Source organism: Mesorhizobium sp. CA7, assembly GCF_020165015.1.
Lineage (GTDB): Bacteria > Pseudomonadota > Alphaproteobacteria > Rhizobiales > Rhizobiaceae > Mesorhizobium.
Genome location: NZ_JAIUHH010000023.1, coordinates 1 through 57,671 on the forward strand (window position 1 = coordinate 1; position 57,671 = coordinate 57,671).

Consider the following 57,671-nt stretch of genomic DNA (forward strand, 5'->3'; position numbering starts at 1 on the left):
TGCTCGTAATCGCAAGCAAACGCTTGCTCGTAATCGCAAGCAAACGCTTGCTCGTAGTCGCAAGCAAACGCTTGCTCATGGTTGACGCGGGGTGGAGCAGCCCGGTAGCTCGTCAGGCTCATAACCTGAAGGTCACAGGTTCAAATCCTGTCCCCGCAACCAATTCTGTCATAAATCGATAACCGTCCCGGTCTGACCGGGGCGGTTTTTGCGTTTTGAGGCTAGGGCGGTGGGGTCGCGCTAGCGACCCGCATTCAGGGACGGGTTGCGCGCCTCAAATGGGGCCATGGGCGGCTTGTCTGCTTATTAGGATTTGGAAATAGCGGACATTACCACTGCCGCCCCTGCCCGCGTCCGACAATCGGCACCTATGGTTTTGCCTGACAGTTGAAATTCCCACACGTTCCTAGACACGCTAACCACAGAACATGCGCCTCGGGCTAAAGCAATGCCCAGCAAACGCTCCGTTTCCAGTCGTGGTCCATCTGTTGAGAAAAAGGCCGCTGGGCTCATGGACCGGCCTTCGGCTTATCTTGATTGGCGGGCCTGCCACGTTGAGACAAGGAACGTGGCCATGGTCCCCGAAAGGTTCACCGCCAGCTCGGCATGACGGGGCAGGGGCCGTGATCGCTTTGGCCCCGGACTATGAGCGTCACCCAACTTACTGCGAAGCGAGCCCAGCAGCTCAACGATCTGCTGACAGCTGCCGAGCAACTGCCGGAACGTCTGCTCGGTATAGTCGTCGGGCGCCAGCTTCAGCGTCTTGGCAAGTTTTCGGTAGAGAACCGGTAGGTCATCCTTGTCCTCATAGGTCTGGCCGGCTTCATCGATGATCCATTTGCAAACATCCTCGAGAAGTGTCCGGGCCAGGGTAATCGCCCCTTGCGGGTCGACCTGCCGGCGATCGACGGCGGCCGTCCAGCGGGGATGCACATCGTCCGGATTGAACGCGACCAGGGCGGCAGAGATGCCTTCATCACTCGGGCTGCCGAGCCGGGCACTCTGAACCGCATAAACCGGGGTCCCCGACACCTTTCCGGTCACGGTAAGCCAATATCCGTCGTGTTGCAGGACCCCATTCAGTGCGGCCGCGAGCTCTGCCTGAACTTCCGGCGTCTGTGAAACGGGACCCACGACCTCTGTAAGGAACTTGAACAGACGAGCCTTCGAGCAGGTCAGGAGACCCAGAGTCGTCAGTAGTTCGGCTGTATCCCAGTCATTGTTGCGGACGGTGTGTTGGAAGATGTCGTCTTCTAGGGGACCCTCCGAGGGGTCGTAGATCGAGTCCATTTCGGCGATCGGCCAGACCCGTTGAATGAATTCGATCTCGGGAAGTTGGGTGGTCAACGGCCTTGCCTGGAATAGGGCCAACAGCCTGCGGCGGGTTATTTCCGTGATAGGGGACTCATCGCGCTCATCAATCTTGGCAACGAGTTCGGTAAGCGCAAAGTTTGCATCTTCTTCCAAGATCGCTCGAGCGACCTCGAGCACTCGACCGACGCCTAGGGTATCAAGTCGCCGCTCGGCGTACTTATATTTGCTTTTCATCGCTTCGTCGCTTTCGCCGGGCGCCAGGCCCACGCGTTGGCAATAGCGGGGCACCTGATAGGCTGAAACATTGGAAATCAGCATACAGACACGATGCCGAAGTTCTTTAACGGTGGCTGGCGGAATGGCTGTCGGCATGGCGCAATTAGAATCCGATCCGTTTCATCATCGGACTATCAGGCAGTAGCCTGCAACGCGTCGAGCAAAGCCAAATAGCTATCCGGCAGCCTATGGTGCCTGGCGCCGTCGCGGAGGTGCTGCAGATAGGCCGCGCTCGGCAAGAATTTTCCGGATTGCGGTTCGGCAAAGTAGGTGTGCATCTCAGTTGCCACGCCGTTCACTGTAACCGTCACCGGGAGCCGCGTGTAGCTATTGAGATGCCGATCGCGGCCGGACTGATAACCTTCGTTCCGGTCGAGTAGAGCAAGGTCGTTGGCCGTCAAACGATATACCACGCCCCAGACTTCGCCTCCAGCAAACGGCTCCGCCGATGACACTCCGCACTTGCGTTTCGCAGACATTCTGGGAAAGCACAGTGCATAGCCCGGCAGATGACCTGAACCAACGATTTCGGCGTCCGGGCAGCGCTCTTTCATCTGCTGAATGTCCATGTTTGAGCCGTAGGCGAAATAGAGGAATGTTTCGCGCGGTGGCCAAACCTGTCGCCCCAGCCGTTTGAAATCGGACACGGCGAGTGCTCCTCGTTCGTTGCGGGAGATGGAGCCTGGCTCCGCCAAACGCGCCACCACCACGGGGAAGGGGGCCTCCCAGATCTCGACAGCGTCCAAGGTGGCATTATGCAGCAACACCAGCATCACGGTATCGCAAGGGCCTGACGGTTTAATCTGGCCTATGCGCTGGCTGCGGGTCGCGGCCGGGTCATAGGCGCGGCCTTTGATCTGGATTCGCTCTGGCCCGGCTGGCGTATGTCGGATCGCGTCATATCCGATTGTGCGGGGAGGGGCCAGTTCAAGTCCCATAATGGTCGATGCGACGTATTCGGCCACCTCACCGGTCACGCCGAGCGGCTTGCCCGTCACCTGATAGTATTCGGCAGCCAGCGGCTTCACGGCCGCAAGAATGCCCTTGATCCGCTCTGCCAATGTAGCGCTCGCACCGATCGCGGACATCATATCCGGTCTACATCCAGGCCCGCTTCGATGAGTCTGCCAGCGATCTTTCGCATCTTGGCAAACTCAGTCCCGAACGCAGGTGTCAGTCCGACCGCCTCGCAGAACTCCCTGCCTGTTACACCCTCTAGGACATTGGCGTACTTGATCACCTGGACATGAAGCTCGGCGATATAGCCGTTCCGCGGCGATGTTTCGATCGCGACCTTGATCTTCTTCAGGGCTTCGGCCGGCGACATGATCAGATCCTCTATCGTACGTGAGGCAAGTGATATGTGAGTTTAGAGCTAATAGCAATAAGCTAAAAGCTAGAAGCTATTTTGCTGCGACTGTAAACTTATTGAGGCCCAAGAACGGGCCCGTTCAATCGGTGTCGTCCGGAGGAAGGATCGTCGCGAGCTCGGGTTCAATTTCGATCTCGTAATACGACGCGAGCGCGGCAATTTGCATGCCAATGCGGGTACGGAGCTCCCCAAGGGCCGTGAAGAAACCGTGTTGATCCTGAAACCGTCCGTGCTCTCTGGGTTGATAGTTTCCGAACTCGGCGTGCGGCTCTTCCAAGAACCGGCGGCAAGCAGCTCGCATCGCCCTGATCGCCGTCAAACTGGGCGACCGCTCGGAGACTATGCCAAGGGCGTCGGTGCAGCGCTTTCTAATTTCCTGAACTGAGCGCTCTACCTGGATTTGAATTTCCAGATGATGGGGAACATACAGCACGCGGCGATCTTCCAGGAACGCGAGGAGCTTCCGAACTTCGTCGCGTTCGGCATTTGAAATGTCCCAAGACGTTCCGAAGCCCAGCATGCTGGCTCCTTTGAACCGAACTTTCGTACCCCTCAACGATTTCGGTCCACGCGCCATAAATCCCCTCCTTGATGCCGGCCGGTGCCTTATAGGCCCTATTCCTCTGGTTCCCAATCGGGATCGACAGATCCAACCTCGACCCAAATGGCTAGCACCAACGTTTGGGCGGGGGAGAAAGGAGGCCACTCCCAGTAATAGTTCAAGCTTTCCTACCCTAGCAATAAACCAGCTGGTATTCGATATTCATGTTGCCGGAAATGGGGAGGGAAATATGCCGTCGTTAAAATCGAACCTCGTCAAGAGAATTGATCGGCTACCAAAGCCCACCAACGCAACTGATGCCATGCAACCTCTTTTCGAAGCGGTCAGTAATTCGATTCACAGCACACAGGATCGCTTCAAGGAAAACGTCGCAACCAAAGGGAAAATCATTGTCACGCTCACCATGGCGAGCCGGCAGGCGCCCACAAAGATTGTGGTCGAAGACAATGGCGTGGGGCTCGATGGCAGAAACTACGACGCGTTCACCACCACCGATACCGACAATAAGATTGCGCGCGGAGGCAAGGGCGTAGGGCGGCTTTTGTGGCTAGATTGCTTTGAAGCGATCAGCGTATCCAGCACCTCTGTCGAAAATGGCGATCCGAAGCGCCGGAAGTTTCGCTTCGTCCTATCGCAAACCGACCAGATTGAAGACTACGAAGAAAGCAAACTCGATGGCACACCTGAAACCGGCGTGTTGGTCGAGTTTGATGGCCTCCGCGACAACGGCTATAGGGCCAAATTCCCCGGTCGGCCAGCGTATGTCTTCCAACATTTTACGTCGCATTTCTTGCCGACCTTCATCGGCTCGCGCTCGCCTCGCATCACGGTGCACTGCGGTGACGAAACTCGTCACTATCCCGACGAGATCAATTCGATCATCCATCGCCGAGAGACGATCGAGAACATTCCAACCGTTGACTACGGGCTGCTCACACTCACGTTGATGGAGTGCGACAAGGTTGCGAGTGCAGATCTGCAGGGGTCGCACTTCGTCCATTTCATAGCGCACGACCGAACAGTTCATTCCCAAAAGATTGACGGAAAGCTGGGCCTGAAATATTTCGGGGTCAACGAGGATCGCGTCTTTCACGCCGTTCTCACCGGCAAATTCCTCGACGACAACGTCAACCAGGAGCGGACGAAGTTCCAGTTCGAGGAGGCTGTCCTCGATCGCATCGTGAACGACGTCTGCACATCGCATGTCGAGAAGTTTCTGGCGGAACCGCTGCGAGCGCTGCGCCAAGATCAGCGAACCAGAGTCAAGGCAATCACGGAATCCTACCCATCCGTCGCATTCGGCGACGTTGATGAACTGCAAGAAAAGCTCCCTTCGGGTGAGCTAAACGATGATGCGATCTTTGGGCATCTCTCGCGTGAGCGCTATCGCCGCGATCAGCGGCAGGCGGAGAAAATCCGGGCCGTCTTGGAACGATTGAAAGAGCGGACCGTCGACGTCAATTCGTTTGCGAGCGCAATCGAGGCCGCCGGTAAGGCAATTGAAGAAGCGGAACAGAAGAGTCTCACGGAGTACATCGTCCGCCGAAAGGTTGTGCTCGATTTCATGGAGATCCTGCTGGAGAAAGTCCGTGACGACACGCGTGACAGCAGCTATCAGCGCGAAGACATCCTGCACTCATTCATCTGCCCGCTGCGTGTCAATACCCTATCCGATGGCGCCAGGAAGGTAGCGGCGGCCGCGTCGCACGATCTATGGATTATCGATGAGCGGTTGACTTTCGCTCAGTATTTCAGCTCGGATGAGGAATTCCAGAACCTCTCGGATGCAGTCGCGAGCGACGAGCGACCGGATGTCCTGATTTTCGATCACGTACACGGCCTGCGTCAGACGGATGATCCTCCGCGCGTGCTGCTCGTTGAGTTCAAGCGTCCGGGTCGAACCAGCTATGCCGCGGACGAGAATCCTCAGCATCAGGTCGAGCGCTATGTTCGGAAGCTGCTCGAAGGGGGGAAGTTTGACGTCAAGGGGCGCCCTATTAAGCTGAAAGAGGACACGGTCTTCTACTGCTTCATAGTTGCGGACATTGTAGGCAAAATGGACGACTGGACCTATTCCTGGGACCGCACAGCCGACGGTCGCGGGCGCTTCTACCAGCCGCGTTCCGGCTTCAAGGGTTCGATCGAACTTATCGCATGGGACACCCTTCTCAACGATGCCCGAGAACGAAATCAGGCCTTCTTCGATCGCGCCGGCATCTCGGGCAAGAGCTTCTTCGTCGAGGCGCAGGAAACCGCGCATCAGCGTATACGGGCCGAGGACGAACTGGCGGCTGAGGCAATGACACCGGCCGCCGCGCCTACGGCCTGATTGCGATTGGGGGAAACGCATGCCGACATACGATGCTGACGAACTCAGGGGCCTGATTGCCGAGGGTGACATAGTGGGCTTTACACTCGACACGAATATCATTGACGGGTTGAACACGAATGGAAACCTCGACAATCGTATCCTGCAGAGCCTTGCGAACCTGAAAGCAAAGAAGGTCGCTATCATTCTGTCAGATGTCGTGGCGAAAGAGGTACGAGGTCATATGGCGCAGCGCCATGCCGCCGCTCATGATCAGCTCGCATCCAGTTTGAAGTCATACTGCAAAATCTGGAAAGAACATGAGGGCTTGGTTGAGGAGCTTGCAGACAAGCTGGCGCCAGCCGACGCGATAGGCGCGCATTCCGAGGCCATTCTGGAGGCGTTTTGCGAGAAGGTGGGTATGGAGATCATCTCATCCAACGACGCCATAGGCATGGCCGAGTTGATCGAGAATTATTTTGAGAACCGACCACCGTTCGCCGGGGCCGACAAAAAGCACGAGTTTCCCGATGCGATAGCACTCGCTGCCTTGGATAAGTGGTCACAAGAGCACGGAGCGATCCTGGCCGTCAGCAAGGACAAGGGCTGGGCCGCATACTGCGAAGAAAGCGAGTATCTATACTGCGCGAACGATCTGGGAAAAGCGCTCGCGCTATTTCATGAGGACGAGGCGATTGTCGCACGATTTCTTGCGTCCTTGCGTGACGAGCCAGACGGTGAATTCGCCGGCGAGGTCATCAGTGCAATCCAGCGCGACATTGATAACCTCGACTTTCAGGTCGAGGCGTCAGCATTCATGGAGTGGGACGCCGAAGTCGAGGAAGCAGTCGTTGACTCGATCGAGTATGCCGGTGGGAACGAGCAGCGAATTGTGGCGTCTGACGGCCAGGGAGTGACGTTCCTCGTTCCTGTGACCGCAAAGCTCAGGGTCCAAGCCGGCTTCAACTTCTCCATTCACGATAGCATCGACGATGATTACGTCTCTCTCGGTGGCACCGCAAAAGAAGTCACGATCGATCATCGCTACCAGGTGACCGTAACGATCAGCGGGAAGGGAAGCAACGACATTGAGGTTGATGATGCCGCCGTGAATCCGGCGACGAGGTTGCGAGTGGTCGAGTTCGGCCATGTGGAGCCGTTCTACGAACCGGAGCCAGACTGAAGTGTAGCCGAACACTGAAGCCTGTGACTTTGGATCAGTAATCTGACCGCCCATGGCTCCAGGCTTCAGGGCCAACGATTGCCGCCATTCCAGTGAGCCTATCTCTGGCGCGCCTGAAGATCTGCCGCTCCCGCGAACCCGCCAAAGTTCCCGCTGCGCTCCTGCCACGCGCTCATAGAGAGTCTTGGCCGAGTACTCGAGCGGACTATAGAGTTCTTGGAGCTTGGTAAGCGATGTCGGCGAAATCTTCTGGTCGATGATTCGATGCTGATTTACCGCCATTGCTTGGGCAGGTCGCCCTGGGGAGGCGAGTGCTCGATGAATCCTAAGGGAATGGCCGCACCTCTCCAACCCACTTCGATATCAGGCGGTGTGAATAGACCCCTTGGTATCCACAAAGCCTGAGCAGCATCACTTCAATATACCACTGTGCGAGGTGCCAAGCCTCTGGAATGGCGGATGGCAATTTCCCCGGAAGCATACGCTTCGGGTGCACCAGTTCATTGCGTAGGCGCGTTATCGCCTCCGGGCCGTCGGCGAAAGCACCGTTTCTTTTCCAACGGCGCAATCGCTTGCTCGAGAGCGGAATGGCAGTCCGAAGCTTCAAGTGCTGGCAGGCTGCCCGAATTTTGTCTGCTGCGTTTGAAGCCCTTGGAAGGGTTATGCCAGCGTTGGCCAGCACCGACATGGAAAGGCCTTCGAGAGCGGCCTGCGAAAGTACTAGCCCCCCATCCACGCCGGCGCCTTCGCCTGCACGGTTGCTCCGAAGATACCAATGGAGGCCGGTATAGCCCGCTTTTGAGAGCGACGGATCGTGCAGTAGCCTTACAAAGCCGGGAAAAGCCGCCGCCAGACATTCGCCGTGGTGGATATCAAACCAGCTCGGGCAGGATTGCCAAGGAGCACTGATGCGCTGCCCCCAATTCTCATAGTGTTCTTGACCATTCCGGTCATATCCGACGGTCCCGAACAGTGACGTCCATGCGCCGCGCGCAAAGGATAGGAACCGGTGCAGATCGTGAACTATCGCTTCTAGCTGTCCGCATGTGAATGACTTGCGATCTGCACGCACCATGCGCGCAACATGAGTGATCGCGTTGCCTCCTTCTGCCTTTAGCTGCTCGACTATCTTACGAGTTGAGAGAAGCGCCTGGAGCTCTATCTCCCAATCCGAGGTTCGCAGGACAACGCACCCCAGCCGTTGATTTGATTGGCGAAGGTCGCTCTGGGCACCGAGGCAAAAGAACTCGGGAAAGTTAAGAACATGAACGATGGCTGATGAGAGGCGTACGCGACGGTCGCGAACCTGCGTGAATGCCGACCCATTCGCAATCAACCATAGCTTTGCACCCGCTGTGCCTATTTGCGATTGAGACACAAGCACCGGAAAGAACCGACCACGCGGCCCGAATCTCAGCTGAAGACGCGGATCTTGACTAAGTAGATATCCATCGAGGCTCGTGTTAACTTGGACGAGCACACGTTCTTTGTCGGCCAATTCAAGCCGAGCGTGACCGGAGCTGGTAACGGTTATCCCGCCGGCTCGGAGCTCGACAGGTGCGCTGCCCAAATCAATTGCAGTGTTAGCGGTTGCAGCAGCGTATTTCGGAGAGATCAAATCTACCATTTAACAACATAGCTGGTGGGCACGATCGCCGTCTAGGGAGGGTTAGGCAAACCGGGATGTCGAGACCAAAGATGAAGCAGCGCCAGAGCACCCTTGGCCGAGGGCACAGCGCCTCCGGTTATTTAAGTATATGCTTTTGGAGGTCGGGTGCTAATCGCTTTCGCCTCGTTTCACGATGCTCCTGAAGTCGCTCCAGGAATGACGGTATTCTGTCCTTTCCAAGCCGGTTGAGGATGAAGCGGGCTTGCTTTTCATCGCTGGCGTATACAAGGCGATGTGCATTACCAACCACTCTCTGGTTCACAAACTCGACAAGCTCCTTTTGGCTACGGCTACGCAGCCAGCGTGAGTGCTTGCGGTTTTGGACAGCAACGAACAGGCGCCGTGGTCCGACCGGCAAGAGGATATGTGAATGCCTCTGGCGCATGCTTTCGGTGAATATCACTGGCCGGTCGGAGGTCAGCAGTTCTAAGGGCACGGCATCGAACTCGACTACCGACCACTGCATGTTCATTATGGTGTTCGACACATTTTCATGGACAATCATCCGACGTGCGATGCCCATCGCCGACTCTTCATAAACGGAGCCATCCTGGGAGTTGAGAAACTCCAGCAGCGTATCTGGGTCTTCCGGGCGCTTAGATTCGGCGTACCGCTGCTCCATGTCCGGAACGGACATAATCCAATCGTCGCGCACGTTACGCTTCAATAACTCTACGTCCTCAGGCATTCGAAATAGCAAGCTGAGTATGAAGTGTGTCCAGGCTTTCCGCCGTCCGGGCCGGAGAGCATTCCCCGACTTGGCCTCCAGCATCTCGTACAGGCTTTCGGCCGCTCGGTTATCGACAGGTGCTAGAAACTCCCGCTCAAACTCTTGAGCTGTTTCTTCAGGCATCCCGCGCATCTCGTAGAGACGTTTCACGAAGCCGGTCGCGTTCGGGTGCGGACTTTTTATGGAGATCTTATCCCCATAAACCTTCTTGAATTCGACAACGAAGTCTTCCCGCATCCACTGCGAGAGGTAAAACACCGGCAGAAAATGATGCTTTTGCGGGTCGTTCATCCCACAGTGATATAAGCGCCTCAACCTTTCATAAAGTCGGCTTTCCTGGTTTCTCCTCCGCCTTTTCTCCAGCCGCTACCCTTCGTGCGGTCGATCGCGGCGCGATATCAAAGATAACGCCTCGGCCGACCCTCTCGAAGTCGGACGCCGGTAAACCGCACTACAACGATGCCAGGTTACGGCTCGCCGTGCCAAGTTGCACCGTCTTGTCGGGAATAGCGCGAATACGCGGATGAGAATCTCGAGGCCTTCGGTCAATATGGGAGGCAGCTCACTCTGAGCTGCGAGACCCTCATGGCCGAGAAAAATAGAATTGGAATCTCGCCGGCGTTGGCAGTTCGACGGCGTCGCCGAGCATTCCAGACTCCGGATCAGCGTTTGTCATCGCGCTGCATCCCGAACTCAGGAAACTCCGCCTGTCGCCGTCTGCCTGGAGACGCAGCACGTGCGCGCCGCGATGTCGGCGCAGCGCAACAAAACCGAGAAGGCCGACGCGCTCGGCGTCGCCCATATCATGCGCACCAGCTGGTTTCGACAGGCACATATGCACGGGCGGCGCTGTGGAGACAGTATTGCGGGCTGCACGATCTCGTCGTCAAAATGGTGGCACGCAGCGAACTGTGCCGACGCTTCATGGCCGTCCCCGGCGTCGGGCCAGTGACGGCACTTTCGCTCATGACAAGGTCGACGAGCCGCACGCACTCGATCATCGGATCAAGCAACTCGACCAGGAGTTCGAGGCGCTCGCCAAGAGCGATGAACGAGCCGGTCTCTTGCGCAGTGTGCCAGGTATTGGCCTGCTCAACGCAACGGCGCTGGCAGCGGCGGTCGGCGACGTGTCGGCGTTTGCCAAAGGGCGTGACTTCGCCGCTTGGCTGGGGCTTGTCCCGCGCCAGATCACTACCGGCGGCAAGCCGCGCCTGACGGGGATCAGCAAGCGCGGGAGCACCTACATGCGCGTTCTGTTGATCCATGGCGCGCGAGCGGCATTGCCATATCTGGCGCGAATGGACACCCAGCTCGGCGCCTGGGTGCAAGCGCTGCTGCAGCGCGCCAAGCGTAACGTGGTGGTCGTTGCGCTCGCCAACAAGCTTGCCCGGATCGCCTGGGCCGTGATGTCGAAACAGCGCCCTTACGCAGCCGTGATGGTCTCCGAGGGATAACAAGTTTGGGCGAGCGGGAGCGTCCCGACTGCTGCTTGGCTGCATGAAGTCTGCGGGAGGATGTACACAGAGATGGCCCAACGGTTGATCGGCGTTCGGCAAACCTGTCAGCAGGCAGCCCTTTCGAGGCCGAGTATCTTGTTAGGAGCCGGGCGCGCGAATCTCCATCTTGGCAGGGCGTCCAGACGCCGAGGGCGGATACATTGGTGCAGACCGGACGTGCCTCTCAAAACATCCCACTTGCAGACGGGCGGGCCATACATTGCGTGCGGCCGCGCCGATCACAAGACGGCCGGACCGCGCCGGATTGCCTGTGATGATGCTCCGTCACTCCGATGGAAAAGTGCGCCACGACGGTTCCCGTGCTGCAAATAAGCAGCGCTGCTACGCCGTCGCAGAGCGCGGAAGACTGCACGGCGCATCGGAACTCGACGCCAGAGTACGGGATCGTAGTTAGAGCATAGAATAGTGTATTTTCGTAGTTTGGAAGAGGAACGACGATAGAAAGAAAGACGCGGAAAATACGACCGATTAAGACGGCAAGATAAAAGGGTGCACATTGTGCTGCGGTCGGTTGGTTGTTTTTCCTACGATTTTACTCGGTTTCCGCACATTGTGAGTGCTTTATGCAATGTGTGGTTTTACACCAAGTAATTTGGCTTGCTTGGGAATTTGCACGTTGCGAGGCATGTCGATTTAACTCGCGGACTGCGATCGCTCAAGGGTTGTGGATGTCAGCACGACCCAAATGGCACCGCCGCCGCTTGCTCTCCAAATCTCCACAATGGGGCCGATAGCGGTCAGGCCACTCTCGTCCCGATCCAACCGTTCTCGCATTTGAAGTTCTGTATTGAAACTGAAGGGCCAACGAGGCACAGGGCGTCAGTCCAATACCATTCCGCAGTTCGGCATCTAGCCCCTGTACCCGCGTTGGCAGAGAGGATTGCCGAGCCTGTCTGTGAGGTTCTAAGAAAATTAATCTCAGAAGATGGCTCCGAGATGATCGATTGCATCAAGTACGAATGTGCCAAATGAGCACCCCACTCGATTTGAATCGTGCAAACTCGTATCAAACGACGAGGATCCATCCCTCGGAGCAAACAGTGTCCGACAAAAACGGACCGTTCTTGACAGGAAGCGCTCGAGCGGTGTTCCGACGCCTGGTGGAGGACGGCCCTTCGACCAGGCCGCAGATCGGAATGGCGCTTGGCCTCTCGCGGCCGACAATGTCGGCTGCGATTGCTGAACTCGAGCGACTCGGCTACGTCGAAATGGTCGGCGCGATCAAGGGGCCACTGGGGCGCAGCGCGGCCCAATACAAAGTCGGGCCTGGTGCCGGGCATGTCATCGCGGTTGATGCAGGTGCGACACATGTGCGGCTTCGTGTCTCCACGCTCGACCGCAGGCAACTGGCGAACCGCATTCTGCGCTATCCTGAGAGCCAGCTGACGATCAACGAAGAGGTCAGCCGCGCCGTCGCATCCGAATTCACTGCCATTCGGGCTTCGACCAAACGAAATTGGGGACCGCTGCGCGCGCTCGGGCTCGCGGTGCCTACGCGTGTCGTGGGCCCGGACGGCGACGTCGAGGCCAGCCGGCAAGACGTCGTGTTTCGTGCATTCAACCCTCCCGCCGGTGTAGCGCTCGTCTTAGAAAACAACGTCAACTGTGCCGCAGTGGCCGAGCAGCATTATGGGGCTGCGCGCGGCATTGCCAACTTTGCCTATGTGCAGATCGGATTGAAGATCGGCATGGGCCTCATCCTGAACGATCAACTGATACGGGGGCGCAATGGCGCCGCAGGGGAGATCGGCCATCTGAGTTTCCCTTTTGCACCGGGCGCGGAGCCGCTGCCGGGCGAGGTCGAGCACTATCTCGGTACCCAGGCCTTCATCTCGCGCGTACAGTCGGACTGGACCACAGCGGCTGGACCGTCTCCGCGAGACACCGAGGAATTGCTCAAGCTTGCCGAAGCGGGCCACCCGGACGCACAGCGTCACGTTGCCCGCCACGCCTCGGATATAGGGGCGCTGGTCGCCGCCTGCGTCAGCGTGGTCGATCCCGGTCTGGTGGTCCTGGGTGGCGGCCTTGGAGCGTCGCCCCTTCTCTTGCCGGAGGTGCGCGAAACGGCGAACCGCCTTTCCTACCCGGTCGAAATCCGCAGCACGCATCTGGCCGCAGACGCGACGGTTCTGGGCATCGAACGCCTAGCCATCGAGACCGCCTTGCCTCTGGTCCTGGGCGAATAGCCAACACGGCCGCTATTTCATTCGCGCTGTCGCAATAAAAGGCTTGACGGCGGCTCTTCCTTTTTTGTTAGTTAAGGTGCCTAACAAAGCAGGGACTGTCCGTTTTGCAGTTGTGAGGCATCAACGGGAGGAAACATTGAGCACGCTGAGCAAATTTCGGTTCGGCCTTGCCGGACTGGCGGCGCTGGCCGCGATCGGAACCGCCGGTGGAGCGGCGGCGGAGGACGTTACGCTTCAGTACTGGGTCTATTCCGACTTTGGGGAAGGCGAGGCACTGGCGCTCCAGCAGGAGTTCATCAAGGAATTCACTGCCAGGCATCCCGGTGTGACAATCAATATCGTCGCCAAGGGCGACGACGATCTGACGGCGGGCCAGGTCGCCGGTGCCGCGAGCGGAAACTTGCCGGATGTGTTCATGAACGCTCAGTCGGTGGGCGCTCAGCTGGTAGAAGTGCATGCCCTGGAGAACATCTATTCGAAATGGATGGCTATGCCCGAGAGCTTCCGGGCTCAATTCGATCGGGATGCGTTGAAGGGCTGCATGCCAAAGCCGGACGAGCTTTACTGCCTTCCTTATACGGGCTTCGGTTCTCTGTTGTTTCGCAACCTGACGGTCTTGGAAAAAGCTGGCGTCGACACGAGCAAGCCTCCGGCTACCTGGGACGAATGGTTCGCCCAGATGAAAAAAGTCAAGGATGCTGGAATGTATGCCATTCCGGACGAAACGCTGGTCTTCAATTCGATCGCCGAAATCTATGCGACTTCAGGTTCAACAGAGAGCTGGGGATTTGACTGGGCGAACAAGAAGACCAAGATAGATCCGGCGATCATGGCCAAGGTCTTGAAGAAATTTGTCGACATGAAGCCGCTCAGCAGCGGAACCAGCCGCAACGACCAGGCTACGAAGGACCTGTTCATCTCGAACCAAATCGCGTTTCATACCGTCGGGCCGTGGGTAAACCCGACTTATGAGCAGGCAGCCAAGGCCAGCGGGCTTAAATACGACTTCACGCTGATTCCTGGTGACGAACCTGGCAAGACCGGCGGCATCCGCAGCTACGAGATGGTCGGCGTCGCACCAGGCCCTCACGCGGACCTAGCTTTTGAATTCGCCGCCTATCTCACGGAGAAGGCGCAGATGGCCCGCTGGGCGAAGCTTCTGTCACGCTATAACGCCAACGCGGCCGCAATGGCCGATCCAGAGGTCGCGGCACTCCCGCTGATCAAAGTTTCGGTCGATGCCGCCCACGGCGCGATGGATGTGGCGGCGCCCTATTTCGTCGGCTCGGTCCCGAGCTGCTACAACTCGGAGGTGATCGACATGGCCTCCGCCACGGCGGACGGCCAGTACACTCCGGAGGAGGGCGCGAAAGAGCTGGTCTCGCAGTTGAACGACTGTCTGGCCCAGTAAAAGCGCCTCACGCGTAAAGCGCCTGCGGCTGGATCGGTCCGGCTGCAGGCTCAAACGGAGCGCCCATGTCCCTTCGCCGCCTCCTGCCGCACTACCTCATGATCGCGCCATTCATGATCCTATTTGCGGTGTTCTTCCTTTATCCGATCCTCAGCGGCCTCTACTACAGTTTTCACGCCTGGAACGGGGTGGCGAAGCCGGAGTATCTCGGCTTCGCCAACTACCAGAAGATCGTACTCTCACGCGATTTCGCAACGGCGATGCGCAACCTCCTGACCTATGTCGCCATCACCGTCCCGCTGGGCGTTTTGGTGGCGCTAGGCCTTGCGCTTCTGGTGGACAGTTTCGTCGGACGCTGGGCCAATTTCTTCCGCAACGCCTTTTTCATGCCGGTGGTGCTGCCAGCGTTCTTGGCCGCCACTATCTGGCGCTGGATCTATGCGCCGAACTTCGGGCTGCTCAACATGATCGTCGGCTGGTTTGGCGGGCAATCAGTCAACTTCCTCAATGACACCAGCACCATGCTTTACGCCCTGATTGCCGTGGATGTTTGGGTATCGGCGGGCTTCAATATGGTCATCATCCTGGCCGGACTAAAGGAAATCCCAGCCGAGCTCTACGAGGCCGCACGCCTCGACGGTGCCAACAAACGCCAACAGATCGTCCACATCACCATTCCGATGCTGAGACCGGTGCTGTTCTTCGTCGTGACCTACGGCCTGATCTCAGCCATGCAGGTCTTCGACAAGCCGTGGCTGCTGACGGGATCGTCCTTCACCAGCTATGGCGGGCGTCGCAACGCGCTGCTCTTTCCGGTGATGGACATGATGGGCCGCGCTTTCGGGGGCGTTCGCTTTGGCGAAGCCGCGGCCTACGGTTTCCTGCTGACCCTCGCCATTGTCTTGGTGACGGCCGCCATGTTCGGTCTGCGCCGCTTGAAGGGGTGGGCATGACCGCTCTGTTCAACCGCCACATCTCGGTCTGGACCGTTTTGAAATGGGCGCTCGCCCTGGTCGTGACTGCCATAGCGCTATTTCCGATCTGGTGGATGATCAATGTGGTCTTTGCCCTGCCGGGCGAGCCGGTATCGATCAATCCGCGCCTGTGGCCGACCTCGATTCCGGCCGGCGTCGAGAAGATAAGGCTGATTTTCACCGAGACGGACTACCTCCACGCCTATTGCATCTCGCTGTTATACGCGCTGCTGACGATTGCGGGCGTGCTGCTTATCGGCTCGTTGGCCGCGTTCGAGTTTGCGTTGTTCGAATTTCCGGGGCGCGGCCTTTTGTTCGGCGTCGTCATGCTGTCGCTTATGGTGCCGACCGCGGTCACAATCATCCCGACCTATCTGCTGACCTCGCAGCTCGGATGGCTGAACACGATGCGGGGTCTGGTGGTACCTGGCCTTGCCTCGGCATTCGGCTTGTTCATGCTTGTGCAGTTCATGCGCGCCGTCCCCAAGGACATGATCGAAGCGGCGCGGCTCGACGGCGCCAGCCATGTTCAGATCTATTGGCACGTCGCGTTGCCCTTGTGCCGCAATGCCCTCGTCACCCTGGCGATCCTCACCTTCATGCAGACCTGGGGAAACTATATGTGGCCCCTGATCGTCGGGACGAAGCCGGAAATTTACACGGTGGGCCAGGTGGTGGGCCTGTTCAACTCGCCACTGTCGCACCAGACGGTCGACATGGTGATGACCGCGAATCTTCTTGCCGCAATCCCGCCGCTGCTCTTCTTCCTGATCTTCCAGCGCAAGATCGTCGAAGGAATCGCGATGTCAGGAACCAAGGGCTGAGCGGAGAACGACCCATGGCATTTTTGGATATCTCCTCGGTCTCGAAGTCGTTCGACGCGCACAGTGTCCTGGAGGACGTGAACCTTTCGATAGAACGCGGGGAGTTCGTGGTTTTCGTGGGGCCTTCGGGCTGTGGAAAGTCGACGCTTCTGCGCATGATCTCCGGGCTGGAGACGGTGACATCCGGCACGATCTCGATCGAAGGCGAGATCATCAACGATGTGGAGCCCGCGCAGCGCGGCGCGGCGATGGTGTTCCAGTCCTATGCGCTCTACCCGCATATGACGGTCTTCCAGAATATTTCGTTCGGTTTGCGCATGGCCCATCGACCGCGCGACGAGATCGCAGCGAAGGTACGCCGTGCGGCGGCGATTCTGCGCCTGGACACGCTTCTGGAGCGCAAGCCTGCGCAGCTGTCGGGCGGCCAGAAGCAGCGCGTCGCCATCGGCCGCGCTATCGTCCGCGAACCGCGGGTGTTCCTGTTCGATGAACCGCTGTCCAACCTCGACGCCGAATTGCGCGTGCAGATGCGCGCGGAACTGATGGATCTGCACAAGCGCCTCGGCACGACGATGATCTATGTCACGCACGATCAGGTGGAGGCCATGACGCTGGCCGACAGGATGGTGGTGATGAATGGCGGCCGAGTCCAGCAGGCGGGCAAGCCGCTTGACCTCTATGACGACCCGGACAACCGGTTCGTCGCTGGTTTCATCGGCTCGCCCAAAATGAACTTTCTGCCCGCCCGCGTTGTCGACGCGGCACCCGGCAGCTTGCGCCTTGCCGTTACCAACTCGATTGAGGTGATTCTTCCCCTTTCGGTGCCTGAGCTCGCGGGCCGGGTCGAACTGGGCTTGCGCCCCGAGCATTTCTTGGCCGTGCCTGAGCGCGCCGATGAAGGCGGTCTTGAGCTGGAAGGCAAGGTCAAGCTGGTCGAGGAAGTCGGTTCGGAGAGCTACGTCCACATGGACTTGGGCGATGGAACCCCGGTGGTCGTGCGGGCTGCACGGGGCAGCGCGTCGATCAACGGAACCTTGCGGGCCAAAGCCGACCTTCGTCATGCACTTGTCTTCACGTCGGACGGCCGACGCATTCGGGGTGGGAATGGATCTCGCGGATGAACCGGTCCAAGGATGAGACTGCCGTGATCGTCGGAATCGATATTGGGGGCACCAAGACCCATCTGCGGGTCAAATCCACGGCAGGCGGCGCGGCACGCGACATGGTGCTGCCGACCGGCGACTGGCGGGTGCGCAACTGGGATCGCGATGCCGAGCGGCTACTGGATTTGGCGGCGGGTCTGGCCGAGGGCACTCCGCTTGGCGCGATAGGCATTGGCGCCCATGGCTGCGACGACGCGGCGGAATGCCAGGCGTTTCATGCAGCCTTGTCGACGCGCACCAACACCCCGGTCGCAGTGGTCAACGACGCCGAGCTGATGCCCCTTGCGCTCGGCCTCACCGGGCAGATCGGCGTGGTGGCTGGCACAGGTTCGATCGCGGTTTGTCGGCCCGCGCCCGATCGCATGTTGGTTGCCGGAGGGTGGGGCTGGATCGTCGGTGATGAGGGCAGCGCCGCCGGTCTTGTGCGGGAGGCCGTGCGCGCCGTTGCACACCATTTCGATGCTGGCGGCGGCCGCGGTGAGCCTCTGGTCGAGGCAATTTTCGACGCGTTGCGGGTTCCTTCGCTTCCGCGTCTGGGCAGCTCTCTGTCGGAAATGCGGTCGGCGACGGCAGTGGGAAGCCATGCCGCAGTAATCTTCCAGGCGGCGGAAGCGGGATCGGCCCTTGCCGCGGGCGTCATCCGCGAAGGTGGGCGGGCTCTCGCTCATATGGCCGCGCTACTGGATGTTCGCGGCGCGGGTGCCGTTCATGCGGTGGCCGGAGGTAGCGTTATCGCGGGGCAGCCCCTGTTGTGGAATGCCTTCGCGGAAGGACTGGCCGAGGCTTCCGCAGGGCGCATAGCGCCGCATCTGTTCACCGGGCAACCCGTCGAGGGCGCCTGTCGTCTCGCCAGCTGCCTGATCGAGATACCTTCCGCGCGCGGAATAGCCTCCGCACCGGTATTTTTGTGACCAAGAAAGGAAAAACTGTGAGTTATCGTTCCACCATCGCTCGCCAGCCCGAAGCCCTTGCCGATACTTATGCCGCCGTGCGCGACGAGCTAGCAGAGATAGACATGTCGTCCTTGGATCGGACGGTCATCGGCGTGACCGGCATAGGCGCAAGCTATGCTGCGGCCGTCGTCGTGGCAGCCGAGCTTCAGACACGCAACCGACGCGCATTCGCGATTCGCTCGGTGGACATGGCCAAAGGCAACGACCTTTGTGATGCGTTGATCGGCCTGTCCCATCGTGGCCGCAGCGTCGAGACGGTCGCCGCGCTGGAAAAGCTGCCAGGGGCCCGCCGCCTGGCCATCACCAACAATCCCGAGAGTCCCCTGGCGCGCGCAGCGAACCTGCATTTACGGCTGGCGAACGGCTCTGATGCCACACCATCGAGCACCGGCTACACCGCCACGTTGCTGGCCGCTGGTATGGCAGTGCAGAAACTCATGGGCGTGCGTGATGACGCCTTCGCTGAGATTCCGTCCCTTGTCGGCCAGCTTTTGAGCGCCGCGGCCGCGAAGATGGATCGACTGGGGAAGCTGTTGTCTGCCCGTCGCGCCATTGACTGCGTCGGCGCCGGTGCCTCGCTCGGCACGGCCGATGAGGCTTCGCTTTTGATTCGCGAGGCATCGCGGATCCCAGCCTCGGCCTACGATACCCGCCACTACCTGCATGGACCGATGGAGTCGATGGACGAGACCACTGCGGTGGTTCTGTTTGGTGGGGGGCGCGAGGTCGAATTGGCGCAATATCTGGAAAGCATCGGCTGCCCCGCGCTTCTCGTCACGACGGCAGAGGGAATCGATGACGGCAGGCTTTTGACGGTCATCAAGGTGCCGCGATGCGACAATCTGATAGCGCAGGCGATCGTGGATATCATCATCGCCCAACTTCTTGCAGCAACGCTTTCGGATGCGGCCGGACTCACGGACACCAAGTTTCGCTATCGCATGTCCGACACCAAGGTGCCTGAAGCGGCTTGACTCTCGTTAATTCACGAGATCGAGGCACCCACTGTTTTTTGCCTTCGCCCGAAAGGGCGGGGCAAGCATCAAAGGAACCACAGCCAGTCTAGTGCAAGGCGCAGCGACCGATGCTGAGCGCAATCCGGTCGCCTACGGGTGAGCCACCGGAATGTCGGCAAGGGTCATCAACACATTGGAAGCAAGCCGTGGAGATCCGGACCGCGGCTTGATCGTCGTCGCAGCCGCGATCATAGTGCCGCCTCGATGGCGTGACTGGGGCCGCTTGCCGACAGTCCGGTTTTGGCCGAGGAATCCGGTAAAGCGGTCATTCGACTGACGACCCCATTGCGGTCGTTCCAAGGTCATCGACGGTTTCGCGAAAGCCGCCGTTCCCGATACGCCCGACTGTCGGCGTAATCGGGTGACCGGCCACAACTATTTGCCGTCAAGTGACCACACCCTCAGTTCGCCTCCCTGCCTTCTCGATGGCGTGAGCGGCGACGAGAGCCTGACGCTGTGCTTCCATGTCCGCCGACAGCTTGCGCCCTTCAGCGAGTTGCTCCTCAGGCATGTCGGCATCCATAATTTTGCCGAGCTCGGCTTCAACCTGCCTACCGACGCCTTCGAACGAGAAATCGTTCTGGTAAGCGCGCTGCATAACCCAGTTCACCAGTTTTGCAGTGTCCTGTCCGATTTCCTTTCCGCTAAAGACGCGCTTGAAGCACCACAGAACGACATCGACCACCTGCAGACCTGCACTCTCCTCTTCAGTGGCCGTCCGGAACGTGCTCCCGGTCACCTTCTGGACCATCAACGGCTTGCTTTCGCCTGGCCATAAAAGTCCCTCTGTATTCGCAAGCTCGGGCTTGGAGACGGTCGCATGCCAGGTCGCAAACACCTCTTCGACCTCAGCCTGCTTGTCGTGGACGATCTCGCGAACAGGCCGCTTCCAACGCTCCGACGCATTCTGCAGACCCTCCAGCAGGCTCGTGAACGCTACGAAATTCGGCGAATGCTGATACCGTCGAGCCTTCTCTGACATATGGGTCGAGAACTCCTCCGGATTGGCGATCGCCCACTCAAGCGCGTCAGTGATGATCTCGCGGCTGCGGGCATCAGGTACGAACTGAACATTATCCAGCATAGCTTCTGCGCCCTGAACGAAGTGCTTCTTCGAGGTAAACTCACTTTTGGCCGTCACGCAGTCCCAAACGATCGACGCGATTTCCGGCGTAATGACGAAGCTCGCCATCTTGAACGTAAGCAGAAGGCGCAGATGGCGGAGCCAGTAAGCCGACCACGGCACCGCCTTGTTCTCACCCTGATCGAAATAGACGTCGATCACCTTGCAGGCGGCGAGGTACTTCTTCTCGACGCGGGAGACGAAGAAGCGGCAGTCCGTCTTTTTCAGGAGCTTCAGGAGGTCGGGCGCGATCTGTTCGATCTTGGCTACACCGAGGACGTTCGCATGCAAGGCGTTCGTACCAACCTTCTTGGCAATGGCAGCGATGCTCGCCTTCGCAACGAGATCGAAATTTGTCTTCGTCATGAAGGCTGCGGTGATAAACAACGGCTGCTCTTCGTCGAAGAGGTTATTCAGCGTGTTGCCTGTCTCATCTACGTACGCCCACATTCCTTTTCTCCAGTCAGAGGGGCACGGCTTGTAGCATAACATGAGGCAGATTCACCAACTCTTTTCATGATACACTTCCGTACATCGCCCATGTACCGCAAGCGACCACCGTCGGTTGTGCAAAACGAGGCGCGCTTGCCATTCTGTGGCGCAGTGCGTGCGCATTGGCTTGGCGCCGCAGAACATCTGTTTCTGGCGCGATTAGGATTGCTTGTACGGCCGATAGGGCTGTTGCCGTCGATGTACGACGGTCACCTGAATGGCCGCTTCCCAATACTGATGGCCAAAAGCGGTCGGTCAGCAATCCACCCCGGGACAGCCAGAACAAGAACGTATCCGGGAGGCTGAAGCGGTCATCCGTGGTGCATCGGGTGACCGCCCAAATGTCAGATTTCAGTTCGCTCTGCTAAGAGCAGTGCGTCTTCCACATCTACGCCAAGGTACCGAACGGTGTTCTCGAGCTTGGAATGCCCAAGCAGGATTTGGATGGCTCGAAGATTTCCTGTCGCCTTGTAGATCATAGATGCCTTCGTGCGACGCAGTGAGTGGGTGCCATACTCCTCTGGACGCAGACCGATCGCCGTCACCCACTCGTCAACCAAGCGGGCATACTGCCTCGTGCTCATGTGGCGGGCGTGATTGATCCGGCTCGGGAATGCATAGTCGTCGATCTTGCCGCCACGCCTTTCAAGCCAAGCCAGAAGGCTGGCTCGCACGTCGCCGGTAATCTCGAACTGGACTGGACGGCCCGTCTTTTGCTGAACTACTATCGCGCGGGTCCTAATTTCCGGCCCCGCGACCAGATCACGAATCCTGATCTTGACCAGGTCGCAGCCGCGAAGCTTGCTGTCGATCGCAAGATCGAACAGCGCACGGTCACGAATGCGGCGCTCGCGATCGAGGAAGAAGCGGACGGCCCAGATCTGTTTCTGCGTGAGCGGACGCTTGGTTCCCACCTTCTTTCCAGTATTCCAAGCTGCGCGCTCGCGGCTAGCATCATCGAACTGAGAATGGCCCATTTGAGTTCTCCTCGGCCTTGATTGGCCGAAGGAGAAACGGTGCGGGTCACCGCTCTGGGGCCGGAGAACGAACCCGCTGCGCGGGAGGGCGCCTACGCTTGAGGTAGCGGTTACGGGCCGGGCGTCGCGCTCGCATTGAGCGTCGTCCGGCAGCGGCAGAGCATGACGGGCTTCTTCAACAAGGAGCCTGACCATGACCCACCCCGCTCTCGATGCACCGATCAGCCCACTGCGCCAGCGGCTGATCGACGACATGAACATGCGGCGTTTCTCGCGGGAGAAGCAGCGCAACATCGGACGCCCGGCGACATTCCTCGGGCGTTCACCGGGCACGGCGACGCCGACGACCTGCGCCGGTTCCAGATCGAGCAGCAGGAGGATGGCGTCCCCGTGCCGACGATGAACAGCATTGTGTCGGCGCTACGCTTCTTCTTCACCCAGACGCTCGACCGCCCAGACCTGGCGCGCAGGCTCGTCCGGCTTGCGCATCCGCGTAACCTGCCCGTGGTGCTGAGCCGCGATGAGGTTGCCCGGCTGCTCAACGCCACCACCTGCCTCAAGCACCAGGCGGCGCTCTCGGTCGCCTATGGCGCCGGCCTACGTGTAGCGGAGGTGTCGATGCTGAAGGTCGCCGACGTCGACAGCGAGCGCATGCTGCTGCGCGTCGAGCGCGGCAAGGGCGGGCGGTATCGCAACGCCATGCTGTCGGAGGATCTGCTCACGCTTCTGCATGAGTGGTGGAAGGTTGGGCGGCAGCAGGGCGTGACGCACCGCGACGGCTGGCTGTTCCCGGGGCAGCACGCGATGAAGCCGATCAGCACGCGTCAGCCCTATCGCATCGTCGTCGAGGCGGCACATGCCGCCGACATGGCCAAGCGGGTCGGGCCGCACACGCTGCGCCACAGCTTCGCCACCCACCTGCTGGAGGACGGCACCGACATCCGTATCATTCAGGTCCTGCTCGGGCACGCCAAGCTTAACAACACCGCCCTCTACGCTAAGGTCGCGACCCGGACGGTGCGCACGGTCACGAGCCCGCTTGACAAGCTTGGGCTGTTCAAACCGGGAGAGACCTCGCCCGATGGCTGAGCCGTGCGCAACCTCGATCATGCGTCCGCCGCAGCAAGGGCACGGCGGGCGGAAGTTGCGAAGCTCTTTCGGGATGGCGACTATCCTGTGCTGCGTGGGACCGCCCTCCTGCTCGATGATCAGACGGCCTATCTCTGGACGACGGGCTACGTACCGCAGCTCGACACCTATATCGGGCCGGAAACACCCAATCCGCTGCACATCACAGTGATGCGCAACAAGAACGAGAAGTCCGAGATCCGCGCGGTCTTGGGAGACATTATGGGTCTCACCAAGATCAACTACAACTCGTGCAACTTCAATGATGGCCTGCCCGTCACCGTGCGATTCGCACGGATGGTTGGAGACGTCCTCACCATGGGCTCGGCGAAGGGAGAGGAACGCCAACCGTTCAAGTTCTACGTGTGAGTTCGAATTCCCACGTGTGAGTTCGAACGTTCTTCACGTGGCGCCGAAGTACGAGCCGTGAAAAGGCACCGAAACTCCGCCGGTACGCTTCAGCGGCCCAAAGGAAAGAGGAGTTGCTGCCGACTCGGCCTGTGTCGTTGTCGGCCGGCGATGTCCGCTTCCTGGCTTCTGCCCGTTGGTCGGAAATGGCCGACATTCAGTCGGCAATTTGTCGGTCCACCCGACACCTTGGTCTCATCGACAGCGGCAGCTCTCCAGCGGACTATGACTGCCGCAATTGAAGCGGATTGCTAAACAAGGAGAAGATCATGAGTCTCATCGATAAGGCTCTAGAGGCCAATGAGCGGTATGCTCAGGGGTATGATTCAAAGCTGGGGGCGCACCCTCGGCCCAAGATTGCCGTCGTAACCTGCATGGATCCGCGGCTCTCTGATCTAGAGGGAATCTTAGGTTTGAACAATGCCGACATGGACGTAATTCGCACTGGCGGTCCGGCTGTAACAGATGATGTGATGGGGGAACTTATTGTGTCCACCCGGGTACTGGGCTCAGCAGAGATTATGCTGCTCAACCACACGGGCTGTGGATTCACGAGCTTTACAGACGAGGATTTGAACACAAAGTTCAGCGCGCAGACTGGCGACGCAACGCCGGCCCCTATGCGATTCTTCTCATATAAAGATCCTGAAAACCACACGAAAGAGCAAATAACGAAAATTAGGTCGCACCCATGGATTGCTAAAGACGTTCCCGTGCGCGGCTTTATTTTTGATGTCGACACCGGTGGTTTGACGGAAGTGACGGTGGAAAGCGAGGAGTTGTCAGAGCGGAAATGAATATATTCGCCAGCGGTGGTGGAGAGGGCCCATCCCGTCCGAGTGTGGAGTAAATGGTGCCGCAGGTCGCGGCTAGTGTGGATTTGACTTGCGCCGCATCCCCGCCGTCCGATCCGTTCAAGCGCCGCGTGAGAGCGGTCGTTGGTGAGCCGGGCCCGCGGAGGAAGCAGTAGTCTTGCGCTCTGCTAACTCTGCCGTGCCGGTTGGGCCATACCGTGTTCGAGCACCTCGGGTCCAGCGACCGACGGTCGTGCGACGAGTGCCACCAATGTAATTTGATTTGGTCTGCTCAAGGCGGGAGCTTCCTGAAGTTGCCTAGCGCTGCTGGCGGGTGTACCGAATTGGCCGGTCATGCCGGGGTCGGCATTTGTGGCGACTGCCGCCCAGGAGCAGCCTGGAATCCTACGCGGCCGAAGGCTTCGACGGGAGACAGGCGGCCAAATGGAAATGGACATACCTCAACTTACGGCGGAGCTCGCTCGCGCTAACGAAGCACTCCATCGCGAAGTGGCCAAGCGACGGTTTGCGGAGGACGCGCTTCGGGCCAGTGAAAGTGAGCTGCGCCTGACGCTCGACACCCTTCCAGCGGGCATTATCGTAGTCTCTCCAGAGACCGGAATCACGGACGCAAACAAACGGCTTCTGGGATATCTCGGGCGCACGCTTGAGATACTGAAGCAATGGACGACGACCGATATGGTCCATCCCGACGACTTCGGTGGGACGTTGAAGTACTTCCGAACGTTCATGACCCTGGATCGAGAAAGCCGGTTCGAAACTCGGATACGACGGTTCGATGGCGTCTATCGATGGTTCCAGGTCCGCAACAATCCGTTGCGAGACGCCGATGGCCGCATCCTCCGCTGGTATGGGGTGCTGACCGACATCGATGATCAGAAAAAGGCGGAGCTAGCGCTGCGCGAAAGCGAGGGTCAACTCCGGCTAGTGGTGAACACCACCCCCGGCCTGATCGCCACCTTCGCGCCGAGCGGTGCCGCCGAAGACGTCAATGCTCAGTTCCTTGAATATCTCGGCCAGACGCTCGAGGAATTTTCGAATTGGCCGACGAACGGCACGGTCCATCCCGCCGATGTCGAACACCACGTCGAAGTCCTGAGGGGATCTTTCCATTCAGGACGTCCGATCGACACGGAAACGCGACTGCGGCGCTTCGACGGGGCGTATCGCTGGTTCCAGGTCCGTGGTCTCCCAGCCAAAGATGCCGATGGACGCATCATCCGCTGGTACTGCCTGATGAATGACATCGACGATCGCAAGCATGCTGAGCAAGCCCTCGCGGCCAGCGAGCGCAACCTGCAAGTCACCGTCGATGCCATCCCGGCATTGGCCTGGTCAGCACATCCAGACGGCGCGGCCGACTTCTTCAATCAGCACTATCTCGACTATGTTGGGCGATCGCTCGACGACTTAGCGGACTGGGGCTGGACGTCGGGAGTGCATCCAGAGGATTTGCAGCGATTGGGTGCCGCATGGGAGAAAGCCCGGGAGACCGGCTCGAGCGCCGAGTGCGAGACGCGGCTATGCGGTGCCGACGCCAAATACAGGTGGTTCATCTTCCGAGCGAGCCCACTACGCGACGAAACCGGAGCCGTCGTCAGGTGGTACGGCATCAATACTGACATCGAGGATCGCAAACGCGCCGAAGACGAGTTGGTGAAAAGCGAAGCCTCGCTCGCGCATGCGCAGCGCGTGAGCTCCACCGGAAGTTTCGTGTGGATCTTAGCGACAAGGGAGATCACGTTCTTTTCGGAAGAACTCTACCGGATTTTCGAGCTCGATTCGAGCGTGCCGATTACGGTTGAGCAGATCGCCACCCGGGTCCATCCCGACGACATCCCGCTGCTGACGACTAAGCTTGCAGAGGCGCAGGCCGGTATTGTGGATCACGATTACGACATTCGACTCCGCATGCCCGACGGCCGCGTCAAATACCTGCGCACAGAATCGCGCCCGGACACTCAAGTTGACGGGCAGAAGATCTTCGTTGGCACCATGCAGGACATTACAGAGCGGAGATTGGCCGAGGAGGCTGTCAACGAGCTGCGCACAGAATTGGCGTACGTCTCGAGGGTCAGCACCCTTGGGGCGATGACGGCGTCGATCGCTCATGAAGTTAACCAGCCGCTTTCGGGTATCATTACTAACGCCAGCACCGGACTGCGCATGCTCGCGTCCAATCCGCCAGACATCGAGGGCGCGCGCGAAACCGCGCGGCGCACAATTCGCGATGGCAATCGCGCCGCCGAAGTCGTCAGCAAGCTGCGCGCCTTGTTCAGCAAAAAAAGTGAGACCACCGAGTCAGTCGACCTCAACGAGGCTGTGCGAGATTTGCTCGCCCTGACGACCATAGAGTTGCGGCGAGGACGGGTGGACCTCGAGGTTGATCTCGCGCCTGACCTGCCGAAGATCGTTGGCGACCGTGTGCAGCTTCAGCAGGTCGTGTTGAACCTTCTTCTTAACGCGGCTGATGCTGTGAGCGAGATCGAGGATCTACCGAGGCGCGTCACACTCAGCACGGGAATGGACGAAGACGGTCAAGTGAAACTGACGGTAAAGGACAACGGCGTAGGTATCGACCCGGAGAGTATCAATAGACTCTTTGACGCGTTCTATACGACCAAGCCGACCGGCATGGGCATCGGTCTATCTGTCAGTCGGTCAATCATCGAGCATCACCGCGGCCGCATCTGGGCAAGCCGAAACGCCGACACTGGGGCGAGCTTCTCGTTCGCGATCCCGCAGCCTGCGGTGCAGGTTGTTCCAACCGAGCCCGCGGGGCACACGCCACAAGGTGCGAAGGCATCCCACGAAGGAAGCCCCAATGCCTAAGCGCCCCCTCGTGACAATCATCGACGATGACGAGTCTGTGCGCGAGTCTTTGCCTGATCTGCTGAAAGTGCTCGGTTACCCCGTTCAGGCCTTTCCCTCCGCACAGGCATTTCTCCGCTCGAAAGACCTCGAAAGACGCGATGCCTAATCCTCGACATCGCAATGCCCGATATGACGGGGCCCGAACTGAGAACCGAGCTCAGGCGTCACTGCCACGACATTTCGGTGGTGTTCATTACGGCACATCGCGACGAGTCGATCCGCCCGTTAGGGTGGTCGGGACGCGGTTGCATGTCTATTCAAGCCGATTAGCGAAGCCGCTCTCGGTAGAGGCGCTCGATAGAGTAAAGCTAATTTAGAAGACGCCGTGTCTCGCCGGAGGTGGAGCGGAAAGGATCGCAAAACTCTGAGTTTCGCTCGGGATGCCATGAATGTGTGAAACCGGAATTTCGCAGTAGATATGGCATCACCGAAGCATGGCTTGCTTATGCGCGGCTGTCCGGTTGCGCCTGACGGCTCCGAGGCTGAGCAATCGCTTGGCCAGAATGAGAAACGGCGCCACGACCGCGAACAGCAGGACGAAAGCAAAGAAAGCTTCATCGAAAGAGATAACGGCGGCCTGCTTGTCGAGCGCGTGCTGCAACAATAAGACCGCGGCCTTTGTCGCTGCAGTGCTGTCGATACCGTTTGACGCCAAAGCGCTCGCAGCAGCCCTCAAGCGCTGGTCAGCCGCGGGATCGCCACTGACAACGTGGGCAGCCAGTATCGTTCGGTTATAGGCATTCTGGTGATCAATATATGTTTGCAGAAGGGCCGTGCCGGCCAAACCACCAACCTGCTTGCCAAAATTGAACAGGCCAATGCCGAACGGAAGCGCGCCGGCCGCAAGCCCCTGGAGGGTGATCAGCGTCAACGCCATGAACAGAAGACCAAGACCGAATCCGCGCAGGAGCAACGGAACGGCCAGGTCCGCGGAACCGCTGCCGCTCGTCGAACCAGACAGCAGCCACATGGCTCCGGCAAAGAGCAAAATTCCGAATGGAGCAAGCATGATCGCACGTATCCCCGCCTTTTCGATGAGAAGGCCCGACAGCAGAAGTGCCAGCGCAAGCGCGGCTCCGCTAGGCAGGAGAAGCACTCCCGCGCCCGTGGCGGTGAAATCGAGGACGGTCAGGGCAAAAGTGGGAATGAGATAGGCGCTGCCAGAAAGGGCAAAGCCAGCAAGCAGGCTGGCGAGAAGTCCGAAGCGGAAGTCCGGATCGCCAAGTGGCGAGATCGGCAACAAAGAGCCTCGTGGACGGAACCCGATTTCGCAGATAGCCAGAAGGCCGACAGACATGACACCGAGCGCGGCAAGGACAGCAATGTCGGTGTCATCGAACCAATTGAACCTGCTGCCCTGCAGCAGGACGTAGGTCAAAAGCGTGGTACCGATACCAAGTAAAATTACCCTGCGGATAGGAAGCTTGGCATCTCGCCAAAATGTCGCGTCACCCTCCGCTGCCAGCAGGATAAGGGAGGCGAGGCCCAGCGGAATGTTGGCAAGAAATATCCAGTCCCAGGTGAGATGGTCGACGAGCCAACCCTGGAGAGCAGGCGTGACTGTCGTCGGAGCCATCACGGCACCTGTAGCAAAAACAGCCTGAACGACCGGCTGGTGTCGATGCGGAAACCGGAAAAACAATAAGGTCTGGCCGGCGACCAGGATTGTGCCACCGGCCAGCCCCTGGGCAACGCGGCAGACGCAAATCCAGACGAGATCGGCCGACAATGTCATTGCAGCCGAGGCCAGAAGAAGGATGACAGCCCCCGCGCGCAAGCAGGCAGTAGGCCTGACCGCTCTGACAAGGAGTGGAGCGACAAGGAAGGAAGTCAGCTTAGCGGCGATGAAAACAATATCGATCATCGCCAGTCCGTCCGGCGTTGCGTGGATGTCGCCAAGCAGGCCGATCCGACCGATGGACAGAGCAGTGGATGCGACCGCATCCATGAGCGCGGCCAGTACAACAGCGCCTGTTACGAATAAAGCGCGCAGCCGCGCGTCGAAAAGGTGCTGCGCCGACCGCTTTTCGACAGGGTGGGTCACTGTATTGGTTGTCCGTTCGCGATTCCGCCGGTCTGTGGTTTCAGCGCCGCCGCCCAAGCGTCTCCGGCGCTGACGGCGATAGCAACACGAGCCGAAAGGCCAGGAACCAGGCGGCCGGGCAAGGGGTTGCGCATTATCCTGATCTTGACCGGCACGCGCTGAACGACGCGGATAAAATTTCCCGTGGCGTTGTCTGGCGGGAGCAGGCTAAATGCCGCACCACTGCCGGGAGAGAAGCTGTCGACGACGCCGTCAATTTCGAGGTCTGGATACTCGTCGACAGTCACACGTACCCGCTGCCCTATGTTTACCTGCTCTAGCTGCGTTTCCTTGAAATTCGCGACAATCCAAACGTCTTTTACAGGAACAATATCCAACGCCGCAGTACCCGCAGTGACATACCGCCCGACACGTATCTGACGATTGCCAACAATTCCGTCGATCGGGGCCTTCACCACCGTGTTGGACAGGTCGAGCATAGCTAGGTCGAGCGCAGCCTGCGCCTGTGATTGGGCTGCTTCCGCGCTGGCCAACTGTGCACCCAGTACGTCTAACTTCAGCCTTTGAGCCAAAACATTGGCGTCTGCGCCATCCACCGATGCTTTTGCTTTGTCATAAGCGGCATGCGCATCTTCCAGTTTCTGATCGCTCGCGGTCCCGTTCCTCTGCAGGGTGACGTAGCGGTCAAGGTTGGAGCGCGCAAACTGCAGATCGGCTGCAGCTGATTGCCTCTGCGCGTCGGCCTGCACGATCAAGGCCTTCTGCAATGCAGAGGTCGCCACGATGTTGTCAACTTCCGCCTTCCTGGCGGCGGCGTTGGCCTTCGCCTGCTCCACCTTGGCCCTATAATCATTGTCGTCGACTCGAAACAGGACAGCGCCCTTCAAAACACTCGCGTTGTCGTCTACGTCGACCTCCACCACATAGCCGGCGAGCTTCGGAGCGATACTGGTGATGTCTCCACGCAGATATGCGTTGTCAGTCGTTTCCTCGAAGCGGCCTATTGTGAACCACTGCCAGCCCCACGAAGCCGCCAGCGATGTCACGAAAAGGACAACGATGACGATTGCGATCCTGCGAACTCGGCTCATGGCTGCCTCGGCCTCAAATCGACGCACTCGCCGTCGATGGAGATGTTCGCGCCCCTGACTGCAAGATGATCGGTGATGTTGCAGATCGTGGGCGGCCAGTGGAGTTTCACGAAACCTGTCTCCATCAAAATCCAGACGTGCAGGGCGTAGAACAGCGAATGATTATGAACTTCACGGCCTAGCCGCCAAAAAGCCACACAGGGTCGCGTCTGCCCGCCGGGCGGCCGGCGAGCAAGACTCATCCTTCTTCGATCAAGCAGCCACCTGGGCGCGCTCCTGCAGAGCAGCTTCAACGATAGCTACGTCTTCCTCGGCCGTTCCGCCGCTGACGCCGATACCAGCGTACACCTCGCCCTTCTCGGTCAACGGGACGCCGCCACCCATGGGGCAGAAGCGGCCGCCACCAACCGAAGGGAGCACGTAGAGCGATTGACCAGGCTGCACCAATGTCAGCAGATCAATGGTGCGCATCCGCACCAAGGCCGAGGTGTAGGCCTTCCGCTCCGATATCTCGAGTGAGAACAGCGGGGCGCCGTTCATGCGATGCTGGAGCACGAGATTGCCATGGACGTCGACAATGCAGACGGCTACCGGAATCTTGGCTTTGATTGCTTCAGCCTCTACGCGCTCGGCCAGCTTCTTGGCTGTCATGAGCAAATCCATGAGAGTCATCCTTTCTGAACGTTTGGTGATTGCCTAGCGAGCCAGTTCGCCGAGGTAGAACCCCAGCCGATTTTCAACATCGCCGGGCGTTTGGAAGCCTTTGGCAGTCAGGGCTTTGATGCCATTCTGCGCGGCGGACCGCCCGAGCGAGGCGATACAGGCCTCCCATCCGGCGCCGAGTTCGACATCCGGCGGCAAGCTGGTATTCACCAGCCGCTTGGTCTGGCCGATGGCCCACTTGTCGAAGCCGGAGATGCGGGTGGCGAGCGCTTCAATGTAGGCGTCGAGTTCAGCGTCGGGAAGCGCCCGGTTGATGTAGCCGTAGGCTTCCGCCTTGTCGGCGGAAATGTCCTCCGAGCTCAGCAGCACCTCCATGGCGCGATTTCGCCCGATAAGGTTAGGCAGCCGAGCCATCGGCCCGCCGCCGGCCACCATGCCCACGCCGACTTCCCACTGCGAGATGATCGTCTTCTCCTTGCTGGCGAAGCTCATGTCGCAGGAAAGCAGCAGCTCGCTGCCGTTGCCAGTCGCGCGCCCACGGATCAGCGCGATCGAAACCACAGGGGCACGCGTAAGGCGCACGAGGAAATCCGGCCACGGCGGCAGGCCCGTCGGTCCGGGTGGCATCGACGTCATCTCTTCAAGAGGGGCCATGAAGTCTGAATGGTTCAGGAAAAAGTCTTCCACCGCGCTGTCGAAGACCACGACCCTAACGCTCTCATCGGCCTCGATGGCGCCGATCGTCGCCTGGAATTGCCGTACCATCTCCGGTCCCATGACGTTGAGCGGAGCGTTGTTGAAGGTGACGCGCCAATAGGCGGAACTTTTTCGTACCAATTGGATCTGTGATGCGACTGTCTTGGCGTCCATTGAGGCCTCCTTTGGAACACAAAACTGGGGACGTCAGTCAGTTACCGTTCAAGTTCATGAACTTCGATTGGACCTAAGTATCGTCGATACTTTCGTGTCGGCGATGTAGTACCTGGGAAATTATCTCGCCAAACCCGCCGTGAAGATGCCCGAGATGTTCCGGCCAAAGCGTATTCGCCTTAGGTATCGGCGACACCTTGGAGCAATAGATCAGCAGGACAACTTCTGTTCTGACTTTGCGTTGCGTCGCGCGGCATTTCGTGGTGGCGCAGATCTCGCGGAGGATCAAGTCATGCCTTTTGTCATGACCAGTACGCGCACCACACATCGTCAGTTGCGAGCGACGGCGTTGCGCGGGCACGCGTTTGCCGCCCTTGCGCTGACAGTGGCGGGGGATCGGATACGCGCGAAAGCTGCGGCCAGCCGAGACCCAATGGTCCCGGCTAGCGACGAAAGCATGGACCTTGGTATTCACGTCGGAAGTATATGTGCTGCGCTGGCGGAGGACCTGGGGGTTCGGCTCAGCGTCAAGACGGACGAGATACGGCTGCACGCTGCCTGTTGCCGGCAGGTAGGACTGATCGTATCTGAGCTGGTACGCAGCGCAGCGCGACACAATCTAAAGGGCCGGCGAGGAGCTATCGCGGTTACTTTGAGTGGATGGGGCGGCAGTGTGCGGTGCCTGGTAAGAGACAGCCGCTCGACGGCGTCGCACTCCCAGGAGCGTCCTGAGCGGTGGCGGGTCCGAACCCTGGCAGCGGAACTCGGCGGATCGGTGGAATGGTGGTTCACTGAGTCCGGATCGTTCGCCGGCCTGCATTTCTCGATCGAGCGATCTAAGGATTTGCCGTCGCAGCTGAACGCAGACTTCACCTGATGCATAGGTCAGAAATGCTTGGCGCGCGTCGGGACACAGAGCTCCGACCAGAAGAGCGAGGATTGCCATTTCCACGATGCCTGGGTGAGCCGTTGTTCATATCACCCTGGCGAGGAGCTGCTCTTAGCCATCCGACCGCAAGACATCGCGTGGAATCGGTTCGCTGCTTGCCTGGCAGCCGCGCCGGTTTAGCGGCCTGGTAGGGACGCAACCCCGACCCGGGTCATACGCGGCACGGATCAGTTGGCCAGCGAACTCGCATCCTGGCCTCGCTGCTGGTGTTGTCCTTACGAAGGACAGCAGACGCCCCGCAGTCCAGCAGTACAAAAGTATCGCCGATACCATCGTGTGATGGATTCGCCTTAACCGACAGTTGATCTCTTAGGAGCATTCGAAAAAACCAATTTGGACAGGAGGACCTTATGACACGACGCGAACTACTTGCCGCCGCAGCCGCCGCCGGGGCTGCCAACATGCTTCCCGGAATATCCCAAGCGGCGGAAAGGTTGATCCGTCCCTTCACTGTCAACTTCCGAGACAGCGAGCTCGACGATCTGCGCCGGCGGGTGACGGCGACCCGCTGGCCGGACAAGGAGACCGTTACGGACGATACGCAGGGCGTGCAACTGGCGACGATTCAGAAACTCGCGCAGCACTGGGCGAAGGACTACGACTGGCGCAAGGTGGAAGCCCGGCTCAACGCGCTTCCGCAGTTCATCACGGACATCGACGGGCTGGACATCCACTTCATTCACGTGCGTTCCAGGCACGAGAACGCGCTGCCGATTGTCGTGACGCATGGCTGGCCTGGCTCGGTCATAGAACAGCTGAAGATCATCGAGCCGCTTACCAATCCGACCGCGCATGGCGGAACCGAAGGCGATGCGTTTCACGTCGTGATCCCCTCGCTTCCAGGTTACGGCTTTTCGGGCAAGCCGATCGCGCCGGGATGGACCCCAGTCCGCATCGCCAAGGCATGGGCAACGCTGATGCAGCGCCTCGGTTACATGAAATACGTGGCGCAGGGCGGCGATTGGGGGAACGCCGTCTCTGAGGAGATGGCTCTGCAGGAGCCACCGGGATTGCTGGGCATCCACACCAACATGGCCGCAACGGTGCCCGCCGATATCTCCAAGGCACTGGCGGCAGGGGCTGCTGCGCCCTCCGACCTTTCGCCGGACGAGAAGCGCGCTTACGGCCAGCTCGACGACTTCAACAAAAACGGGCTGGGATATGCGATCGAGATGAACAACCGTCCGCAGACGCTGTACGGCATCGTGGATTCGCCTGTCGGGCTGGCCGCCTGGATGCTTGACCACGACATTCGCAGTTACAGGCTCATCACGCGCGTCTTTGATGGGAGCGCCGAAGGGCTGACGAAGGATGACATCGTCGACAACGTCACTCTGTACTGGTTGACCAATACGGCGATCTCGTCGGGCCGCCTCTATTGGGACAATGCACATTTCCCGACGGGGGGTTTCTTCGATCCGCGCGGCATCAAGATCCCAGTTGCCGTGAGCGCCTTCCCGGACGAGATCTATCAGGCGCCGCAAAGCTGGGCTGAAAAAGCCTATCCGAAGCTGATCCACTACAACCGGCTCGCCAAGGGCGGGCACTTCGCGGCCTGGGAACAGCCGACGGTGTTTAGCGCAGAGCTCAGAGACGCCTTCCGCCCGCTGCGCCAGTCCATCTGAAGCCGAAGGGCAGCCATCAGGTCGTCCACATTTCAAAACGGCGGGCCGGACCGCAGGTCGGTCCGCCGAGGCGGCGTAGGGCGGCAACATACTCCTTGCGACAAAACCAAGAGAAGGAGAACGACGATGTCATCCACGGTTGAAGCGCGGCAGGTCGAGACAATGCTGGAAACAGCAGACCGCACAGCGAGCGCGCGATCCCTCGATATGAAGCTCGAAGTGATCGCTGTCCCTGTCTCCGATGTCGATCGTGCCAAGAACTTCTACGGCGGCTTAGGCTGGAGGCTTGATGCCGACTTCGTGGTCGGCGACGTGTTCCGGGTCGTTCAGTTCACTCCGCCCGGCTCAACAGGCTCGTTCCACTTCGGCAAGGGCATCACCTCGGCCGCTCCGGGCTCGGCGCAGGGCCTCTTTCTCGTCGTCTCTGGCATCGAGGCGGCGCGTGCCGACCTCATTGCTCACGGCGCCGAGGTCAGCGAGGTGTTCCATCGCGCCGGACCAGGCCAGCCCGCGATCAGCGGTCGCGATCCTGAAGGGCGCAGCTACGTCTCGTATGCTACATTCAGCGATCCTGACGGCAACGGCTGGGTGCTGCAGGAAATCATTGCCCGGCTTCCTGGCCGGATCGACGGCAATTCGACAAGCTTCGCCTCTGAAGCGGATCTGGCTGCCGCGATGCGGCGCGCGTCGGTCGCCCACGGCGAGCACGAGCAGCGGAGCGGCGGCCAGCGTGATGAGAATTGGCCGGACTGGTACGCCGCCTACATGGCGGCGGAGCAGACCGGGAAGCCCTTGCCGCAATAGGCCAAGCCCTGGGGCCATGGGTTGGACACCAGGGCTTGTCCACACCGAGGAGGCACGGCTACGTCTCCGCGCGGTTCGCGCGATACCTCAAGCATGAAGGGACATTCAGATGAAAACACTGCTCGCAGCCTTGGCGATCGGCAGCGCCTCGTTCGGCAATGCATATGCGCAGGCCGACAAACCCACCATCGTTCTGGTTCACGGTGCGTTCGCGGATTCGTCGAGTTGGAACGGCGTCGTCAAAATCCTCGAGAAGGATGGCTATCGCGTCGTAGCTGTCGCCAATCCGCTACGTGGGGTCAAAAACGACGCCGGCTACGTCGCCGACATCCTTGGCTCCATCAAATCGCCTGTCGTTCTCGTTGGGCATTCGTACGGCGGCTCGGTCATCAGCGAGGCGGCCGAAGGCCACGCCAACGTCAAGGCGCTGGTCTATGTCGCCGCCTTCGCGCCGGATGCAGGCGAGACAGCCGCGCAACTCGCCGCCCAATATCCCGGCAGCACGCTCGGTCCGGCCCTCTCGCCACCAGTCAGCCTGTCCAGCGGAGGCAAGGATCTCTACATCCGGCAGGACAGGTTCCACGAGCAGTTCGCCGCCGACGTCCCCGAGGCCGAAGCCAAGTTGATGGCCGCGGCGCAGAGGCCCATTGAAGAAGCGGCGCTGAACGAAATCCAAACTGAAGCGGCGTGGAAAGAGTTTCCAACCTGGTTCATCTACGGGGCCGGCGACAAGAACATACCGGCGGAAGCCTCCGCATTCATGGCTGCTCGGGCCCACTCACGGGATACCGTGGTCATCAAGGGCGCCTCGCATTTGGTGATGGTGTCGCACCCTGAAGCCGTGGCGCGGCTGATCGAGAAGGCCGCTAAGGAGACATCACGATGAAAGCCGTCGTGATGGGGCGCCCCGGCGCGACATGCGACATTGATGGCGACCAGCGGCTCGCATCTTGATCACGCATGCCAAGAAAATCGAGATTAGTCCTGCCACAGGAGAGGCATCACCATGAACAGTGTTTCCGACAGGATCGATGAGCGCCGTCGCCACATAATCGGCGCGGCGGCAATGACCCTCGCGATCGCCGAACTCGGTGTGACCACGGCCGCGAAGGCCGCACCCGGCGGAGCCGACAAGACGACCGCGTCAGCGATGCAGACAACACCCAACTTGGTTGGCGCACCGAAGCAGATCGACGCCGGCGTCCTGAATGTCGGCTATGTCGAACTGGGACCAGCCGACGGCGCGCCTGTCATCCTGCTGCACGGCTGGCCCTACGATATCCATACTTACGTCGACGTCGCTCCATTGCTGGCGTCCAAGGAATATCGCGTGATCGTACCTCACCTGCGTGGCTATGGCACGACGCGGTTCCAGTCAGGCGAAACGCCGCGCAATGGCCAGCAGGCGGCAATCGCATCCGACGTCATCGCCCTGATGGATGCGCTTGGCATCGGGAAGGCCACGATAGGCGGCTGCGACTGGGGTGCCCGCACGGCAAACATCATTGCCGCGCTGTGGCCGGAGCGCTGCAAGTCGATGGTCTCGGTCAGCGGCTACCTGATCGGCAACCAGCAGGCCGGCAAGTCGCCGCTGCCGCCCAAGGCTGAGCTTCAATGGTGGTACCAGTACTACTTCGCCACCGACCGTGGCCGGGCGGGCTACGAGAAATACACGCGTGATTTCGCAAGGCTGATCTGGCAGCTTGCCTCGCCGCAATGGAACTTTGACGACGCCACCTTCGAGCGCAGTGCCGCGTCCTTCGACAATCCGGATCATGTCGATATCGTGATGCACAATTACCGCTGGCGGCTCGAGCTGGCGGAAGGCGAGGCGCGATACGACGCGCTGGAACAGCGGCTCGCTGAGGCGCCCGTTATCTCCGTACCGACAATCACGCTCGAAGGCGACGCCAATGGTGCGCCGCATCCGGAAGCCAGCGCTTATGCGAAGATGTTCTCCGGCAAGTACGAGCATCGGTTGATCGCGGGCGGCATCGGCCACAACCTTCCCCAGGAAGCGCCGCAAGCCTTCACACAGGCCATCATCGACGTAAGCGGGATGTGATCCGATGGCGCATCCGATCATTTACCGCACGATTTTCGGTCGATGGTCTTCCGATCTTCCACTGCGAAGCAGGAGACCGCGATGCGCCGGTGATCCTGCTCCTCCACGGATTGCCGTCGTCGCCGCGCATGTATCAGCCGCTGCTTGCGCGACTCTCGGACCGTTATCATTTGGTCGAGCCGGACTATCCCGGGTTCGGCCATAGCGCTGCGCCTGCCCCGAACGCGTTTGGCTACACTTTCGACCACCTAGCTGAGGTCATTACCCGCTTCACCGAGGTTCTGGGACTCTCCCGTTACAGCCTGTTCATGCAGGATTACGGCGGTCCGGTGGCTTCCGCATGGCGACGGCTCATCCCGACCGCCTGCAATCGCGGATCGTGCAGCATGCCCAGGACACGGGCCTCGGCGCTGCCTGAGCTCCCCGCCTCGCTTTCTGGGCAGACCGCGCAACTCATGAAGAGACGCTGCGCAAGAAGCTCCTGTCGTTGGGGGCGACGCGCCGCCGCCACCTCGGCAGCGATCCGGACGTCGAGCGCTATGACCCTAATCTGTGGACCGATGAATTCGCGATTCTCAGCCGACCCGGCCAGGCAGATGTTCAGACGGGCCCGATAACCTAAAAAATTATCAGCCAAGCGGTGAGAACCGCCGACATGAGGGTTGAAGGCGGTCGGCCGCCAACCCGCTTAGCTCCTCCAGTGCCTCGCGGACGGAGATGTCATCATCCACCATATAGACTGTCGGAGTAGCATCCGGCATGGCCGTCCACCGCCGTTGCACCCGGCACGTTGATCTCCACGCGCCCATGCATTTTAAGCCTCCCTTTCCTTGCAGACACAAGACAGGCGAATCACTTCGATCGAAGCACGCCCTGCAGCGCCTCCATCAGGGCGGTATCGCTGAACGGTTTCAGCAGACAATCGACAGCGCCGCGCTCATGAAGTCGGAGCCGTACCGACCCATCGCCATGCGCTGTGATGAAAACGATCGGAATCTGCAGCTGCCGCCGGCTCAGTTCGCGCTGGAGATCAAGCCCGGACATTCCCGGCATCGCGATATCGAGCACCAGACACTCAGCCTGCCTGAGCTTATCGGATGCTAGAAACTCTTCAGCCGACGAAAATCCGCCCGCCTCGTAGCCGAACTCGCGCAGCAGGTCCGGAACCGACTCGCGTACCGACTCGTCGTCATCGATCACTGCGATGAACCTCCGGCGTTGCGTCATGCGTTCACCTCCGGACCGTCGCCAGCGTCCCCGGACGGGATTGAGACAATAAACGTAGCGCCAGGACCGTCATTCCGCTCGGCCCAGAGCCGGCCCTGGTGGTTCTCGACAATCGATCGGCTGACTGAGAGACCGATTCCCATGCCGTGCCTCTTGGTCGTATAGAACGGATGGAAGAGCTTCTCGGCGATTGCGGCCTCGAAACCCACGCCTGCATCCTGGACGACGACGCGCACGGCGTCGCAACCGTCGCGCTCCGTCGCCACGACCAGCTCCTTGGACCGGTCGGCGATACCGTCCATGGCCTGCATGGCATTCAAGATCAGGTTCATGATCACCTGCTGAAGCTGGACACGGTCTCCCTCCACAGATGGGAGCGCCTCGGCCAGTTGCACGCGCAAGCTCACGTTGGCCTTCTTCAACTCAGTCAACGTCAGCGCTATAACCTCTTGCGTGGCCGTGTTCACATCCACTGCTTCGATGACCGGGTCCTTCTTGCTGAAGAGCGACCGCAGCCTGGCGATCACATCCGCAGCCCGGTTGCCGTCTCGTATGGTTCGTCGTGCGGTCTCTCGCGCACCTGTCACGTTGGGTGGATCGGCTGCCAGCATGCGCAAGCACGTGCTGGCATTGGTGATGATGCCGGCCAACGGCTGATTGAGTTCATGGGCGATCGAAGCGGTGAGATGGCCCATGGTCATTACCCGCGTCATATGCGCGAGCTCGGCCTGGGCATCACGAAGCTCGTCTTGGGCCTGTTTCCAGTCGTGCATGTCCGCGCAGGCACCATGCCATTTGAGGACGCGGCCGTCTGCGTCGCGCAGCGGCAGCGCACTGGTCAACAGCCATCGATAGGTCTGATCCGACGCCCGCAGCGTCCGCACCTCGACCCGATAGGGATCACCGGTTGCGATGCAGTGCAGCCAAGCCCTCACCGTTGGCTCGACGTCGTCCGGGTGCAGCATCTTCGCCCAGCCGGTACCCATCGCTTCTTCGGGGGTGAAGCCGGTGAACTCCAGCAGCCGCTTGTTGCAGTAGTCTATCGAGCCATCCGCCGTAGCACTCCAGAGCATCTGGGGAATGGTTTCTGTCAATTGTCGCAGATTGAGCTCGCTCGCCCGCATGGCCGCTTCGGCGCGCTTCAGGTCTTCGATGTCTGTATTAACACCGAACCAGCGTACGACGTTGCCTGCATCATCCAGCACCGGGCTGGCGCGAAACAGGAAGCACCGATATTCCCCATCATATCGGCGGATTCGCGCCTCGGACTCTCCGCCACGACGCTCCGACATCATGGCGCGCCAATCGGCGATCAAATGCTCCAGATCGTCCGGGTGAAGGGCCAGCATCCAGCCGACGCCCCGCGCCTGTTCAAGTGAAAGTCCGACATAGTCGAGATAATGCTGATTCAAGAAGTCTGCATGGCCATCGGGAAGAGCGGTCCATGCCAAACCGGGAATCCCGCTGATGATCTGATCGAGATTCCGTTCGCTTGCGGCCAGACGGGCCTCGGCCTGCTTCCGGTCGTGAATGTCGATCTGCAGTACGCACCAGCGCACGATGCGGCCTTCGGCGTCCCGCATCGGATAGCCGCGATGGTCATTCCAACGATACTCGCCGTCCGCGCGGCGGATGCGGGCCTCGTGCTCATAGGCCGCGCCGGTCTCAATCGCCCGCTGCCAGGCGGCCTGCGAGGCGACCAGATCATCCGGATGCACGATGTTCTCCCACTGGGAGACCTCCTCGAAGCTCTTGCCGAAATAATCGCCGACCAGATGATTGACCGCCTCCAGTTCGCCGTCGGAATTGAAGAAGCCGATCGGCGCAGCGATGCTGTCCAGCATCGATCGCAGCATCAATTCGCTGGCGCGCAGCGAATCCTCCGCCTGCTGCCGCTGCCGTTCGGTCTGCCGCCAAGCATCGACGTCGGTGTTGATGCCGTACCACCGCACGACCTTTCCGGATTCATCGCGCAGGGGGCTGACCCGCATCAGGAACCAGCGATAGGTGCCGTCGAAGCGCCGCAGTCGCGCCTCGGTCTCGCCGGTCCGGCCGGCGGCCATGACGACTTTCCAAGTCTCAAGCAGATCATCGACATCGTCGGGGTGTACGGCCTGCTTCCAGCTGTCGTCGAGCATGCGGTCGAGCGGCAGGCCGACATAATCCAGGAAATTGTCGTTGAAGAACTCGACATTCCCGCTCGTATCGGCGGTCCAGGCCATCGCCGGCATCGTGTTGATGGTCAGTTTGAGATTGCGCTCGCTGGCCGCGAGAGCTTCTTCGGCCGACTTGCTGTCATGAATATCCAGATGCAGCACGCACCACCGCAGGATGCTGCCATCGGAATCGCGAACCGGAAATCCATGGAGACGCATCCAGCGATAGGGTTCGTGGGCCCGGCGGGCACGGACCTCGACATCATAGGGCTCGCCGCTCTCGATCGATCGCTGCCATGCCGCTTTCACGCGCGGCAAATCAGCGGCGAATATCATTTCGCCCGAGGTCCAGTCCATGATCTCTTCGACGGATTTGCGGTGGTATTCCTGGCCGAACCGGTTGACCGCCACCATTTCGCCGGTTGGCGCGCATAGCGTGACCGGTGCCCCAATGCCGTCGATGAAGGATTTCAGCAAGATTTCCCGGAGGTGCGGATTTTCGTTGTCACGGTGCCGCACGGAAAGCTGGCGCCGCAAATCCTCACTGATGGCGGAGAGCTCGGCCGTCCGCTCTGCGACGCGTCGTTCGATCTCCTCGGCAATGCGCGGGTCGGTCGGCGCAAACGGCCCGTCTGCTGTCAGCATCGAAAATCTCCTCGATCCCAGAATGCGCCACTCGATCTTTCGCGCGCATTATACCTTGGTATCGGTTTGCCGAAGTTTCCGGGATTTCAACACGCTACGGCCATTCCCTTGGGCCGTCCAGTGAGACTGAATGGTTGATGTGCTACGGGTGTTCGATCCCGAGGAACAGGCTGAAATCGTCAGAGCGCTTGACCAGCTCCGTAAAGCGACTATTCGCCGACGTGCGAGAGAGACCGGACGGCGACCATCACTGTAACGCTGCCGGCAAACCGCGGAAGGGTCATTCTGTTCCATGTCTACCCGCCTGAACTGGCCTCGCCGTGGCGAGCGCACAGCTCTGTGTAATGGCACTCGAAACCAGCGCGCGCGTGACCGTTGCCTGCTAATTGGACGCGACACTTCGCGCTGGAATGGGCCGTATGCCTATATCGGCTTTGCCAAAAATGACGTTGGAAATTAAGACATGCGTTTATGGCGAGCCCTCTGCGGCCAGCGGCCACAATATTCTGGACGTAATCGTCCACCGACACAGCTAAACGGCCGCTTTCCCGAATGTGAGCCAAGATTGGCGACTGGAGAGCGGCGCAAAAGTCGCTGCTCTGGTCCAGGCGAAAGTCAGCTATGGGTCAGACCTTCGCATTCGGCAAATGCCGACCCCGACGCAGCCCTGAGATCGCAGAAGAGCGACAATCGGGCCTGCACCCAATTGGCAACAGGTCATTTCGAACGGCGAAACGCGATGCGACGCGCTGGAGCAGCGGCTCGCGCAGGCGCCTGTGATCGCCGCGTCGACAATCACGCTCGAAGACTACGCCAACGGTGCGCTGCATCCGGAAGCCAGCGCCTACGCGCGGATGTTCTCGGGGCAAATATGAGCACCGGCTGATCAGTGGCGGCATCGGTCACAACCTGCCTCAGGAAGCGCGGGAGGCCTTTGCTCGGGGCCATCACCGACGTGAGCGCAACGTGATCCGGGCCCGCCAATCAGCCACCGCATCATAGCGGTAGTTGGATTTCCGATCTCCTACCGCGAGGCGGGTGGCCGCGACCTCCATAGGGTGGCGGCTTCGTCCCGCATGTACCAGCCGCTGCCCGGCGAAGGCCGGAGGACCGTCGGCCGACCGAGCCCATGCCAAAGCGCGCTGCCTCGCCTTCAACGCAATTCAATGCTCTGCCGCAATCTTCGAACTTGGCTTCTGGTAGGGATAGAAAAGCTCCCTTTTGCCCATTTGCCACGCCGACCTGAGTTCGGGTTTCGAAATATCCCAATCCATCCGAGATTTCATAGTCACCGCGCGCATGTCCTGGCGGAGCTCTTCCAATGTGGGTCGACCGAAGAACCAGTAGCCATTGTAGATCTTGTAGACGACCAGGCCAGGCTCCAAGACGACCACGTGAGGAATCATAGGATTGTGCAGGGGGTCCGTGTACTCCGCGATATCAAGGTCCTTTTGGATGATGCGCCGCGGGTCGGAAAGAAAAGGCCAATGGGCGCCAGCCCCCAATCGATACTCGTTCGTTTCCAGAAGATTGTCCGTCGTGATGGTCACGAGCCTGCAATATCCGACTTCCATTTCACCATAGAGCCGTACGAGCCCTTCGGTCTGCCGACGGTCCCGAGGACAAAACCCGCCTCTGCCGAGAACCACCACCATTGGGTCTTCTCCCTGCAGATCGGAAAGCTTTCGCCGTACGGCCGTGTGATCCGGCAACTCGTAATCCGGGAAATTGGACCCTGGAACAATGTCTGAGCGCATTTCGAAAACCTTCACTAACGTGAGACCCAGGGCCAACAAGAGCGGAAGAACAATCAAAATCCATTATTCCAAGGTATCGGCGACACCATGGAACAATGAGTACCCCGGTGCGGGTTCCGACCGCTACGGCTGGAGACACCGTCGCAACCCGATGTCCCTCATCAAACCGACACCAACGCATAATGGACCTTGGTATTGGCCGCGTGCATGGTGGGACGGGGCGGAGCTGCGTCCCGTGAGGCAAACATGCATAAGAAGACGCCAGCCATTCCCTTCGCGGGATCCGAACTTGGCGAAATGCGGCACGCCTGCGCATTCTTTAACGGCGACGACGAGGCGTCTCGGCTGTTGCTTCCCTTCATGAAGGATGGCTTCGAGCGCGGTGACAAAGTCATCCACGTCGTCAATCCGGGCGAGCGCTGCAAGCATTTGCATCGCCTGGCAGCGGCGGGCGTTGATACAACGGCGGCGGAACAAAGCGGCCAGCTTGAATTTCGCACCAATACCGAAGCCTACCTTCGGGACGGTCGTTTCGATCAGGATCGAATGTTGGAGATCTTCGAACAGCTGGCGAGCGGCAACGTCAGAGGCGATTTTCCACTTAGTCGCACTGTCTGCCATATGGACTGGGCTTGTGAGGTCAGATCGCACATTGACGATCTGGTAGAGTTCGAAGTGCGGGTGAACGAGGTATGGTCGCGTCACGAGGACGCGGTCATCTGTGTGTACGATCTTGCGAAGTTCGGCGGCGACGCGGTCGTCGATATCATGCGGACGCATCCCATGATCGTCATAGGCGGCATACTGCAGCACAATCCATTCTTTGTACCGCCGGAAAATTTCCTTCAGGAACTCAGCCAACGCAGAGCCGGACAGCTGCTTCAGCCAGAAATGGACCTTTAGCATGGAGCCGCCGGTGGAGACCTCCTGGGAGGAAAATCAACGGCTCAAGCGCTCGATGAACGACTTGGTAAGCCTGCTAGCTCTCCCAGCGATCTGCGTAGGCGAGGATCCTGTTCACATCGCAAGCACATTGCTTGACGTGCTAAGCGCCATGTTGCCCGTTGATTTCGTTTATGCACGGCTGTTCGACACAGATGGCGCATGCCCGAATGAAATCGTTCGGGTCGGCCAGGCCTGTGCATTGGGGATGAGCGAGATAGGCAAAGCCCTCGATCATCTGCTTGGAGAGACGGAATCGAATTGGCCGTCCAGCGCCAGAATGGATGTCGGAGTGGGTGGTGTTTTTCTGGCGGTGGCGCGACTGGGGCTTGAGGGGGAAGCTGGAGTCCTGGTTGTGGGTTCAGCCAAGGCCGATTTTCCCAGCCAGTCCGATCAACTGCTTTTGAGTGTTGCTGCCAACCAGGCGAGCATTGCGCTCCAGGGGGCACGGCAGGCAAGAGATCAGAACCGCCTCGCCAAAGAGCTCGACCAGCGGGTTACAGAGCGAACGAGCGAACTCGTCGCCGCGAATAGAACTCTGATGCTGGAAATTGAAGAACGCCGGCGGACAGAAGAAGCCCTGCGAGAAAGCAAGGAAGCTCTTGCGACGAGCCGGCACGATCTGCAGCTGATTGTCGACACCATTCCGGCCTTCGCTTGGTTGACCCGCCCCGATGGCTATGTCGAGTTTTTCAGCCAGCATTACCTTGACTACGCCGGTCTGTCTGCCGAGCAGTCACAGGGCTGGGGATGGACCGCCATAATGCATCCCGATGACCTGGATGAACTGACCGCCAAATGGCAGGCGTTGATGATCGCGGGTGTACCAGGCGAAGCCGAAGCACGAGTGCGTCGATCTGACGGAACCTATCGCTGGTTTCTGATCCGCGCCAACCCGTCGAGAGACGAATACGGCAAGATTATCAAGTGGTACGGTGCCAATACCGACATCGACGAACGCAAGCGCGCCGAGGAGAAGGTCATCGATGCTGAGCGCGAGCTTCAAAGGATGATCGACGGTATCCCGGCGCTGGTTGGAGCTTTCCGCGCCGATGGCTCACAAATTTCCAGCAACAAGCGAGGACGCGTTTTCACCGGGCTTTCTTCCGAAGACATCGCAAATGGTGGTTGGAGAAATAGAATCCATCCAGAGGACGTCGAAGCTGAAGAGAACAAATGGCTCGAATGTATCGCGACCGGAGAACCGTTCGAGCTAGAGTACCGAGTGCAGGCGGCCGACGGTACGTATCGCTGGCACATGGCGCGTCGCATACCGATCCGGGACGACGCCGGCAAAGTGATGCGCTGGTATGGTGTGAGCCACGATATTGATGGTCGCAAACAGGCAGAAGCCTTTCTGGCGGGTGAAAAGCGACTGCTCGAGATGATCGCGTCGGGCAGTTCACTGCGTGATGTTCTAAGCGCCTTGTGCACATTCGTCGAAGAGGCTGCCCCTGACTGCTTCTGTGATGTTCACATGTTCGATCAGGATAGCCTGACAATTGCCTACGCCGTGGCTCCTTCCCTGCCTTCAGCCTACAGCGATCCGATCGCGGGTACGCCTCTGAGCGGTGATTTGCTGCCATGCGGCATAGCGGCCGTTGAGAAAGTACAGGTCGTCACCGAGGACATTGAGCGGGATCCTCGCTGGTATAACTCGCCAGTTAGGTCCCATGTGCTGCGACACGGATATAGGTCGGTCTGGAGCACCCCGGTTTGTTCCAAGGAAGGGCGAGTGCTGGCCACCTTCTGCATCATTCAGCGAAAGCCCTCGTCGCCATCACCACACCAGCAAGATCTTATTGCGCATGCCACGCAGATAGCCAGCATCGCCATCGAGCGCTCGCTGACCGAGGCCGCACTCAGGCGGACCGAGACATTGCTTTCCGAAGCTCAGCGTCTGAGTTCGACCGGAGCGTTTTCATGGCGTGTGGATACGGATGAAATCGCGTTTTCCGAGGAGCTCTATCGCATTTTCGAGTTTGACCCTGCGCATCCAGTGACGATGAACCAAATTCTCGACCGAATCCATCCGGACGACATTCCATCCCTATCAACGCACATGGCACGGGTTCGCGCCGGTGAGGGTAATCTGGGCTATGAGATCCGAATACGAATGCCGGACCATAGTGTTAAATTCCTGCGCACCTTCGGCCGCGTCGTGCGTCGCCAAGACGATCGGCTGGAGTGCCTCGCCGCGGTTCAAGACGTGACAGAGTACAGACGCGCAGAGGAGGCGCTTGGGAAGGCCCGGACTGAACTTGCACACGTATCGAAGGTTTCAAGCCTTGGAACCTTGACGGCGTCAATCGCGCACGAAGTCAATCAGCCGCTATCCGGCATTGTCACCAACGCTAGCACGTGCCTGCGCATGCTGGCCGCCAATCCGCCGAATATCGACGGCGCGCTCGAGACGGCGCGTCGTACGATACGCGACGGCAACCTGGCGGCGGATGTAATCGCTCGGCTGCGCGCGCTTTTTAGCAAGAGGGCTCCGATAATAGAGGCTGTGGATCTGAATGAGGCCGTGCGCGAGGTGCTGGCACTGTCGTCAGGAGACATTCGTGACAGTCGCGTGGTTCTGCAATCCCAACTGGCCGAAGGGCTACCGCATGTCGCGGGGGATCGAGTCCAACTCCAGCAGGTGATCATGAACTTGTTGCGCAACGCGGCCGACGCCATGAGCGAGATCGAAGATCGTCCCAGGCAGGTCATGATCAGGACCGAGCCGGAGGCGAACGGTCATGTGCGGCTGTCGGTACAGGACACGGGCACTGGATTCGGTCCAGACGGCTCCCACCGTCTCTTCGAAGCTTTCTACACCACCAAGAGTGACGGCATGGGAATAGGATTGTCCATCAGTCGATCCATTATCGACAGTCACTGTGGGCGCCTGTGGGCAGCCGCAAATGATGGGCCAGGGGTTACGTTTTCTTTTTCCGTGCCCGAGTTTTCCGCGGCCCTGCTGATGCAAGATATGGATGTGGCCCATAATGATAAAAAATCAGTGGGGGTTAGATGAAGACTGCGCATGTACTAATTTCTGTGGTCGACGATGACCGGTCCGTGCGCGAATCTTTGCCAGATTTGCTCAAGGAATTCGGTTTCAGCGTGAAGACGTTCTCTTCAGCAAATGAGTTTCTCATATCGGATAGCGTTGATGAGACCAGGTGCCTGATTCTTGACGTAGCGATGCCCGAAATGACGGGGCCTGAACTGCAACTTGAGCTGGCGCGTCGCGGACAGCTAATTCCGATTGTGTACATAACAGCGTGGAAGGATAGCACGGTCCGGCCGCGTCTGATGGAGCAGGGTGCGGTTGAGTGTCTGTTCAAGCCTTTCAGCGACCGAGCCCTTCAGGCGGCGCTTAGCTCGGCACTACGTGCACCTTGAACGCGGTGGTTGTTAACGATGTGCGAGAAGGATACTCTGCGATGCATCCGAATTTGGCGACTGAACTGGGCGTTGGGGCAAAGTCGGCATCCATGTCACAAGGAACGCCTGTCGTGTTCGTCGTTGACGACGACATCTCGGTACGTGAATCTCTTGAGTCGCTGATCGGCTCCGCAGGCTGGCGGCCGGAGACGTTCGCCTCGGCGGAGCAATTTCTCAACTGCCCCCCGGCGCTGGTTCCAAACTGTTTGATTCTTGACATCAATCTCCCCAATCTCAGCGGGCTTGACCTGCAAAAGCTTTTGTCTGTCGGTCGCACCGACATGCCGATCATCTTTGTCACAGGCTATGCCGACGTGCCAATGAGCGTTAAGGCAATGAAGGCCGGTGCGGTGGAATTTCTAACAAAACCATTTAGTGACGAAGAGCTCCTGGCGGCGGTTGAGTCAGCGCTGGAATGGAGCAAGACCTCACTCGCTCTTGGTTCGGAATTGCACGAGCTCAGGGATCGGCACGCGTCGCTCAGCCGTCGCGAACAGGAGGTCATGGCACTGGTCGTCTCCGGTCTGTTGAACAAGCAGGTCGGGTTTGAGTTGGGCATCAGCGAAATAACCGTGAAAGCACACCGCGGTCAGGCCATGCGTAAGATGAGAGCTCGCTCGCTCGCGGACCTGGTGAACATGGCTGCGCGGCTCAGCGGTGCTCAATAGCCAAACTGTCTGCGCCAGATCACGCTTCACATGGGACGATTACCGCATGGGGAAGTGTTCAAACGCCACGTGGATCAGTTGCCCCCGTTTACCCAGCTGACGCAGAGGTAAACAGTCCCATCCCTAATGTCACTGGATGGAACTCTCCACGCAAACAAATGGCGGGCACTCGGCCCGCCATCGTTCGGCTCGAACAGGGATCGCGCCCTGGCTTGGAAGATCACGAGCCGGCAAGCGCATTCAAGTCGGCGCAGAACTCCGCATAGGGCTTCGTCATTCCAGCGTCCTGGCATTCCCTCATCATCGCCTCGCGCTTCGTGTTCGGGAGAGTGGCCAGCGCCGCCCTGAACCGCGATCTCATGACGGGACTTGTGTGTCCCGTTTCCCTGATCGAACCGGTATGAAGGGGCTGCAGCTGGTTGATTGGGTCAATGACGTCAAGAGCCCCCGCAGCAGCAATCCCGCTGGACGCCGAAAGAGAAAACGCCGCTCCCAAGCACACACCTCTGATATTCATGATAAACTCCTTCCCTTTGTTGATATGCGTTACCAGCAATATCGGTAACCACAATGTTTACCCAACCATGGATTCACTGGAGCAAGTCCAGATGGAGTGTGAAGTATCAACGTTTCTGCGAGTTCACCATTGTTCGATGGTATCGCCGATACTTTGGAATGGGCTGCCGGACAAATGCCCAGATTGGTGCGGGTACCGGCCTTTTGGAGTCCCTAATGTCCAAGGCGCCTCTTCGCCAGGAGTTGCCGAGATTCGACTGTAATCGGCGTCGCCGGCGGTTGCCTATACCAACGTGCGATGGATTTATCTCCATTGGGGTCGGATGGTGTCTCAAGCGAGCCTAACGATAGAGCCCGAGGTGGCAGGAACGAGATTGCTGACTCCCTCGGAGCGCCAGCTGGTTGCCGCGACTGCACGTGTCGGAATCGTCGGTGCGCTTCCAGGCACGGCGCAAGCATGGGAGCGCGACCAGCGTATCGAACCGGCGTTGGCTCAGTCCGCCGGGCTAGGCGGGTATGACGGCCGGAGGATGGCATTCGGCGACGCCATGGCTCGATTGATGCAGTTGACCGGTCTTCGTTTTCGCACGTCCAAAGTGTCCGAAGGCCCAACCCGAGGAGATTGACGTGAGTAATGATGCAATGAGCGTTGCAACTGCGACTGAAATTGCGAAAGGGCCACCATCGAGATGAAGCTGGAGGCCATCGTCATCGGTGTCTCCGACGTCGATCGCTCCAAGAGTTTCTACAGCCGTCTGGGCTGGAGGCTCGATGCGGACTTTGTCGTCGGCAATGCGTTCCGCGTTGTTCAATTCACCCCTCCGGGCTCAGCGTGCTGCGTGCACTTCGGCAAGGGCCTGACTTCGGCCGAGCCTGGGTCCGCGAAGGTAATTTACCTTGTCGTCCCCGACATCGAAGCGGCACGCGCTGAACTCGTGGCGCGTGGGGTCGACGCTAGCGAGGTGTATCATCGGGCCGGCCCAGGCCAGCCACCTATCGGCGGCCGAGATCCAGAGGCGCGCAGCTATTCGTCTTTTGCCACATTCGCTGATCCCGATGGCAATGGTGGCTGTTGCAGGAGATCACGCACCGATTGCCTGGTCGCGAGGACGCGCAGGACACGACATTCTCGAGTTTTCGGAGCTTGCCGCTGCGTTGCGGCGGGCGGCTTCGGCACATGTCGAGCATGAAAGGCGGACTGGCGGCCAGCGTGACGACAACTGGCCCGACTGCTACGCGCAGTTCATGGTGGCGGAACAGACCGGTGGCCCGCTGCCGACGTAGTGGCCACGCGCGGAGATTTCCAATGCTGCGAGCGATAGCTCCGGTGTCGAAATTCCCCGGGGCAGATCAAAGGTCGAGAACGACGTCCCCATCCGGCTGCGAGCAGCAAATCAGCGCATTGGCCGTCGCCGGCGGGTCGATTGGCTCGGGGCTATAGGTGACGGTCCCAGTGACGAGTCCCGTCTCGCAAGTATGGCAGACGCCAGTTCGGCATGACCATCGCGTGGGCACGTCGCAGGCTTCGGCAAGTTCAAGTAAGCTCTGAAACCGTGATCCCCAGCGGACGCTCAAGCCACTCCGGGCAAAAGAAACACGGGGGCCCGCGTTGGGAGCTTCAACCAGCGGATGCGGCGATCGCGATGGATCGCTGGCTATCCCGGGCGTCGTCGAAGGACCTGGGCCAAACACTTCGGTATGGATTCTTGCAGGGGCGACGGCGCATGTGGCAAGACCGGCAGTCATGCCACTCATGAACACCGATGGTCCGCAGATGTAGAAGTCGGCATCTGGCGGCACACCCAGATCTTGGAGTGCGCGCACATCCAAGCGTCCGATAGCGTCGAAATCGACACCTAACCTGTCCTCGCGATCGGGCGAACTGTAGCGTATGTGGGAATGGCTGCGCGTCAAGGCCTCAAGCAGGTTTCGGGCCTCTTCGGCGAAAGGATGCTCGCGACCGCAATGGGCCCCATGGAACCACCAAACTTCTTGCGTCGACGCTCGGGCTGCCAATGCGTGAAGCATCGACATCATGGGCGTAACGCCTACTCCGGCGCTCAGCAGCACTATCGGGCGATCCTCGTCCCCGAGAATGAAATTGCCCCGTGGCGCGCTCACGTCCAGGAAATCTCCAACCTGGACGCTCTCGTCTATAAACGTGCTCGCCTCGCCATGCGGTTCCCGCTTTACGCTTACCCGATAGCACCGATCCCCGGGTGCACTCGACAAAGAGTAACTGCGCATAACAGCCGGCCCGTCGGCCGAAACCGCGAGGCGCAGCACGACGAATTGGCCGGGGATGGCGGCGTACAGATGAGAGTCATCCGTAGGCTCGAGGATCAATGAAACCACAGTCCCGCTTTCATGGACCTTGCGAGCCACCTTCAGCGGCCGGAACCCCGGCCATGCTGGTGTCCGTCCGGAGACAGGGTCCAGACCGGCATTTCCCGTCGTGGTTCCCTTCTCCCCTTGTGCGAGAAGTGCTCGGAAGGATCCTTGCCAACCAGGACTCAGCGCGGGAATGCGCAGTGCGCGCTCAAGCTGGCTCCGCGGATGGCTGGGCGTGTAAAGCAGCGCGTCCACCTCGGAGACCGTCATCGCCTCTGGGCCGATTTCCACCCGAGTGACTTCATCTCCCGCCTGAACCTGGCCTTCTTCCAATACGCGCAGGTAAAAGCCAGGCCTGCCGTGCGCGACCAGCAGCGCGGCCATACGCGGCTCATTCATCCGGATGCCAACACGGTAACAGGTGACGCGCGGCTGCGTCACTTCCAACAGCGCGCTGCCGATGCGGTAGCGATCGCCAATGCAAACCTCACGATCCGGCAAGCCATCGACCGTGAAATTCTCGCCAAATTGCCCGTAAACGAAGTCGTTTCGACCTAGCTCGCTTTGCCAGAACCGATAAGAGTCGATTTGATAAACCAGCACGGCGCGTTGTTCGCCACCGTGCCCCGCGATATCTCCTTGCCCGTCGCCATCGATGTTGAGCCGACGCACCTGGCAGGGGCCCTCGACTGGCGCTTTCCAAACGGCGGTGTCGACGATTTTGCCTTGCCATGGAATGCCGCGCGGCAATCCCACATTGACCGATAGCAAGCGAGCCATGTTCTCTCTTCTTCGTCAGCGTCGCGGGCTGCACCGCTCGCCAACATTTCACCGAGGATGCCTTCAGGGTTACCACCAAAAGTACCATCGCGGGCCCGCCGATGCGACCGAGACCAAAGTATTGGAGATACCATCGTCCAATATATTCTGGCTCGTGGCGCTGCCACAGTTTGTTCTGCTGAAGTGACGGATGGGTGTTATCGTGGTCAGGATTTTGCAGATGGTAATCTCGTGTCAGGGATAAATGTATCTTTCGGCTTCCGCTTTGGTTCAAAATTCGGAGAACATGATAATGTCTCATCACTATTCAGGCCCTGATTTTGGCTTTCCTCGTGGAGACGCACGTTTGGACCTCACTGACATTTATGCCTTCCCCAAACCGGGAGACGCGAGCAAGTCGATCCTCATCATGAATGTGCATCCATCCTCGACGGTGATTGATCCACATTCCACAACCGTAGAGCCATTCGCCCCCGACGCGGTGTACGAGCTGAAGATCGACACAAACGGCGATGCAGTCGCCGATGTCGCGTATCGAGTGAATTTTGTGTCCTTGTCGGAAGGAAGGCAGATCGCCTCTGTGAGTCGTGTGGAAGGCGCCTTAGCAGCTGGGGCCGACGACGGCGGGGAGGTCGTCGTCACGGCCGCACCAGTCTCGAGAGGAAGCGACGCCCAGGTAACGGAAGCAGGCGATTACCGTTTCTTCGCGGGTTGGCGAAGCGAGCCGTTTTTCTTCGATACTCTCGGCGCCGTCGCTGATTTGCAATTCACGGGAGCTGATTTCTTTGCCGACAAGGATATCTGCAGCATCGTGCTGGAAGTAGCCAATTCCGCGTTGGGCTCAAAGCCCATCGGTCTATGGGCTCGCATCTTGGACAGACAGGGCGACCGTTGGATACAGGTTGAACGTGGTGCTCGACCCCAGCAGGCAGTGTTCCTCCCCGGCGAGCAGAGAGAGGACTATCTCTCTGCCGAGCCGGCAGACGACAACCAGTTCATCAAGACGTTCGCGCACACCCTTGAGCACTCGGGAGGATACCGGCCTGCTGAAGCAGAGCGCGTGGCAAGAACACTGCTTCCCGACATTCTCGTTTACGACCCGTCACGACCTGCGTCATTCCCGGAAAACGGCAGAAGCCTGACTGACGATGCCGCGGATTTCTTTATGGCCATTTTCACGAACGGCGGGGTTCCGGGGGATGGAGTGGGGCCGCACCGCGACCTGCTTGCCGAGTTCCCGTACCTGGGGTCGCCGCACAACCCGCACCTTTGAGGGTTGGAGATGTTCCCTGGGTGTTGTTCGGTCCACTACCCGGCCGAACGCCGCTCGTGTGCTTCACTGAGGAGACAGACATGCGATTGATCCTGATTTTGATAACTGTAACCCTCGCCTTGGCAACGCCAACCTTTGCCCACCCCGGCGTTGATTCCGTCGTTTCCTTTAACGCAGGGTTGGGTCATCCCCTCACGGGCCTCGATCACATCACGGCCATGGTGGCCGTCGGGATGTGGGCCGCCGCCAAGGGAAACCGTGCGCTGTGGGTGTGGCCGTTGACCTTCCTTGTGGTGATGCTGATTGGCGGCGCTCTTGGCCTGGCGCACATCACTGTGCCGTTGGTGGAGCCCGGCATCCTGGCTTCGGTGATCATCCTGGGGCTCATGGTGGCGTCGGCGGTAAATCCGCCGGTATGGATCGGAGCTGCCATCATTGCTCTTTTTGCGCTGCTGCATGGTCACGCCCATGGAACTGAGTTGCCTGAGACCGTGAATGGGGTTGAATTCGTTGCGGGATTTGCGTCTGCCACCGCGGTCTTGCAAGCAATCGGAATCGGATTGGCGCTCGCCTTGCAGCGCTCTGCGTCAGTTCCCCTCAGTCGCGCGAGCGGCGCGCTCTGCGTCGCGATCGGGGCGGGCCTGTACGCAGGAGTTCTTTGAAGCGGGGCCAAGCAAGAGCCGTTTCTGGCGTCAGATTCATTGCTGGATTGCAGCACAAGTGGCGCTGTGTGGCTGGGACTGACGCAAGAACTGTCGACCGGGCAAACGGAGGAATGGAATGTCAGGACCAGAGATGGATGATGACGTGTCTCTCAGCCCAGGCGTCGTTCCTGTGGGTCGCGTGCGTTCGCAGTTATCCACGGCGGGGGTGGTCCATGACCTCGGCAATCTCATCCAGGTGGCTTCCTCTGCGTTGAACCATCTGGCTCGCGAGCCCAGCATCTCAGCGGTTCCGGGAATTGATATTGTAATTGCCGGTGCCAGAACCGCGTTGGATCGAGCGGGCGGCCTTGTCAGGCAGACGATCAAGACGGCCCGGGAGATTCAGGGCAATGTCGAGCATGCGAACATAAGCGTGTGCCTGGTCGAGATCGAATCTCTTGTCCGAAGTGCTCGATATGAAAATGTTCGTTTTGAGTTTCGGGTAGATTCCAACCTCCCTTTGGTAAGGTGCGATCGGGCAGGCTTGCAGAACGCGGTCCTGAACCTTGTGTTCAACGCTCGTGACGCAATGCCTGACGGCGGTTTGATCTCGATCGACGCCTTTGCCCCGGAAAGCCTTCGTCAGGTCGCCATTCGCATTCGGGACAGCGGAATTGGAATGACCGGCGAGACAGTGGTCCGGGCATTTGATCCCTTCTTCACGACAAAGGGCGGTGGCTTTGGCGGTGTCGGCCTGCCGATGGTGAAACGTTTCGCCGAAGAGTCCGGAGGAAGCGTCCATATCGAGAGCGTACTCGGGATGGGCACAACCGTGACATTGCGATTGCCCGCAACAAGCTGACGAAGCACTGCGAGCGGTCCAATCGCGACTGCGGCCGGGCACCGGGTGTGCTGTGACAATCCCCTATCACCACGAGCCGGAAACCGTGAGGAGCAACAATGGAAAAGCCGTCCATATCTGAAGGCATCACACCACTGAGTGGGTTGGCGTTGGACGAAGCGGTGGCATCCGCGCACGAGGGGATGATCCCTCCGCCCATGGAAAAATCTCTGATAGCGCGGTTTCCCGCTTCGTTCTTTGCGATCGGCCTGGGGACAAGTTCCTTCGCTGGTTCGTGGCAGTTAGCGCATCAGCTCTGGGCGGCTCCGGAGGGGATTGTTGTGGCATTGGTGTTGCTTGCGGCGTGTCTGTGGGCAGTCCTTCTGACGCTCTACATTCTGAAGTTGTCGCTGGCTCCAATGGCGCTGCGAGCAGAGCTCGCCAATCCCGTTCAGAATTGCTTCCCTGGTCTGGCGGGCGTCGGCATGATGCTCACTGCAGTGAGCATGTTGCCCTACAGCAAGATTGGGGCAGTCGTGCTGCTTTCTACGGGAGGTGTGCTCGCAGCAAGCTACGGCATCTGGCGGACCCAAATGATCTGGCGGGGGACGATTTCGATGTCCGACGCGACCCCTGCCCTATATTTGCCGGTTGCCGCGGCCTCTTTTGTCCTGAGTATTGGCTTGTCGACATTTGGCTGGTTTGACTGGGCCGAGCTGGCGTTAGGGGCGGGACTCTTCTCATGGCTGGCGACCGAATCGCTATTGTTTGGCCGGCTCTATTTTGGTGAGCCGCTAGCCAGCCAGATCCGATCGACGATGGGTGTCCAACTGGCGCCGCCGGCGGTGTGCTCACTGGCCTACGCTGATTTGTCCGGTACCGCTGGAGACGTGTTCGTCCACTCCCTCGTGGGTTACGCGCTTCTGCAAGCAATTGTCGTTGGCGCCATTCTCTCACGGATCCTACGACGCTTCTCCGCCGGACTTTGGAGTGTCAGCTTCGGGGCCACAGCATTGGCAACGTCAATTGAAAAGCTGGCTGTTCGAGGCGACACGAATGTTGCGACGGTCCTTGCTCTGCCGGTTTTTGTTGGCGTCAACCTGCTTATCCTGTGGCTAACCGTCAGAACGATCACTTCGGCTATCTCCGGTTCTCTACTGCCTGTCGCCCAGGAGGAGAAATGATCCCGTGTGCAAATTCCGCCCTGCAATAGCGGCCACGTATAGCCGTGCTTCGTGGGTCTGAAGGGCCGCGACTTGGTAGGTGCTTCGGTCGGCACTGCGACGTTCCCTTGCCACGGGCTGCTCACAACTGCCGATTTGCAAAGGAGACGCCCGCGCAGGATCGGCAGCCAAGGAAGGTCGCGAAGATTTGAACCTTGTCTCAATGGGAGTCCCGGATGACCCAAGCAATCGTAGCGGATCAAATCTATGCAATGCCCCCGCAAAAGGGCTTTACCGTCGCGCATTTTTTGACAGTGGCCGACATCGGTCGTTCGGCGCGGTTTTACGAGAAGGTCTTCGGAGGCCGCATTCTGAGCCTGGGAGATAGCAGTGGTGCGCCCGGCTACATTCAGATCGCGAATACTTGGCTGATCGTAAACGTCGGGGGTGGGCCTACCCCCGACAAACCGTCCGTCATGCTTGATGTTCCCGGCGATCCCAATTTAGCCAGCAGCTTTCTGAACATTCGCGTTGCCGATATCCACGGCTGCCATGAACTATGGCAAGCCCGAGGTGCTGAATTCATTACCGAGCCGATGGAGAAGTACGGCGAGACGTGGCCCGTACAGAACGCCGGCTGCCGCTTTTTCTCGCCTCCCGCGGCTCCCATGCCTAACTTTTTGAGCAGCGATGTCTGCTTACGGGCGGGGGCAAGCTGGCTCCAATGGCCGACATCAGGCGCAAAGCGGACGTTTTGAGCGTGTCATCAATTCTTGGAACCAGATCCCAGGCTGCCCATGGCCAGCGAATGGCTGCGCTCGCCAGAGCCCGCAGTAACGGCCTGCTTGGAGTGGGCAAATGACGGAGTATGAAGCGCGTTGCCCCGCCGCTTATGAGCGGGAGTGGGACGAATTGCTGGTTAAGCTGCTGCGTGAAGCGCGGAAGCCGGTGCCGGAGCGCATACCGACTAGCTCACGTGTACCTGCTCGATCTGGTGGGCCGGTACAAGAGGGCCGCGGTTACGCACAGCAAACAGCAGTTCATCCTCGTCCGTGAGCCCGTTCATGAAGAGCTTGAAAATGTGAGCCGCCACTTTCTCGCATCGCGGGCTGTCAGCCGGAATATGCCGCTCCTGGCTGATGGTCTTGTAGACGCGGGTGAGCATGTCGAGTTCGTCACTCGTGACGACTTGGCCGGGATACAACATAGCCTTTCCTCCTCGAAAGCTACGAAGCGCGAAGAGTGCGACAAGCGTGTGAATTCCGCAATCAATCATAATGTGATCGGGCGGCGCTGGGCGCGCGGTATTGCAGCGGCAAAGGAAGTGCTGGATCGCGCCCGAATAAAAGCCGTGGAAGCTGCAGAGGGCTCGTTTGCGGTCGAAGGGTGGCACGACATGGGCTTCCCACCGGATCGAAAACCGTCGGAGGAGGTATACTCCGCAGCCGAGTTTGGTGGGCGGCCAGCAATGCCGCGATCAAAGCGTGCTGCCAAGGGAATGGCCAGATGAAAAGCGCCTCGAGGAGGTTCACGGCTTGCAACTGCTGCACGATCCCGAAACGCAGCTTGTCGATCGGGTCACGGCTCTGGCTAAACTGCGCGCCATCATAAAAGCTGAAAACAGTAACAACGAGTTTCATGACATGAGGATCGGCGAACTGGCCTGCACGGCGACCGACGACATGGCTGATAGCGAACTGGCGAGAGAACTCGTGATGGCGGTGACCGTTGCATATACGCCCTTGGCTTGCGCTCAGTTCGCTCCCGATGAACCGATTTTGCCGAAGCGGCAAGCGGTGCTCGCCGCGATCGCCTCGAGCTCATTGCGGCCTATCGGAAACGTCCCCTTTTGGCAAACGCCATAAACCAATTGAACAACCAAAAGAGGCGCAAACCCGCCGCTCGCT

General features: G+C 59.5%; 47 protein-coding genes, 1 tRNA gene and 6 pseudogenes. 35 read left to right on the top strand and 19 right to left on the bottom strand.

Annotated features, from left to right (window positions below; all coding sequences use genetic code 11):
- Positions 1-85: 85 nt before the first annotated feature.
- Positions 86-162, top strand: a tRNA-Met gene (locus LB552_RS26890).
- Positions 163-528: 366 nt separating this feature from the next.
- On the opposite strand, the gene LB552_RS26895 is transcribed toward LB552_RS26890, so the two are convergent.
- The 4 genes from LB552_RS26895 to LB552_RS26910 form a co-directional block, all read right to left on the bottom strand.
- Complete coding sequence (locus LB552_RS26895) at positions 529-1,686, bottom strand: abortive infection family protein (protein ID WP_224611169.1); 1,158 nt, start codon at positions 1,684-1,686, stop codon at positions 529-531.
- 38 nt (positions 1,687-1,724) lie between these two features.
- Complete coding sequence (locus tag LB552_RS26900; protein ID WP_224611170.1) at positions 1,725-2,678, bottom strand: gamma-glutamylcyclotransferase family protein; 954 nt, start codon at positions 2,676-2,678, stop codon at positions 1,725-1,727.
- Complete coding sequence (locus LB552_RS26905; RefSeq protein ID WP_224611171.1) at positions 2,678-2,917, bottom strand: hypothetical protein; 240 nt, start codon at positions 2,915-2,917, stop codon at positions 2,678-2,680. Before LB552_RS26905 ends, LB552_RS26900 begins: the two co-directional genes overlap by 1 nt.
- Positions 2,918-3,041: 124 nt before the next feature.
- A complete protein-coding gene (locus LB552_RS26910) occupies positions 3,042-3,539 on the bottom strand; it encodes a DUF6650 family protein (protein ID WP_318012068.1) in 498 nt (165 codons plus the stop codon).
- Positions 3,540-3,825: 286 nt separating this feature from the next.
- On the opposite strand from LB552_RS26910, the gene LB552_RS26915 reads away from it, so the two are divergent.
- Positions 3,826-5,853 (top strand): ATP-binding protein, encoded by a 2,028-nt coding sequence (locus tag LB552_RS26915; protein WP_224611174.1) that lies wholly within the window; start codon positions 3,826-3,828, stop codon positions 5,851-5,853.
- Between the two features lie 19 nt (positions 5,854-5,872).
- On the top strand, positions 5,873-7,015 hold the full coding sequence (locus LB552_RS26920) for a PIN domain-containing protein (protein ID WP_224611176.1): 1,143 nt from the start codon (positions 5,873-5,875) through the stop codon (positions 7,013-7,015).
- 325 nt (positions 7,016-7,340) lie between these two features.
- Here LB552_RS26920 and LB552_RS26925 read toward each other — a convergent pair whose 3' ends face one another.
- Both LB552_RS26925 and LB552_RS26930 read right to left on the bottom strand, forming a co-directional pair.
- Positions 7,341-8,642 carry a hypothetical protein gene (locus LB552_RS26925; RefSeq protein ID WP_224611178.1) on the bottom strand — a complete coding sequence of 434 codons (1,302 nt, stop codon included), beginning with the start codon at positions 8,640-8,642 and terminating at the stop codon, positions 7,341-7,343.
- A gap of 118 nt (positions 8,643-8,760) precedes the next feature.
- Positions 8,761-9,705, bottom strand: a complete 945-nt coding sequence (locus tag LB552_RS26930; protein ID WP_224611179.1) for a DUF4238 domain-containing protein — start codon at positions 9,703-9,705, stop codon at positions 8,761-8,763.
- A gap of 389 nt (positions 9,706-10,094) precedes the next feature.
- Here LB552_RS26930 and LB552_RS26935 point away from each other — a divergent pair.
- The 9 genes and pseudogenes from LB552_RS26935 to LB552_RS26975 all read left to right on the top strand — a co-directional run.
- Positions 10,095-10,386: pseudogene (locus LB552_RS26935) on the top strand (IS110 family transposase); the annotation flags it as partial.
- Positions 10,387-10,403: 17 nt separating this feature from the next.
- Positions 10,404-10,868 (top strand): annotated as a pseudogene (locus LB552_RS26940) (IS110 family transposase); the annotation flags it as partial.
- Positions 10,869-11,971: 1,103 nt separating this feature from the next.
- Positions 11,972-13,117, top strand: a complete 1,146-nt coding sequence (locus LB552_RS26945; protein ID WP_224611180.1) for an ROK family transcriptional regulator — start codon at positions 11,972-11,974, stop codon at positions 13,115-13,117.
- Between the two features lie 136 nt (positions 13,118-13,253).
- The gene (locus tag LB552_RS26950; RefSeq protein WP_224530424.1) at positions 13,254-14,528 is read left to right on the top strand and encodes an ABC transporter substrate-binding protein; all 1,275 of its coding nucleotides are present in this window, start codon (positions 13,254-13,256) and stop codon (positions 14,526-14,528) included.
- A 65-nt stretch (positions 14,529-14,593) separates the two neighbouring features.
- Positions 14,594-15,481, top strand: a complete 888-nt coding sequence (locus tag LB552_RS26955; protein ID WP_224530427.1) for a carbohydrate ABC transporter permease — start codon at positions 14,594-14,596, stop codon at positions 15,479-15,481.
- Positions 15,478-16,326, top strand: a complete 849-nt coding sequence (locus LB552_RS26960; protein ID WP_224530431.1) for a carbohydrate ABC transporter permease — start codon at positions 15,478-15,480, stop codon at positions 16,324-16,326. Before LB552_RS26955 ends, LB552_RS26960 begins: the two co-directional genes overlap by 4 nt.
- Positions 16,327-16,340: 14 nt before the next feature.
- Positions 16,341-17,447 (top strand): ABC transporter ATP-binding protein, encoded by a 1,107-nt coding sequence (locus LB552_RS26965; protein ID WP_224530434.1) that lies wholly within the window; start codon positions 16,341-16,343, stop codon positions 17,445-17,447.
- Complete coding sequence (locus LB552_RS26970) at positions 17,444-18,400, top strand: N-acetylglucosamine kinase (RefSeq protein ID WP_224611181.1); 957 nt, start codon at positions 17,444-17,446, stop codon at positions 18,398-18,400. The genes LB552_RS26965 and LB552_RS26970 overlap by 4 nt, the downstream gene beginning before the upstream one ends.
- A 17-nt stretch (positions 18,401-18,417) precedes the next feature.
- Positions 18,418-19,416, top strand: a complete 999-nt coding sequence (locus tag LB552_RS26975) for an SIS domain-containing protein (protein WP_224611182.1) — start codon at positions 18,418-18,420, stop codon at positions 19,414-19,416.
- 427 nt (positions 19,417-19,843) lie between these two features.
- Here LB552_RS26975 and LB552_RS26980 read toward each other — a convergent pair whose 3' ends face one another.
- On the bottom strand, positions 19,844-21,031 hold the full coding sequence (locus LB552_RS26980; RefSeq protein WP_224611183.1) for a DUF3800 domain-containing protein: 1,188 nt from the start codon (positions 21,029-21,031) through the stop codon (positions 19,844-19,846).
- Between the two features lie 386 nt (positions 21,032-21,417).
- Positions 21,418-22,050 carry a tyrosine-type recombinase/integrase gene (locus tag LB552_RS26985; protein WP_224611184.1) on the bottom strand — a complete coding sequence of 211 codons (633 nt, stop codon included), beginning with the start codon at positions 22,048-22,050 and terminating at the stop codon, positions 21,418-21,420.
- Between the two features lie 193 nt (positions 22,051-22,243).
- On the opposite strand from LB552_RS26985, the pseudogene LB552_RS26990 reads away from it, so the two are divergent.
- The 5 genes and pseudogenes from LB552_RS26990 to LB552_RS27010 all read left to right on the top strand — a co-directional run bounded on the left by LB552_RS26990 (position 22,244) and on the right by LB552_RS27010 (position 27,545).
- Positions 22,244-23,139: pseudogene (locus tag LB552_RS26990) on the top strand (tyrosine-type recombinase/integrase).
- Between the two features lie 3 nt (positions 23,140-23,142).
- A complete protein-coding gene (locus LB552_RS26995) occupies positions 23,143-23,547 on the top strand; it encodes a hypothetical protein (RefSeq protein ID WP_224611185.1) in 405 nt (134 codons plus the stop codon).
- A 308-nt stretch (positions 23,548-23,855) separates the two neighbouring features.
- The gene (locus LB552_RS27000; RefSeq protein WP_224530453.1) at positions 23,856-24,383 is read left to right on the top strand and encodes a beta-class carbonic anhydrase; all 528 of its coding nucleotides are present in this window, start codon (positions 23,856-23,858) and stop codon (positions 24,381-24,383) included.
- Positions 24,384-24,824: 441 nt separating this feature from the next.
- Positions 24,825-27,233, top strand: a complete 2,409-nt coding sequence (locus LB552_RS27005; protein WP_224611186.1) for a PAS domain-containing protein — start codon at positions 24,825-24,827, stop codon at positions 27,231-27,233.
- 171 nt (positions 27,234-27,404) lie between these two features.
- Positions 27,405-27,545: a hypothetical protein gene (locus tag LB552_RS27010; RefSeq protein WP_263481804.1), complete on the top strand. Its 141-nt coding sequence runs from the start codon at positions 27,405-27,407 to the stop codon at positions 27,543-27,545.
- Between the two features lie 154 nt (positions 27,546-27,699).
- Here the strand turns inward: LB552_RS27010 and LB552_RS27015 are convergent, their stop codons facing one another.
- From LB552_RS27015 to LB552_RS27030, 4 genes are all read right to left on the bottom strand, one after another.
- Positions 27,700-29,319 (bottom strand): MFS transporter, encoded by a 1,620-nt coding sequence (locus LB552_RS27015; RefSeq protein WP_224611188.1) that lies wholly within the window; start codon positions 29,317-29,319, stop codon positions 27,700-27,702.
- Positions 29,316-30,410, bottom strand: coding sequence for an HlyD family secretion protein (locus tag LB552_RS27020; protein ID WP_224530461.1), 1,095 nt, complete (start codon positions 30,408-30,410; stop codon positions 29,316-29,318). Before LB552_RS27020 ends, LB552_RS27015 begins: the two co-directional genes overlap by 4 nt.
- A gap of 252 nt (positions 30,411-30,662) precedes the next feature.
- Positions 30,663-31,073 (bottom strand): GlcG/HbpS family heme-binding protein, encoded by a 411-nt coding sequence (locus LB552_RS27025; protein WP_140502839.1) that lies wholly within the window; start codon positions 31,071-31,073, stop codon positions 30,663-30,665.
- Positions 31,074-31,106: 33 nt separating this feature from the next.
- Positions 31,107-31,943 carry an enoyl-CoA hydratase/isomerase family protein gene (locus tag LB552_RS27030; RefSeq protein WP_224611190.1) on the bottom strand — a complete coding sequence of 279 codons (837 nt, stop codon included), beginning with the start codon at positions 31,941-31,943 and terminating at the stop codon, positions 31,107-31,109.
- A gap of 1,299 nt (positions 31,944-33,242) precedes the next feature.
- On the opposite strand from LB552_RS27030, the gene LB552_RS27035 reads away from it, so the two are divergent.
- From LB552_RS27035 to LB552_RS29940, 5 genes and pseudogenes are all read left to right on the top strand, one after another.
- Positions 33,243-34,517 carry an epoxide hydrolase family protein gene (locus LB552_RS27035; protein WP_224611192.1) on the top strand — a complete coding sequence of 425 codons (1,275 nt, stop codon included), beginning with the start codon at positions 33,243-33,245 and terminating at the stop codon, positions 34,515-34,517.
- A 162-nt stretch (positions 34,518-34,679) separates the two neighbouring features.
- On the top strand, positions 34,680-35,321 hold the full coding sequence (locus LB552_RS27040; RefSeq protein WP_224611227.1) for a VOC family protein: 642 nt from the start codon (positions 34,680-34,682) through the stop codon (positions 35,319-35,321).
- Positions 35,322-35,430: 109 nt separating this feature from the next.
- Positions 35,431-36,207, top strand: a complete 777-nt coding sequence (locus tag LB552_RS27045) for an alpha/beta fold hydrolase (protein WP_224530469.1) — start codon at positions 35,431-35,433, stop codon at positions 36,205-36,207.
- Positions 36,208-36,387: 180 nt separating this feature from the next.
- Positions 36,388-37,386, top strand: a complete 999-nt coding sequence (locus tag LB552_RS27050) for an alpha/beta fold hydrolase (protein WP_411909056.1) — start codon at positions 36,388-36,390, stop codon at positions 37,384-37,386.
- Between the two features lie 128 nt (positions 37,387-37,514).
- Positions 37,515-37,700: pseudogene (locus LB552_RS29940) on the top strand (alpha/beta fold hydrolase); the annotation flags it as partial.
- A gap of 2 nt (positions 37,701-37,702) precedes the next feature.
- Here LB552_RS29940 and LB552_RS27060 read toward each other — a convergent pair.
- The 3 genes from LB552_RS27060 to LB552_RS27070 form a co-directional block, all read right to left on the bottom strand.
- Complete coding sequence (locus LB552_RS27060) at positions 37,703-38,023, bottom strand: hypothetical protein (RefSeq protein WP_224611230.1); 321 nt, start codon at positions 38,021-38,023, stop codon at positions 37,703-37,705.
- Positions 38,024-38,238: 215 nt separating this feature from the next.
- On the bottom strand, positions 38,239-38,613 hold the full coding sequence (locus LB552_RS27065; RefSeq protein ID WP_224530479.1) for a response regulator: 375 nt from the start codon (positions 38,611-38,613) through the stop codon (positions 38,239-38,241).
- Positions 38,610-41,414 (bottom strand): PAS domain-containing protein, encoded by a 2,805-nt coding sequence (locus LB552_RS27070; RefSeq protein WP_224611194.1) that lies wholly within the window; start codon positions 41,412-41,414, stop codon positions 38,610-38,612. Before LB552_RS27070 ends, LB552_RS27065 begins: the two co-directional genes overlap by 4 nt.
- Positions 41,415-42,142: 728 nt before the next feature.
- Here LB552_RS27070 and LB552_RS27075 point away from each other — a divergent pair.
- Positions 42,143-42,416 (top strand): annotated as a pseudogene (locus LB552_RS27075) (hypothetical protein); the annotation flags it as partial.
- Between the two features lie 161 nt (positions 42,417-42,577).
- On the opposite strand, the gene LB552_RS27080 reads toward LB552_RS27075, so the two are convergent.
- Complete coding sequence (locus LB552_RS27080; RefSeq protein WP_224530539.1) at positions 42,578-43,171, bottom strand: redoxin domain-containing protein; 594 nt, start codon at positions 43,169-43,171, stop codon at positions 42,578-42,580.
- Between the two features lie 246 nt (positions 43,172-43,417).
- Between LB552_RS27080 and LB552_RS27085 the strand changes: the two genes are divergently transcribed.
- The 4 genes from LB552_RS27085 to LB552_RS27100 all read left to right on the top strand — a co-directional run bounded on the left by LB552_RS27085 (position 43,418) and on the right by LB552_RS27100 (position 48,216).
- The gene (locus LB552_RS27085; RefSeq protein WP_224611197.1) at positions 43,418-44,074 is read left to right on the top strand and encodes an MEDS domain-containing protein; all 657 of its coding nucleotides are present in this window, start codon (positions 43,418-43,420) and stop codon (positions 44,072-44,074) included.
- A gap of 1 nt (position 44,075) precedes the next feature.
- On the top strand, positions 44,076-47,135 hold the full coding sequence (locus LB552_RS27090; protein ID WP_224611198.1) for a PAS domain-containing protein: 3,060 nt from the start codon (positions 44,076-44,078) through the stop codon (positions 47,133-47,135).
- The gene (locus LB552_RS27095; RefSeq protein WP_224530503.1) at positions 47,132-47,506 is read left to right on the top strand and encodes a response regulator; all 375 of its coding nucleotides are present in this window, start codon (positions 47,132-47,134) and stop codon (positions 47,504-47,506) included. Before LB552_RS27090 ends, LB552_RS27095 begins: the two co-directional genes overlap by 4 nt.
- Positions 47,507-47,598: 92 nt before the next feature.
- Positions 47,599-48,216, top strand: a complete 618-nt coding sequence (locus LB552_RS27100; RefSeq protein ID WP_140503445.1) for a response regulator transcription factor — start codon at positions 47,599-47,601, stop codon at positions 48,214-48,216.
- A gap of 220 nt (positions 48,217-48,436) precedes the next feature.
- Here the strand turns inward: LB552_RS27100 and LB552_RS27105 are convergent, their stop codons facing one another.
- Positions 48,437-48,733, bottom strand: a complete 297-nt coding sequence (locus LB552_RS27105) for a hypothetical protein (RefSeq protein ID WP_224530507.1) — start codon at positions 48,731-48,733, stop codon at positions 48,437-48,439.
- A 505-nt stretch (positions 48,734-49,238) separates the two neighbouring features.
- Positions 49,239-49,544 (bottom strand): hypothetical protein, encoded by a 306-nt coding sequence (locus LB552_RS27110; RefSeq protein ID WP_224611232.1) that lies wholly within the window; start codon positions 49,542-49,544, stop codon positions 49,239-49,241.
- Between LB552_RS27110 and LB552_RS27115 the strand changes: the two are divergent.
- Positions 49,443-50,016: pseudogene (locus tag LB552_RS27115) on the top strand (VOC family protein). The gene LB552_RS27110 and the pseudogene LB552_RS27115 overlap by 102 nt on opposite strands.
- Positions 50,017-50,082: 66 nt before the next feature.
- Here the strand turns inward: LB552_RS27115 and LB552_RS27120 are convergent.
- Complete coding sequence (locus tag LB552_RS27120) at positions 50,083-51,843, bottom strand: MOSC and FAD-binding oxidoreductase domain-containing protein (protein ID WP_224611199.1); 1,761 nt, start codon at positions 51,841-51,843, stop codon at positions 50,083-50,085.
- Positions 51,844-52,189: 346 nt separating this feature from the next.
- Here LB552_RS27120 and LB552_RS27125 point away from each other — a divergent pair, with 346 nt between their 5' ends.
- The 7 genes from LB552_RS27125 (at position 52,190) to LB552_RS27155 (ending at position 57,629) form a co-directional block, all read left to right on the top strand.
- A complete protein-coding gene (locus tag LB552_RS27125; protein ID WP_181169702.1) occupies positions 52,190-53,116 on the top strand; it encodes a DUF4331 family protein in 927 nt (308 codons plus the stop codon).
- An 80-nt stretch (positions 53,117-53,196) separates the two neighbouring features.
- Positions 53,197-53,778, top strand: coding sequence for a HupE/UreJ family protein (locus tag LB552_RS27130; protein WP_140502870.1), 582 nt, complete (start codon positions 53,197-53,199; stop codon positions 53,776-53,778).
- A 133-nt stretch (positions 53,779-53,911) separates the two neighbouring features.
- Positions 53,912-54,622, top strand: a complete 711-nt coding sequence (locus LB552_RS27135) for a sensor histidine kinase (protein WP_224611201.1) — start codon at positions 53,912-53,914, stop codon at positions 54,620-54,622.
- 98 nt (positions 54,623-54,720) lie between these two features.
- Positions 54,721-55,785 carry a dicarboxylate transporter/tellurite-resistance protein TehA gene (locus tag LB552_RS27140; protein WP_224611202.1) on the top strand — a complete coding sequence of 355 codons (1,065 nt, stop codon included), beginning with the start codon at positions 54,721-54,723 and terminating at the stop codon, positions 55,783-55,785.
- Positions 55,786-56,000: 215 nt separating this feature from the next.
- Complete coding sequence (locus tag LB552_RS27145) at positions 56,001-56,522, top strand: VOC family protein (protein ID WP_224611203.1); 522 nt, start codon at positions 56,001-56,003, stop codon at positions 56,520-56,522.
- Positions 56,523-56,740: 218 nt separating this feature from the next.
- Positions 56,741-57,274, top strand: coding sequence for a hypothetical protein (locus tag LB552_RS27150; protein WP_224611204.1), 534 nt, complete (start codon positions 56,741-56,743; stop codon positions 57,272-57,274).
- Between the two features lie 25 nt (positions 57,275-57,299).
- The gene (locus LB552_RS27155; protein ID WP_224530515.1) at positions 57,300-57,629 is read left to right on the top strand and encodes a hypothetical protein; all 330 of its coding nucleotides are present in this window, start codon (positions 57,300-57,302) and stop codon (positions 57,627-57,629) included.
- Positions 57,630-57,671 lie beyond the last annotated feature (42 nt).

Coding starts and splice junctions, on each gene's coding strand:
- LB552_RS26920 (WP_224611176.1), top strand. CDS start 5,873: ATGCCGACATACGATGCTGACGAACTCAGGGGCCTGATTGCCGAGGGT.
- LB552_RS26930 (WP_224611179.1), bottom strand. CDS start 9,705: ATGAACGACCCGCAAAAGCATCATTTTCTGCCGGTGTTTTACCTCTCG.
- LB552_RS26895 (WP_224611169.1), bottom strand. CDS start 1,686: ATGCCGACAGCCATTCCGCCAGCCACCGTTAAAGAACTTCGGCATCGT.
- LB552_RS27145 (WP_224611203.1), top strand. CDS start 56,001: ATGACCCAAGCAATCGTAGCGGATCAAATCTATGCAATGCCCCCGCAA.
- LB552_RS27000 (WP_224530453.1), top strand. CDS start 23,856: ATGAGTCTCATCGATAAGGCTCTAGAGGCCAATGAGCGGTATGCTCAG.
- LB552_RS27100 (WP_140503445.1), top strand. CDS start 47,599: ATGTCACAAGGAACGCCTGTCGTGTTCGTCGTTGACGACGACATCTCG.
- LB552_RS27080 (WP_224530539.1), bottom strand. CDS start 43,171: ATGCGCTCAGACATTGTTCCAGGGTCCAATTTCCCGGATTACGAGTTG.
- LB552_RS27070 (WP_224611194.1), bottom strand. CDS start 41,414: ATGCTGACAGCAGACGGGCCGTTTGCGCCGACCGACCCGCGCATTGCC.
- LB552_RS27120 (WP_224611199.1), bottom strand. CDS start 51,843: ATGGCTCGCTTGCTATCGGTCAATGTGGGATTGCCGCGCGGCATTCCA.
- LB552_RS27035 (WP_224611192.1), top strand. CDS start 33,243: ATGACACGACGCGAACTACTTGCCGCCGCAGCCGCCGCCGGGGCTGCC.
- LB552_RS27065 (WP_224530479.1), bottom strand. CDS start 38,613: ATGACGCAACGCCGGAGGTTCATCGCAGTGATCGATGACGACGAGTCG.
- LB552_RS26960 (WP_224530431.1), top strand. CDS start 15,478: ATGACCGCTCTGTTCAACCGCCACATCTCGGTCTGGACCGTTTTGAAA.
- LB552_RS26985 (WP_224611184.1), bottom strand. CDS start 22,050: ATGGGCCATTCTCAGTTCGATGATGCTAGCCGCGAGCGCGCAGCTTGG.
- LB552_RS26910 (WP_318012068.1), bottom strand. CDS start 3,539: ATGGCGCGTGGACCGAAATCGTTGAGGGGTACGAAAGTTCGGTTCAAA.
- LB552_RS26955 (WP_224530427.1), top strand. CDS start 14,594: ATGTCCCTTCGCCGCCTCCTGCCGCACTACCTCATGATCGCGCCATTC.
- LB552_RS26980 (WP_224611183.1), bottom strand. CDS start 21,031: ATGTGGGCGTACGTAGATGAGACAGGCAACACGCTGAATAACCTCTTC.
- LB552_RS26915 (WP_224611174.1), top strand. CDS start 3,826: ATGCAACCTCTTTTCGAAGCGGTCAGTAATTCGATTCACAGCACACAG.
- LB552_RS26900 (WP_224611170.1), bottom strand. CDS start 2,678: ATGTCCGCGATCGGTGCGAGCGCTACATTGGCAGAGCGGATCAAGGGC.
- LB552_RS27050 (WP_411909056.1), top strand. CDS start 36,388: ATGACCCTCGCGATCGCCGAACTCGGTGTGACCACGGCCGCGAAGGCC.
- LB552_RS26905 (WP_224611171.1), bottom strand. CDS start 2,917: ATGTCGCCGGCCGAAGCCCTGAAGAAGATCAAGGTCGCGATCGAAACA.
- LB552_RS26970 (WP_224611181.1), top strand. CDS start 17,444: ATGAACCGGTCCAAGGATGAGACTGCCGTGATCGTCGGAATCGATATT.
- LB552_RS27005 (WP_224611186.1), top strand. CDS start 24,825: ATGGAAATGGACATACCTCAACTTACGGCGGAGCTCGCTCGCGCTAAC.
- LB552_RS27040 (WP_224611227.1), top strand. CDS start 34,680: ATGCTGGAAACAGCAGACCGCACAGCGAGCGCGCGATCCCTCGATATG.
- LB552_RS27095 (WP_224530503.1), top strand. CDS start 47,132: ATGAAGACTGCGCATGTACTAATTTCTGTGGTCGACGATGACCGGTCC.
- LB552_RS27140 (WP_224611202.1), top strand. CDS start 54,721: ATGGAAAAGCCGTCCATATCTGAAGGCATCACACCACTGAGTGGGTTG.
- LB552_RS27105 (WP_224530507.1), bottom strand. CDS start 48,733: ATGAATATCAGAGGTGTGTGCTTGGGAGCGGCGTTTTCTCTTTCGGCG.
- LB552_RS27130 (WP_140502870.1), top strand. CDS start 53,197: ATGCGATTGATCCTGATTTTGATAACTGTAACCCTCGCCTTGGCAACG.
- LB552_RS27085 (WP_224611197.1), top strand. CDS start 43,418: ATGCATAAGAAGACGCCAGCCATTCCCTTCGCGGGATCCGAACTTGGC.
- LB552_RS27025 (WP_140502839.1), bottom strand. CDS start 31,073: ATGGATTTGCTCATGACAGCCAAGAAGCTGGCCGAGCGCGTAGAGGCT.
- LB552_RS27045 (WP_224530469.1), top strand. CDS start 35,431: ATGAAAACACTGCTCGCAGCCTTGGCGATCGGCAGCGCCTCGTTCGGC.
- LB552_RS27090 (WP_224611198.1), top strand. CDS start 44,076: ATGGAGCCGCCGGTGGAGACCTCCTGGGAGGAAAATCAACGGCTCAAG.
- LB552_RS27010 (WP_263481804.1), top strand. CDS start 27,405: ATGACGGGGCCCGAACTGAGAACCGAGCTCAGGCGTCACTGCCACGAC.
- LB552_RS27135 (WP_224611201.1), top strand. CDS start 53,912: ATGGATGATGACGTGTCTCTCAGCCCAGGCGTCGTTCCTGTGGGTCGC.
- LB552_RS26925 (WP_224611178.1), bottom strand. CDS start 8,642: ATGGTAGATTTGATCTCTCCGAAATACGCTGCTGCAACCGCTAACACT.
- LB552_RS27030 (WP_224611190.1), bottom strand. CDS start 31,943: ATGGACGCCAAGACAGTCGCATCACAGATCCAATTGGTACGAAAAAGT.
- LB552_RS26965 (WP_224530434.1), top strand. CDS start 16,341: ATGGCATTTTTGGATATCTCCTCGGTCTCGAAGTCGTTCGACGCGCAC.
- LB552_RS27020 (WP_224530461.1), bottom strand. CDS start 30,410: ATGAGCCGAGTTCGCAGGATCGCAATCGTCATCGTTGTCCTTTTCGTG.